The sequence below is a fragment of the Methanosarcina sp. genome, assembly GCF_049706645.1.
Classification (GTDB): domain Archaea; phylum Halobacteriota; class Methanosarcinia; order Methanosarcinales; family Methanosarcinaceae; genus Methanosarcina.
Genome location: NZ_JBNAKP010000021.1, coordinates 115,344 through 173,014 on the forward strand (window position 1 = coordinate 115,344; position 57,671 = coordinate 173,014).

Consider the following 57,671-nt stretch of genomic DNA (forward strand, 5'->3'; position numbering starts at 1 on the left):
TGGAAAGACATTTCAGACATTGCAAAGAAGACCGGCACTGTTTCCGCTGGTGACACTGACTGTGCCCAGGCAAACACTGCAATGTTCATCGCAGGCGGTCTGCTTGACAAGAACCTTGCCCACACAACTGCAATCGTTGCAAGGGCAATCTCTGCAGCAAGATCTCTCTGTGCATATGAAGCCGGTGCAGTAGGACCCGGAAAGGACTGCGGATATGAAAACACTATCATAAAGTCCATTGCAGGTGTCCCGATTACTCAGGAAGGTAAGACCTCAACCTGTGCCCACTCTGACCTCATGGGTAACCTGGTCATGCAGTGCTGTGACCTGTGGTCCAACGAATCCGTTGAATACCACGGTGAATTCGGTGGTACAACTGTTCAGTGCTGGTCCGAAACCCTGGCATATGACTGTTCCATGATGAACGTTGCCCTTAAGACCGGAAAGGCAAAGGATCTCAGAGACATTCTCGTGCTCTCTGACAAATTCAGAGACCCACAGGGCTATGTGCTCGCCTACGACAACGCCTACAGGATCGGACAGGCAATCGCAAAGGACGGAGAGAACAACTACCTCCGTGCAAAGAACGCTGCAATCGAATGTTGCAACATTGTCGAAGAAGGTGCCAACTCCGGCAAGCTCAGACTTACAAGGTTCGAAACCAGTGCTCTTGCAAAGGTTAAGGCTGACCTCGAAGTCCTCACCGACGATGCTGACAAGTTCATGAGCGACAACCTGACCAAATTCAAACAGGAAGTTGCAGTTTTCAGACCTGAAAACTACGGGCTCTAAGCCCTAAACTTCTTTTTTTATTTTTTTATATAACTGGCTTCAGGAGAAAAAAGATCATGAGCGAAAACGTAGGAACTGCTACCATAATAGTCGATAAGACTGCAAATGCTGCCCCTCTGGGCTTTACCGGGCTTGGCCTTGCTGCAGTCCTGTTGAGTCTGAGCTACATAGGGATATATCCTGTTGAATCAATGATCGTCTCCATGGCAATATTTCTGGGTGGGTTTGCCCAGGTGTTTGCAGGAATTATGTCCTGGAAAAAAGGAGATATTTTTGCAGGGACTGCATTCTCAGCTTTCGGCCTTTTCTGGTTCTCGCTGGCCGGACTGCTTATTATGCCTGCAATCGGCTGGGCTGAAACTTCATCCGGAACTGCTATGGCCGCGTATCTCTTTATCTGGGGTGTTTATACCTTTGTTATGCTGATAGTTACCATGAAAATCGGAGTCCGTGCCCTTCAGTTTGTATTTCTTACGTTATTCTTATTATTTATGTTGCTGGCTGTTGTAAACGCAACCGGAAGTGCAGGGTTGCTTGTAGTCGCTGGCTATGTAGGACTTGTTATGGGTCTTGGGGCCCTGTATATAGCTGTAGGCATGGTAATGAATGAAATCCATGGAAAACCTGTAATCCCACTCTAAAAGTGAAGTAATCAGCATTTACTGAGAAAACCCTCGAACACCTGAGGAAAAAAACCTGCGCCAACCTCGAGATCTATACGAAACCCGTAAAAATAGCAGGAAAAAAACAGAAAAAGCAGCCCAAATTAAGTATTCAGGCAAGCACAGCTTACAAATCTGTGTTTTCCAGTCCTCCCCAATATTACTGTCAAAATAGCTAAAATCAGTTATTATGACCGCGCTAGAAAGATACAGGCACTCGAGGGCCTGTTCAATTTTTAGAGATAAATCGTTTTTCGTTTTTTATTGACCTGCACAAGAAGGTCCGCTTTACGAAGGAAGATTGGAAAAACTGGTTAATGGTGAACTTCGAATGCAAGCGGATAAAAAACTGGACAAAAACCGGAAGATATCTTATACAGAGCTTGCTTTGAGTTTGGCACTCACTCTTTTCAAACTGCTCGCCGGACTTTCGGCAAACAGCACTTTGCTTCTTACTGATGCAGTTCGCTCCTTTTCCGAATTTATCAATGAATATATGAGACTTCTGGATTCTTCAATCGCAAACAAGCCTGAGGATAAAAGTTACAACTACGGACACGGAAAAATCACAACCCTTTGCATGGGAGCAGGGGCTTTTATTCTTCTTTTTGCAGGTTTTCGTGCGCTTTCTCTGAGTTTTGTGGAACTGGCCATGTTTCTGCAGGGCAAAGAACCCGAGATTCCGGAAATGATCGCGTTCCATGCAGCAATCGCAGCCTTCATGTTAACAAATATTATGACCTTTTTGACAGGAAGCCCTGAGCTGCAGGCTAAAAAGGTTTCCTTAAAGGCCTGTATCCACATAGAAAACTTATTAATATCAGGCTTTGTTATTGTTGGCACCGGATGCACACTCCTGCCTGGAAAAGCTTTTGACATAGCCGATTCTTTCGCTGCCGTTCTTTTGAGCCTTTATCTCCTTGGGACTTCAGCCAGACTTCTCTACAGGACTGCAAACGAACTGGTAGAAGCTTCCCTTGATGAGGAAAATAACCTGAGAATCAGGGAGATAATAGATAGAACCGAAAACGTCACGGGTTCCGGGGAACTTAAAACCCGCAGGATAGGGAGAGGGATAGCAATCAACGCCTGTATCCGCGTGAATGACACCCTGACTGTCTGCGAAGCCGCAGAGATTGCAAATCTCGTAGAAGAGAGGCTGAAAACAGCTTTTGCAGAAGATGCGTATATACTGATAAAAATCGAGCCCATCCCGGAAAAAAAGCAGGCTTTCAAAAATAAAGGCAGATCTTCGGAAGAAGAGAGAAAGAAAAATGTAACTTTATTTTGACAAGGCAAAAAATATAGAAAAAATAAAATAATAACATGGTAATAATGATGTGAAAAAACCAGACGTGAGAATCGAGAGTTCAGGAGATCGTCAAGGTATCGCTTTTAAGTCTGGCAACTATCCATAAAGCCTGGCAACTATCCATTTACCTACTACTATGTTTAACAGCTATCCAGAATTTATGTATATAACAGGTTCAAACCGGCTGGATTAGAAAAATCTGAATTTTACCGATGCTAAAGAAATTTTAATTATCCGAATTTAAAAATTGTCTAAAATCCTGGGAAATTATATATAATTCACAAAGAGGTTGAAAATGCACTTCAGTCTTGGAATCGATGCAGGGGGCACTTATACTGATGCAGTTATTGTTAGGGATTCGGACGGATCTGTGGTCGAATCCAGCAAAGCGCTGACTACCTATCCCGATCCCCTGCCTGGAATGAAAAACGCTATTGACGCGCTGAATCCGGAGTATCTTAAAGACATTAAACTGGTGTCCGTATCTACAACCCTGTCTACAAACACCATTCTGGAAAGTACTGGCTTTCCAGTAGGGCTGATTATGATAGGGGATTATGTAATTCCCGAAAAACTCCCTACTGACTACTGGGTCACGGTATCTGGAGGTCATAACAGTGACGGGGAAGAACTGAAGGCTCTTGACCTCGATTCCGTGAAAGAATTTGCCCTCAAGGTAAAAGATAAAGTTTCGGCATTTGCGGTTTCTTCATATTTCAGCAACCGCAATCCTGAGCATGAACTTGCTGTCAAACAAGCCGTAAAGGAACTTACAGGGCATCCCGTAGTTTGCGGACACGAACTTTCCCAGGATCTTGGAGCCTATGAAAGGGCTATAACTGCATTTCTCAACGCGCAGCTAATTCCCATTACTCACAAGTTTATCCAGGCAATAGTCAAGGAGTTCGAAATCAGAAGCATAAATGCGAACATGTTGATGCTGAAATGTGACGGGTCAGTTGTGGGAATAGAAGAAGCCCTGGAAAAACCCATTGAGACCATATTTTCAGGACCTGCCGCGAGCCTTGTGGGTGCATCTCACCTGAGCAGGTTCAATACCTGTGCTATGATCGATGTAGGCGGCACGAGCACGGATGTAGCTATGATGGTGAACGGGCTTCCTCAACTCAGCAATTCGGGTGCCGTTGTGGGAGGCTGGCAAACCCGCGTAAAAGCAATCCGTATGGAAACCTCGGCAACCGGCGGGGATAGCCATGTCTGGGTAAAAAACGACAGGATTTATATCGGCCCCCGCCGGGTGATCCCACTCTGCCGGGCTTCGGTTATATACCCCGGTTTCAAGCAAAAACTGAAACATAACAGGGTTGCAAAAGGATATCTCTGTGAGAGCATCCAGGTAACAAAATTTTTTGTCAGGACTGGCTTCAGGCCTATCGAGTTGAGGGCAGGAGAGCGGGAGATCTACAAGCATATCGGAAAAGAGCCCGTTTCCTTCGGAGACCTGCTCATTGCTCTGAAAAAACGCCCTTCTCCGTCGATGCTGGACTCGTTAATCCAGAAAAGGCTGATCCAGGCAATAGGTTTTACCCCTACTGATGCCCTTCATGTGCTTGGGGAATACACCGAGTGGGATGTGGAAGCCGCAACAATCGGAGCTTCCATGCTTGGAAGAATAGTGAAGCAGAGCCCAGAGGCGTTCAGTGCGGAAGCAAAACGAAGGGTTGCACGTAATATTGCCGAGGATCTTATTGCTTACCTTATAGAGGGAATGCCAAGAAATGAGATTGACAGGGTGCTTCTAGGAAAGAACTTTACTCGTTTCAGGGTGGAAATCCCTGTGGTGCTGCTCGGAGGGCCCGTAAAGGCATATGTTGAGGATCTGAAAAGGCTTGTTAATGCTGATTTTATAGTTCCCGAGCACGCCGAAGTAGGCAATGCTGTCGGAGCCCTTGTTGGAAAAGGAATTAAAAGGGTAGAGATTCTTATAAAAACAAAAGTTATCCCCATATCCCGCGAAGATGAAGCTGAAAATATGGATTTCGAGGCTCACGAGAAGTGTGCTGCAGAAGATATCTTACAGTATGAAACGAAAAATGAGTTCATTGTCTTCTCTCCTTCTGAAAGAAAGAAATTTGAAATTTATACCGAGGCCGTGGAATATGCAGAAAAGCTTGGAAGGCAGCTTGTTATGGATTACATGGTGAGTGCGGGACTTCAAAAGGAGAATATAAAAATAGATGTAAGCAGGAGGCACCTGGCACCAGGAGGCTGGACTGATGTGCCCCTGGAAACAAAACTTGTTTTCGTAGGGATAGGAATCCCTAAAACCACAATTACGGTCTGAAAGGATAAAGATAAATCGGGGCATGAGTAGCCGGATATTATAAACAGAGATATATATCTTGAGGAATAATTCCACAAATCCGGATAAAAAGATGTATACAGCTAAAAAGGACCTGAATTGCGTAACATAAAGTAAAAATGGGGCTGTTTTGACATGCAATATAGTCTGGGTATTGACGCAGGCGGAACCTACACCGATGCTGTAATTTTAAGAGATTCGGACAGCCGGATTCTTGATACCAGCAAGGCAATTACCACCTATCCGAACCTTATGGTCGGAATTCGAAATGCAATTGACAAACTGAATCCGGAGTATCTCAGCAAAGTAAAACTTGTGTCGGTTTCCACAACTCTGTCGACAAATACCATTCTCGAAAGAACAGGATATCCTGTTGGCCTTATCCTTGTAGGGGACTATACTGTCCCGAGGGAACTTCCCGCAAATTATTGTATTACTGTAAAAGGAGGGCATGACAGCAATGGAGACGAGCTGCAACCTCTGGACCTTACTGCCGTAGAAGAGTTCGCAGTAAGCCTCAAAAAGAAAGTCTCTGCATTTGCGGTATCTTCTTATTTCAGCACAAGAAATCCAGAGCATGAGCTCAAAATTAAGCAGACAATCCTTAAATTGACAGGGCATCCTGTGGTTTGCGGACACGAACTTTCTCAGGAACTTGGAGCTTACGAACGGGCAGCCACAGCCGTCTTAAATGCCCAGTTAATTCCTATAACCTGTCAATTTATCCATTCCATCACAGCCGAGATAAAGGAAAGAAATCTTGATGCGAAAGTCCTTATGCTGAAATGTGACGGTTCGGTTATAGATATAAAAGGCGCGAAACTGCGCCCCATTGAAACCATATTCTCAGGCCCTGCTGCAAGTATAATGGGAGCTTCTCACCTTTCAGGACTGGATACCTGCGCCGTAATCGATGTAGGAGGGACGAGCACGGATGTTTCTATAATAAAAAAGGGAGTTCCGGAGCTTTGTGAAAAAGGAGCAGTTGTAGGAGGCTGGCAAACCCGCGTAAAAGCGATAAAAATGGAGAGTTCGGCAAACGGAGGAGATAGCCATGTATGGTTTAAGAAATGCGTAAGGATAGGCCCGAGAAGAGTTATGCCTCTCTGCTTTGCTGCTGTAAAATACCCCAACTTCAAGGAAAAACTGGAAAGAAATCCCGTGCCCCTGAGAACCATGCTCAATGAGCATATTCAACCCACCAAATTCTTTGTAAGTACTGGAGCAGACCCCATTAATCCCACAGAAAGCGAGAAAAAATTACTTGAGTTTATAAAAGACGAACCTCTCTCTATCCACGAGATATTAAATAAGATGAAACGTTTCCCATCTCCGGCAGTCCTTGATTCACTGATCCAGCAGCGAGTGATCCATGCTATAGGTTTTACACCGACCGATGCCCTGCACGTACTTGGGGAATATACCGAATGGGATGTAGAAGCTTCTCAGATAGGAGCTAAAAAACTTTCGCGCTTTACTCAAATGGGAGTTCACGCCTTTTGCAAAAAAGTAAAGCACCAGGTTGCAAAAAATATGGTCTACAGCCTGATGTCCTTTATCATGGAAGGCAGGGGAAAAGAAGGGATAAAGAAAATGCTGGAGGAGGAAATTCCTGTCCAGTATAAGCTAAATATTCCTATAGTCCTGCTCGGAGGCCCCGTAAAGGCTTATTATGAGGAAATTAAGGCTCTTATTGATGCAGAGATTATAGTTCCCGAACAGGCCAGGGTAGGAAACGCAGTTGGGGCTCTCGTAGGAAAAGGAATTAAAAGAATTGAGATAATTATCAGGCCCTCCTCAATGGAAAAACCTGACCAGAATTTCCTGGTATTTACCCCCGCAGGAAGGAAAAAATTTGAGCAATATCGAACGGCAGTAGAATATTCTCATAAAACTGGCGAAGAAATCATTCTGAATTCAATGAAAGACTTTGGACTTCCGGAAGGCTCAGTAAAAATAAGCACAAGCGTGGAATATCTTTCTCCTCCTGGCTGGAAACAGACGCCAATGGAGACGAAGATAATTTTAGTAGGAGTCTGTACCCCCTGGATTTCAACTAATTAAAAATAATAGATTACAGATAAAAGATTAATTGAAAAAGCCGGAGAAATGCTCAATTTGAACATGAACAGCCAAAGAACCAGCCGCCGGAAAGAAGGACCGGCTATAACTGCAAGCTACTGAAGAACAGGAAGTAAGAGAACATGGATTCTTCACTTATTGATCTTGTTTTCCGCTCAGACAAGAGAAAAAACCTTCTTATATTGCTGGATAGCGGCTCAAAAAATATTGATGAAATCAGGAACGCACTAGATGTTACAGCCACTTCGATCCTTCCCCAGATAAAGAAACTGATAGATAACGATCTTATCATACAGGAAGACAGGATGTATAAACTCACAGTCCTGGGAGAGTTCATAATTAAGAAAATAAAACCCCTGATAAGTGCTCTTGAGGTAGTGGAGAAAAACAACTCTTACTGGACAGGCCACGACCTGAATTCAATCCCGCGTCATCTGCTGGAACGCATATCCGAACTTGGGAACTGTACCCTTATAGAGCCCGACCTGAACCATATCTATGAGCCTTCTCCCAAAATTATTGACAGTATGGGCAATGCAAAGCAAGTTTCGACTTTTGCTTCTTATTTCAACCCCACCTATCTTCCACTGTACGTTGAGCTCGGCAGAAAAGATGCCGAACTTTCCCTGAATTTTACCCAGTCTGTCTGGGACCATCTTTCAAACGAGCACTCAAATATGATAAATGAGTTAATGGAGATGGATAACGTGAGCCTGTATGTTTCCAAAGAAGGAATAAAACTTACTGAGGTTACCGTAACAGATAGGATAATGCTGCTAGGGCTTTTTGATAAAAAAGGGAAATTCGACCAGCAATTCATTATGAGTTCTGAACCCAGTGCCCTTTCATGGGGTCAGGAGCTGTTTGATTATTTCAAGAGGCTTTCCAGACAGGTAAATAAGATATGATATGAAAAGAATACAGATGTAGATAAACCCCAACACTCGAAAGATAATTACAGTCCCAATAAACGAAAAGAAATGCCCCAGGAGAACTGCAAGATAGAGTTTTAAGGGACATAAAAAAGTAATGAAAAATAATTATATATTATTATAGTAGTAATTTGCTGCATAAAAAAATGGTAATTTTCTTTATATCCCCAAGTATAAACCCCAAAGATTCTTTATCCCATCAAAAACTAAAATGGCAAGGGATAAGAGTACAGGAAGTTCAGAGTCTTCTGGTATAGAGATATATACAATGTCAGATATAATAGGATGAGACCTAAGAGAGGGAATCAGATGGAGTCATCATTACTGGATGTTCTCTTTCTTTCAGAAAAAAGGAAAAATCTACTTTTACTGCTTCTGGACGGACCCAAGAACATCGAAGAAATCAAAAATACACTTGATGTCCGCTCAAGCCCAATAATGACCCAGATAAAGATACTGATGAAGCAGGACCTTGTTGTTGAAAGTAACAGGCTCTACAAACTTTCCAGTATCGGAGAAATTCTGGTTCCGAAGATGAAGACAATTCTGGAAACGTTTAACGTTTTCGATAAAAACCACGATTACTGGATAAACCAGGATATGACATCAATTCCTCCTGAATTTCTGGACGAGATTGGAAGGCTCGGAGATTATATAGAAGTAAATCCTGACCGAAACCATGTATTCGAGTATCCTAAAGAAGTTGTAAAACACCTTTCCGAGTCCGAGAAAGTGATGATCTCATCCTCCTTTTTCCTGCCGATCTATCCATCCCTGTGCATAGAGCTTGCCGCAAAGGGTACGGATATAACCCTGGTATTTACAGAGTACGTTTATGACAGAATGCTCAATGATTACAAAAAGGAACTTGAGCATTTCCTGAACCTGAAATATACCAAACTTTATGTATGTAATAATAACAATATGAAAATTGCTTCAAGCATAGTTACGGAAAAGTTCATGGCGCTTTCCCTTTTCTGTAACAGCGGAATTTACTATAACCATAACCTGGTAAGTTTTGATGAAAGCGCACTCAAGTGGGGAAAAGAACTTTTCGATCATTATAAAGGTATAGCAAGACCTATTACTAAAATCTGAAAATTTCTCCCGGGTTTTAAACCTGAACGATGAGGCAGTTATGGAATAGAACCGGTGGAATAAACCTGGTGAAAAAGACTGGTGAAAAAAACCGGTGGAATAAACCCGGTCTAAGAAATATTGTTCTCCCGCAATTAAGGAGCAACTTTCCGGGAAGAAAGTAGAGTTGAATTCTCTTTCCGGCTTGCCAGGTTTCAGTGCTGATACCCCGATCAGCTCTTTTCTAAATCAGGATATGATATTATCTGTAGCCCGGTTTACGGGTCAGTCCCGCCCTTCTGCAGGGTGGGGGATTTGATAAACCGGAAAACCGGGCAAGACAGGAAAGTTTCAGTTCACCCTGATCGTAGCGTTCATCTCAGGGAGATCTTTGACAATAAAACGGTAGGTTCCGGTTTCGTTAAAGGTGTAAGTGAAAGGCACCCTGTATGAAAGTATTTTATCCGGAAACAGCCCATCTTCACTAACAAGCACATAGTTACCCTGTCTTTTATCGCTCCACCAGGAAACCGTATCTCCTTTTGGAATATTCAGTTCCGGAGGTCTTACCACTCCGAAATTTTCAAGACGGACAATGTGTTCTTCTCCGGATTTTGAAGAGATATTTTCATCAGGCTGTACAGCCGCGCCAGCTTTCGGTATTGGAGTATTAGGGTCGTCAGGCGCAGACGCATTGTCTTCCTCAGTACAACCTGAGGCGAGTAAGAATACAAGCGTTACCAGTAATATCAGAACTTTCCCTTTCATAGATATCCCATCTTTTGACGTTTATACTATAAGTTCAGCTCACATTCATTATCTTTTTGATGTAACCATGGCAGGTACAAAAATAGAAGTGGCAGTAGTGGGAAAAAGAAACAAAAGGCAGGAAACAAAACGTGGACAGGAGAAATCGAAAGAGCGGGAGTGCAAAATCGATGAGAAAAGAAGGCAGAGAATTAAATGAAGAATGAATTGAAAAAAATTGTAAATCGGTCGAGAAATTGAACGAGAATAAGATTAGAGAATCAAACGAGAATAAGCTGAAAGTCAAATGAATAAAAAACGAAAATAGGATTTACGTCCCGACTGAGACTTGAACTCAGGTCTAAGGCTCCGCAGGCCTCAAGGATATCCACTACCCTATCGGGACGCAAGCGAGCACCATTGATAAGCACATTCAAGGATATAAACTTTGTTCCTCAAGAGCCGACTCAACCCTCAGTTTGCCGCTCTGGCCTTCCAGAAAGGTAAGGAAAAAAATCCTGGTTCCCCGGCATCACTATCAATAAAGATTAAATGCAACAAGTTCGTTTTTATAATTTATGTCGATGACCATAGGACTTGCAGGAAAACCCAATGCGGGAAAATCCACTTTCTTCAAAGCTGCTACACTTGCAGATGTTGAAATTGCAAATTATCCTTTCACAACTATCAACGCTAATCACGGAGTTACCTATGTGCGGGTCGAATGCCCCTGCAAAGAGAAGGAAAAGAGATGCGGAAAGTGCGTGGACGGGGTCAGGCTCGTCCCTGTTGATATAATTGACGTCGCCGGGCTTGTCCCTGACGCATACAAAGGAAGGGGACTTGGGAACACTTTCCTGGATGAACTCAGGCAGGCTCAGGCAATCATCCATGTAGTAGACGCCTCAGGCGGGACCGACGCCGAAGGCAACCCTGTAGATGTCGGAGACCACGACCCCCTTGAAGATGTGACCTTTCTGAACAGGGAGATTACAATGTGGCTTTATGGTATTTTGGAAAGAAACTGGCTCAAACTTGCCAGAAAGATCCAGGCCGAAGGGCTCAAGCTGGAAGTAGTAATTGCAGAACAGCTTGCAGGAGCAGGAATAAGAGAATCCCATGTAAACGCAGCTTTGATGGAAACAGGGCTTTCAAGGCTGGATCATGTTAAATGGAGTGAGGAAGATATGATCCGGCTCTGCGATGCAATGAGGGAAATCAGCAAGCCTCTGCTTATCGCCGCAAACAAGGCCGATATCGCCCCAAGAGAGAACCTGGACAGGCTTAAAGATCTTGACAGAATAGTAGTGCCTGCAAGTGCAGCAGCCGAACTTGCACTTAAGTCTGCAGCAAAAAGCGGACTTATCAGGTATAGCCCCGGAGATCAGAAGTTCGAGGTGCTTGGCGGGGACCTTACAAAAGCTCAGAAAAAAGGACTCGAAGCTATTCAGAAAGTGATTGAGAGGCTTGGCAGTACAGGTGTCCAGGAGTGTATAAACAGGACTGTCTTCGAGCTTCTGGACCTTATTGTTGTATATCCTGTAGAAGACGAGGGAAAATGGTCCGACAAAATCGGGAATATGCTTCCTGATGCCTACATTATGAAAAGAGGTTCCACCTGCCATGATCTTGCTTACCAGATCCATACCGAAATTGGAGACCGGTTTCTGTATGCAGTAGACGCAAGGACAAGGCTGAGGCTTGGAGAAAAGCATGAACTGAAAAATGGAGATGTAATCAAGATCGTATCCACTGCAAAGTAAATATACCTTAAAAACCTGTCATCTGGAAGAAACCTGAAGCTAATAAAAATAAGAGAAAAGATCAAATAGTGAATTGTTTTAGCTTGTCAGGGAGGATATTTTCCAGATGGATTTACTTTCTTTTGCCTATCCGTTTTATGAGAGGTTCCTGGCCTGGCAAATAACCAGAGCATCTTCAAATACCCCCAGGCATGTGGCAATCATACTCAAAGAAACTGACCTCTTTGACCCTAAAGGACTGGAGAAGCTTCTATCCGCACTTAGCATCTTTAGAAGATTCAGAGTCGAACTTGTGAGCATCTATGTAGACATCCTGAAAACTGAATCGTCTTTGAAAGCTGAAATCGCATCAACGCTCAGAACCAGACTGGAAGAGGGCTTTTCTGACCTTCCTGCCGGCACGGGTTATAGGATTCATGGTGTTGACGGAGAAGTAAATAGCACTGCACCTGGAAAGGATTTTTTTGTTTACGTATCACTGGGATTCGGAGGAAGAAATGAAATTACCAGGGCTGTACTGACCATCCTTGGAGAGGTTAAGGCAGGAAATGTCAGACCTGAGGAAGTAGATGAAAAAATGCTCGAATCCCATCTTCTTGTTAATCACGAGCCTGATATCATGATCCGTTCGGGAGGACAGAAGCTTTCGGACTTTCTTGTCTGGCAGTCAGTCTACTCGGAACTGTATTTTACAGATGTCAACTGGAAGGACGTGCGAAGGGTTGACCTGCTTAGAGTAATAAGAGATTTCCAGAAAAGGCAGAGAAGATACGGAAGGTGATTTGAACTGGAATTCGGAGAAAAGCACAAAATTTTTCGGTATGCAGTAATTGTGTGCCCGAAATGCCGACAGCATGCCCAGATTGCAGAAACCGGAAAAAAAACCCTGAAATGCCAGCACTGCGGAGCTCTCCTGCAAACCCGAAAATTGAGGGTATTTCACTCCTCCGAAGAACTCGAAGATGCAGTGCTTTTTCGGGCTCGCCTGCAAGCCGAAATCTCCGGAAAAGGCAGTGAAACATTTTCGCTGCCCTCCCCCTCCAAAGCCTCAGAACGCCCGGACCCCGAAACCGAGACCCAGGTAAAAGTATTTAAGCTTCCAGAAAAAAACCCTTCAAGCCCCATCCCACCTAAGAAAGATCCGAAATCAACCCTTCTCGAAATCCTGAAAGCCGCAAGCGGAAAAATCGAAAAAGAAGAACTCCGACAGAAAGCCCTCGAAAAAGGAATAAGTCAAGAAAAATTCGAAACAACCCTCAAAAGCCTCCTCGAAACAGGAGAACTCTACTCCCCCCAACCTGGAATTATAAAAATTATATGAAATCATACAGTTCCGACATAAGAAATTACACATAACAAAGCAAATCCAGAATCCGTAACCATAGCCGACACAAAAAACCAGAAAAGGATAACTTTTAAAATTCGTCCACTTGACGGAACGAAAATAATGCTGCTTATCCGTAAATTAGCCCTTCAGCAAAAGAAAAGCTTTTCTCTTGCCAATAAACAAGCCCTCTAAACAAGGTCTAGTTTACTTATTCATAAACTAGCCCTCTTGAGCGAACGAAGTGAGCGAAAAGGGCAGCGCACTGCAGAGCCGCAACTCTGCTGAGACAAAATTATATTAACTACGAAAAGATTTACTATAATTAAATTTAAATAAGAATTGAACCCGTTTTGGGCAAGCCGAAAAGAAAAGGCCATGCTTAGAGACTATTTAAAGATTATAGAATTTTGTCACGATCACAAGCAATTCATTTTTACCATAAAGTATAACGGTGTTAAACATGATGGATCCGCAAATTGAGCGAAAACTCATCGAAATTATGAGGGTGATTCACGAAAGTGACAAACCTATAGGTGCCCGGGCAATAGCTGATGAACTTAATAACCGGGGCTATGATATAGGAGAGCGGGCTGTCCGCTACCATCTGAGGATCCTGGATGAGAGAGGGTTCACACGCAAACATGGGTATGCAGGACGTACACTTACCGAACTGGGAGAAAGGGAGATGAGTGACGCCCTGATTGCAGACCGCTTTGGTTTCGTAATATCCCGGATAGAGGAAATGGCATACAGAACCACATATAATCCCGAAACCAATGACGGGGTAGTACCCGTAAATATTTCATACTTCGATAAGGACGATTTAGAGACTATTATTGACGTGGTCTCGTATACCGCACACGAAGGGTACATGATAAGTCCCAGGGTAAGGATTATTGAAGAGGATGAGGAACTGATTTCCCTGCCTCCTGGAAAAATCGGAATAGCTACGATATGCAGCGTTGCTTTTGACGGACTCCTTCTCAAAGCAGGTATCCCTGTGGAACCTGCCTACGGCGGGATTCTCCAGATAGAAAATCGGAAGCCTGCACGGTTTTTAGATTTGATTTCTTACAGCGGAACCTCAATCGACCCCATACAGATTTTCATGAGCAGGAAGACTACTTCTGTCCTCGACGTGCTTGAAAAAGGGGAAGGCAAAGTCCTTGCCAACATGCGGCAGATCAATTCCTCGGCTTATGACAGGGCCATAGAAGTGATCAAAACCGTAGAAAAAGTCGGCCTTGGAGGTTGTTTCCCTCCGGGAGAGATTGATGAAGCCTTATTTGGGGCACCTGTTGAAACCGGAAAGTTCGGGATTGCAATCGTAGGAGGCATTAACGGAATCTGCGCCCTTGAAGAGACTGGAATTAAAGTCAAGACGAATCCTGTTTCTACTGTTATGGAATACAAAACCATGACAGAAATCTGAGGGAACCCGGATGTTCAGGCTTACTATCGTTTATGACAATAAAGCCAGTCAGGATTTTACAGGAAGCTGGGGTTTTGCAGCTCTTATTGAAACAAATCGCGAAACCCTTCTTTTCGACACCGGGTGGGATGGGCTTCTCCTTATGGAACATATGAAGAAGCTCAACATTGATCCCGCAAGCATACGAAAATTAATTATCTCCCACCAGCACTGGGACCACATAGGAGGCCTTCCCGAGATTCTTCAGGCAAATCCCGGGCTTGAGGTCTATGTCCCTGCTTCCTTTTCGAAGAACCTGAAAAAGGAAATTGAGAAAAAGGCCAGTCTTATTGAAATAAAAGAGCCTGTCGAAATCTCTCATAATATCTGGAGTACAGGAGAACTCGGAGGCAAAGTAAAGGAGCAAGCACTTGTTCTGGAGACAGGAGACGGCTGTTACATACTTACAGGCTGCGCTCACCCCGGACTTACTGCAATTCTTGATAGTGCCAGCCATTACGGGAAAGTAAAGGGAATTCTCGGAGGGCTTCACGATAACGAGGAGTTTGAAAGGCTGAGAGGTATGGAACTCATAGCAGCAGGGCATTGTACTGCCCATCGAGAAAAAATAAAAGAAATTTTCCCAGCGGCTTTCGTAGAAATCGAAGTTGGTATGCGCCTGGATCTTAGATAGATTGATTTTTTCTGCCAGAATTAATTTGTTATTAATTTATTATTGATTTGTTATTAATAGAATCACCTATTCTAATAAATATGAAATTGAAGAACTTTATCTTCACAATTTTATTTCAGTCCTGAATTCAAAGCTGAATTTTAAAAAAATTCTTGATTTTAGCTTTATAGTTTTAATAAATACATAAAATTTAAAAAGAATGTATAGTTAGAAATATAATGTCCTCTAAAAAGAATAAAAGATTATTGAGAGGAAATAGCGAAAATCAAACAAAGATACCATAATATCCGATTTAGCTGTTTTCCTGCCATATAGAATATACTTTGAAGAAGACGCTTTATCATTATTTTTTAATAACTGGCAAAAAGTAGAGGGGAACCGTATCAAAAATGAAATAAAGGGAGAAATGTCGATGCTGGAAATAGAGGATCTGACTGTAGAGGTCAATGGAAAAACCTTGCTTCATGACGTAAACCTCGAGGTCAAAAAGGGATATACTAATGTGCTTTTTGGGCCAAACGGAGCAGGGAAGTCAGCTCTGATGAGAACAATCATGGGCTTTAGCGAGTATAAAGTTGTAAAAGGCAGAATTCTCTTTAATGGAGAAGATATTACCAGCTTGCCAGTGGACGAAAGAGCCCGTCGCGGGCTGGGAATTATGATGCAGCGCCCGCCAGATATGTCCGGGATTAAACTCAGAGATCTTATAAAAGTGGTATCGAAAGGAAAGAAAGATCCGGAGGCTCTTGCTGAAAACCTTAACATGAATCGTTTTATGGATAGGGACGTAAACGTGGGCTTTTCTGGAGGAGAAATCAAGCGTTCCGAACTTTTGCAACTTGCGGCCCAGAACCCGAGTCTTTATCTTCTGGATGAACCTGAGTCGGGAGTAGACCTTGTAAGCATAGAACAGGTTGGACTGACAATAAAAGGATTACTTGAGGAAGGCATCGGATGTCCTGGTGAGAGCTGCATAAGAGGGAAATCAGCCCTTATAATCACTCACACAGGTCAGGTTCTTGATTATGTAACTGCAGATAGGGGATATATTCTTTGCAACGGAACAATTATGTGTTCAGGAAATCCCCTGAAAATGCTGGAAGAGATTAAGAGCAAAGGGTATGAGGAGTGTTTAGAATGCAAACTGATGAAGTGAACCTGAAAAAGAGAGCTGAAAGCGCAGCCGAGAAAAAGGCGGCTTTCGGAGAGGATATCGAGCTGGAGAAGTTTGAGGAAGGTTCCAGGGTTAGCAAGCCTATCGAAGATCTCCGAACCCTTGACGAGGAAAGCAAAAGAACCCTGCTCCAGGTAGGAGTGGTACCCAGCGAAGAGGGCCGATCAGGCAGTCTGCTGGTACTTGACAATACAGTTTCGCATTCTTCCCTGAAAGACAAAAATGTAGAACTCATGTCCACCAGGAAAGCCCTGGAAAAATACGAATGGCTCAAAGAATACTCCTGGAAACTTGTAGCTGTCGATACCGACAAATACACGGCAAAAACTTACCTTGAAGATGCGGATGGGTACTTTATCCGGGTGCCTGCTGGCAAGAAATCGTCTCTGCCAGTCCAGACCTGCCTTCTGCTTGGCAGTGATAAGGTCTTCCAGACTGTGCATAACATTGTAATAGTCGAAGAAGGAGCCAGCCTTGATATAATAACAGGCTGCACGGCTAAAAAGGGAGTGGAAGAAGGTCTGCACCTGGGGATTTCCGAGATGTACGTAAAAAAAGGCGCCACCCTGAATTTCACAATGATCCACAACTGGGCCGAGCAGATAGGAGTCAGGCCAAGGACAGTAATCCATGTGGAAGAAGGAGGGACCTACGTAAGCAACTATATTTGCCTGAAACCTGTCCGTTCCGTCCAGACCTACCCGACTGTCAAGCTCGAAGGAGAAGGAGCAGTGACCAGGCTCAATACTATAGCTATTGCCCATTCAGGTTCCGAACTGGACCTCGGAAGCAGGGCGATTTTCAATGCCCCTGGTACGAAGGCTGAACTCATCTCGAGAACAATCACAATCGGGGGAAGAATAATTGCAAGGGGGGAAATGATAGGCAATGCAAAAGGAGCAAAAGGGCACCTTGAATGCAAAGGGCTTGTTCTTACTGACAAAGGGAGCCAGCTTGCAATTCCCATTCTCGAAGCAAACGTAGACGATATCGAACTTACTCACGAGGCCGCAGTGGGAAAAATTGCAAAAGACCAGGTGGAATACCTGATGGCCAGAGGTCTTACCGAAGACGAAGCTGTAGGCATGATCGTGCGCGGTTTCCTGGATGTAGGAATAAGGGGAATTCCGGAAGAGCTGAGAAACGAGATTGAAAATACAATCACACAGACAGCCTTTGGAATGTAATTCAAAACTATAAAGTACGTGGGAAATTGAAACCGAATCCGGCTTCTGCAAATCAAAATAACCTGTAAAGCAGTGTGTGAATCCGGCAGGGAAAAAAGAGAAACCTGCCGGCTTTTTGTTGAGTATTCATGGATTTTAATGAGCTGTAGACATGAATAAAGGATCTCAGAAATTTCCTACCCCTGGAAGTGTTAATTATCACGTAATTATCACGTGATTATCACATACGATTTTAGATATAAGTTTTAAATTATAAGCTTTTTAAGTCATTTTTCTTCTTGGGTGGAGGGAATTGCAGCAAATAAAAAACTTCTCCGGGAGTAAAGACTTGCTTCTGAGAACGCAGAGCGGGTTATCCGGATTCATAGAAACAGCCTGTTTCTTCTAAGGTCACCGAATATTCGGAGGCTTAATGAAAAATTAGAGGCCATAAAAAGGTAAACTGAATACCTGGGGAGAGAGATATTTTCTTTATACTATAGCCCCATTAATTATAGTCTGCGGCGTACAGGCTTCGTGAAAGAAGTCTATCCAGACAGGTAGCCTTCTCAGTTCAAGTGGTGAAAAATCGATGACAGAGGTAGCACAAAATGATAGTGGGCCTATCTCTGTTTAATCTGATATTATGCCTGACCAGGAAGTTTATAATCTGGGAGACGTACAGAATCGAGATTCTGGATCTTCTGGAGAACCCGCACCTGGCCAAAGGCGATCAGATACTGGCTGTACCTACGCTGGTAAGAAAGCTTCCTCCGCCGATAAAGAAAATCAGAGGAAACCTCTCAAATACCGAGCACGTTCTGGTGGGCCTGGATCTGCGCCCCGTAAATTTATCGCACGACCCGGACTGAAGAACCAGACTGTAGAATGTCAAAAACTCTGTAATTGACTTTCAGGAAGCCCAGGCCAGAGCCGAGGGCGGAAAATACGTTCTGCACCTCTACATTGAGGGCGTGGCCTAAATCGTTGCAGGCAATCGAGAATATAAAGCGCATATGTAAAGAATACCTTCCAGGCAGGTAACAGCTGGAGATTATCGAGATTTACCATTATCCAATCTTCGCCAAAGATGGCCGGATAGTGGCAGTTCCCACGCTGACAAAAGAGCTTCCACCGCCCTTAAGAAAGCTCATAGGGAGTATGGCGAATGCTCAGAGGGTGCTGGTTGGAATGAAACTGAAAATTCAAGCCTAATAAAAATAATCGACCTTGAAAGGACGTGTCAATATGAGTTCTAAACTGGCAAAAGGCCAGGAGCCCATATCGAATAAGGCGCTATTAGATGAGAATCGTGCCTTGAAGGATGAAGTACAGAGCCTGAGAGCGCGTCTTGAGGAAGCTGAAGAACTCAAGCGCGCAATCAGCGAGGGAGATCTGGATGCCTTGGTAATACACGGGCCAGAAGGGGAGTTAGTTTTCACTCTGGATAGTGCGGATCGTGCATACCGCGTCCTGGTGGAGACAATGAATGAAGGTACTGTCACCCTGGCCTGTGACGGCACTATCCTTTACTCTAACCGCCAGTTTGCAAACCTCCTCAAAATGTCACCACAGGCGATTGTAGGCAAATCTATCTATCGATTTATTGCGCCTGAGAGCGCGACAACTTTTAAGGCAATTCTGGAGCACGAGGTGGGTATGGGGGAAATCAATCTCCTGGGTAAGGAAGGCGCAACTTTGCCTGTTTACCTGTCCATCAGCTCATTGGAGGCTGAGGGATCCCCAAATGCCTGGTGTCTCGTAGTCACAGACCTGACCGAGCAGAAGAAAAATGAAGAAACCCTTGCTGCTGAGCTTCTGGCCAGGTCCATTATAGAACAGGCTGCCGAGGCCATAATAGTTTGCGACATATCAGGAAGGATCATCAGGTTCAGTAATGCTGCATCCAGAATCTGTAGGTGTGATCCGACATTCCAGCGATTTGAAGATATTATTGATCTGCGATTCTCAGAAGGGACAGACAATGGCAAAAGCATTTTTCCTGTCTCTTCTGCTCTGAAGGGGTTTGCCATTCTTGGGCTGGAAGCAACCCTTGAACTTAATTGCCAGAGACTCAACTTACTTTTAAACTCAGGGCCTCTTAGGAATACTGAGGGTAAAATTGTAGGCTGTGTTGCAACTCTGACAGATATCACTGAACGCAAGCTGGCTGAAGAGGCACTCCGCGAGAGCGAGGAAAAATACCGCAACATTATAGAGACGGCTAATGAAGGAATATGGATAGTTGACCCTGAAGCCAGGACTACCTATGCTAATCAGAAAATGGCGGAGATGCTGGGATGCACTCAGGAAGAAATGATTGGTAAATCGACAAGGGACTTCACCGATGAAGAAGGTAGGGCTATCTCCAAACGGAATATGAAAAAGGGGGAACAGGGTATCAATGAAAGCCACGAATTCAAACTGATACGTAAGGATGGCTCACCTTTATGGACACTTATAAGTGCTAAATCCCTTTTTGATAAGGATGGAAGGTTTATTGGCTCTATGAATATGCTTACTGACATTACCGGGAGAAAAAAAGCCGAAGCCGAGTTGCAAAAGACACTTGACAATCTGGAAAACTTAGTTGAAGAACGAACAATGCAGCTTAAGAATACTTATAAATCATTGAAAGAGAGCGAAAAAGGTCTTGCTGAAGCTCAGGAAATGGCTCACCTTGGAAGTTGGGATCATAATGTCCTAACTGGTGAAGTACACTGGTCCGATGAGGTTTATCGAATTTTTGGATGTAGTCCTCAAGAGTTCGGGATAACTTATGACCTGTTCTTAAACTATATACACCCGGATGATAGGGATTATGTGGATCAGGCCATTAAAAAGGCTTTAAACGGAGAGCCCTATAACATCGATTATAAAATCGTCTCAGCCGACGGAACCGAGCACATAGTCATTTCGCATGGTGAAGTTATCTTTGATGAAGGAGGTAGCCCTGCTCGAATAAGAGGAATAATTCAGGACATTACCGAGCGCAAACAAGAAGAGCATAGAATCCACAGATACAACCATATTCTTGAGGGAATTAACCAGATATTCAGCAACGTAATCCAGGAAAAAACAGAAGAAGATCTTGGAAATACCTGCCTGTCCATAGCCCTTGAAATAACCGGCAGTCAAATTGGTTTCGTTGGTGAAGTAGGCGCTGACGGGCTATTACATGATATCGCAATAAGCGATATGGGATGGGAACAGTGCACGATGTATGACAAGACCGGGCATCGTCGTCCCCCTGGAGATTTTATCCTGCATGGACTGTATGGTTGTGTAATTGATACAGGAAAAAGCTTCTTCACCAACGATCCGATGTCATATCCAGGCAGTATTGGGCTGCCTCAAGGTCATCCTCCACTCACGTCATTCCTTGGCGTGCCCCTTATCACTGAAGGAAAAACGAAGGGCATACTATCGGTTGCAAACCGTGAAGGCGGCTACAGCCGCGAGCAACAGGAGGATCTCGCAGGTATCGCTCCAGCTGTGGCGCAGGCTTTGCAGAGAAAAAAGTCAGAAGAAGCCCTGGAAGAAATCGAAAGAATTCGGATAAAAGAAATCCATCATCGTATTAAGAACAACCTGCAGGTTATCTCTTCTCTGCTCAGTCTTGAGGCTGAAAGGTTCAGTGATGCAAAAATACTTGAAACTTTCAGGGAAAGCCAGAACCGTATAGCTTCAATGGCTCTGATTCATGAAGAGCTCTACAAAGGACGCGAAGCCGATGCCCTTGATTTCGGAGCATATCTCCAGAAACTCACTGCAGAACTTTTTACTTCGTACAATCTTGGAAACGATAATATCGACTTGAAGATGGATCTTGAACAGGTATATCTGGACATGGATACTGCAATACCACTTGGAATCATTGTAAACGAACTGATTTCAAATTCCCTGAAGCATGCTTTCCCTGCCGGAAGTGAAGGCGAAATATACGTGAGCCTTTGCAGAACCGAAACATTCGCTGCCGGATATGAGCTCTCCGATCAGTATCCGGATTGTACACAGAAAGATTGCTTCCAGTACGTACTGACAGTAACGGATAATGGGAAAGGCATTCCGGAGGAAATAGATTTCCAGAGTTCGGATTCTCTTGGACTCCAGCTTGTAAATATTCTCGTTGAACAAATTGATGGTTGCATAGAACTTAGAAGGAATTCTGGAACACAATTTGTCATCTGGTTCTGGTTACGGGAAAATGAACCGGTCGCAGTCCATATTTAATAGAATTGCCACACGGCATATTTGATAGAATTGCTACAGTCCGTATTTAATAGGCTAATCCGGCTAGGTGTTCCAGTTGAAAATGTGTCAATGTGGAGGTACATTCTACTGGCAATACACATTCTATTTCCAATAAACAGTACACATTCTACTGCAATATACATTCTACTACCAATAACCAGTACAAATTCTACGACCAGTACGCCTTATGCTGTTAATGTAAACCAGACTCGGCTCTAAGTTTTTTGTTACCTATTAATAATAAGTCATATTTACTCAGAACTTTTACTTATTTGCGCTCGGCTCTCATTTTTCTTTAGGGATATTTTCAGCTTTCTGCACGCAGGTAAGGTTAGAAGATGTTACTAAAAATTGCAGTACTTCCTATTTTTGGCTGGAGAGCACAGTACTTGGCATCGTATATATACTGCGGCAATAATATTACAGTACTGTAGTACTCCAGAGGGATTGGAATGATAGACTTTGCCTGTAAAGAGTTCAAAATCGAAGATGTGATCAAGTGTGCCCTTAATCTTACAAAGGCAGACCTGAATGTTATGAAGTACTTTTTAAATGAAAAAGAGCAGTGGGTTGACACTGATTATCTTTCAAAAGTCCTGAAGCTGGATATCTCGACAATCCAGCGCTCCGTCAAAAAACTGCACGAAAGGGAAATTCTGCAGAGGTCGCAACAAAACCTGGATGGGGGAGGTTATGTCTTCAAGTACAGGGTCAATTCAAGGACTAAAATAAAAAACATTATAATGACTGTAGTAAGTTCCTGGGCCGACCGGCTCGGACAGGAACTTGAAAAATGGGAAAACGGAGGCTGATTTAATTTGCTTAAAATAACACCTTACCTGGGAATTCTGGTTCTTATAGTTTCCATAGGAGGGCTCTGGTATCCGGCACTCGGGTACTTCATGCTGCTGATTTTTGCAGCAATCTTCCTGATCAGTCCTTTCAGAGGCCGCTGGTTCTGCGGAAATCTCTGCCCCAGGGGAAGCTTTGTTGATTTCTGGGTCAGCAAGATCTCAAGGAAAAGAAGAATACCCGATGTATTCCGGAACCTGTGGGTTCGCCTGCCAATTTTTTTCATGCTGATGGGTTTTATGGGCTACAGGGTAGCAAGCACTATTGGAAGCTATAATACTTTTGAAAAAATAGGCATGATCTTTGTAATGATGTGCCTTGTAACCACCTCAATTGCAATCATTCTAGGAAGTTTCCTGAGCCCGAGAGCCTGGTGTTCGTTCTGCCCTATGGGAACAGCCCAGCGCCTGATTGGTGGAAAGAAATATCCCCTGAAACTCACAAAGGAAAAGTGCATTAACTGCAACAAATGCGATAAAGTCTGCCCCATGCAGCTAAAAGTCCGTGAGGACGATGCAAAACCTGACTGTATCAAATGCGGACGCTGTGTGAGTGCATGTCCGAAAGATGCCCTGCAATTTTGAACTTTTTAATGTTTATTATCTAGATAGAAATCGGAATGACCCAATATAACAAATATTTTTATTTTTCAGGTATATAGTAAGATATAGAAAATTTTAGAGCGTTATATAGCAGGGGACAGGGGACCCGGAAAATATTTCCGGAATTTGACTTTAGCATGACAATAGTACATACTGGCATGACAATAAGTACATACTGTAAAGTGTCTGCAAATCAGCCAGATCAGGAGAAAAAGTAATGATAAGCCGCGTGTCGGAACTTTCAGAAGTTCAGAAAAGGGAACTTTCCAAACTCTTTGGGGAATATGTCAATCTTGACAAACGCGAACGTCACTATTATAATCATGATATAGGAGCTTTACCCCCGCTTGTCAAGAGAGTAATTGGGAACACCGACCCTGCAGCGGTTGTAAAAATCCGCACCGAAGAAGACGCAGTAAAGCTTCTCGAATTTGCAAACAGGCACAGGATTCCGGTTATACCCCGTGCAGGAGCTTCTTCAGGATATGGAGGGGTAATTCCGACAAAGGGAGGAATAGTTGCCGATGTTACATCATTAAATAAAGTAATAAGTATCGATCCCGAAGGGCAGGAAGCGGTTGTGCAGAGCGGGATAATCTGGGAAAAACTGGAGAGAAAACTGAAAGAAAGCGGGCTTTCGGTAAGAGCAATTCCTTCAAGCGCTCCTTCTTCGACAGTTGGAGGCTGGTTGGGCCAGAGCGGAGCCGGTTACGGAAGTTATGAGTTCGGCTGGGGCCATGAGAGCATGGAAAAAGCCAGGGTTGTTCTCCCCACAGGAGAAATCCGGGAGTTTTCAGGCCATGAACTGAAAAAGTTAATAGGGACAATGGGAACCACAGGCATTGTCACCGAAATAACCCTGAAAGTCCAGAAGTTCGAAACTAGAAAAGCCGTTTCTGCCAGTTTCCCAAGCGCTTCAGCCCTGAAACAAGCGGTCGAAAACATCAGAAGGAAGAATATTCCTCTCTGGTCAATTTCTTTCCTGAACCCCGAATGGGCCGATATGAAGAATAAAGCGCCCAGGAAACTCCACTATGGAGATGTCGTGGATAAAGACAGGCCTGTACTGCCAGTCACTTACGTTTCGACTTTTATGTATCCTGCCTCTAGGGATGTTTCCGGCCTGAAGGAAGCAATCGAAAGCGCGGGCGGCACAATCCTTCCGGAAGAAATTGCAAAACACGAGACCGATGAATGGTTCAAATCCATGAAAGTAAAGCGGCTTGGTCCTTCGTTTATCCCGGCAGAAATCCTGGTGCCGCTTGAGAAAATGGACAGGGTTTTTGAGGAAATCGGGAAAAGAATCAAACTGCCTGTGCTTACCGAAGGCATGATCATAAGCGACGGAAATGTCGTGCTGCTGTGTTTCATGCGCCATTCGGAACGCTCTGTTCTGTTTAACACGGCTTTTGCTCTCTCCCTGAGCATTTTGAAAATTGCCGAAGAAAACGACGGAAGAGCTTATTCTTCAGGGCTTTTCTTCGCCTCAAAGAGGAAAAGTATTTTTGGGGACAGGCTTGCTGAAATCGAAGCCCTGAGAAAAGGATTCGATCCCAACGGGATTATGAATCCTGAGACTCTGGAAGGAAAAAGGTTCCTGAACACAGCCGTATCAATGGGCTCTGCCTTCGAACCTTTTGGCAGGATAGCCGGAAACCTGTCAGGAATCGGGAAGGTTTCCTTCAAGGACGAGAAGGAGATCCCGGGAGAAGTGGCAGAACTTGCCTATTCCTGCTCTCAGTGCGGGTACTGTGTGAGCGAGTGCGACCAGTATTACGGCAGGGGCTGGGAGTCCCAGTCACCACGTGGAAAATGGTTTTTTATCAAGGAATACCTGGCAGGCCGGGAAAAGCTTGACCAGAGACAGACAAATACTTTCCTTGGCTGCACCACCTGCCAGATGTGTGACTCCCGCTGTGAGCTGGATATGCCGATAGAACATGCCTGGATGACCATGCGCGGAAAGCTGGTTGGAGAAGAAAAAAAGATGACCTTCCCGCCCTTTGAAATTATGGCTGCAAGCCTCCTTAAAGAGCGAAATATCTGGGCAAATTACAGGAAAGATCGGGACAAATGGATTCCGGAAGATATTCGGGCGAAGATGAAGGATAAAGCTGAATACGCTTATTTTGCAGGCTGTACGGCATCTTTTGTTGAGAACGACGTGGCTGTAGGGGCTGTCCGCATGCTTGACGATGCAGGAATAGAGTTTACAGGCCTTTTTGATAAGGAAGCCTGCTGCGGAATTCCCATGCTTGTTGCCGGAAGGTGGGACGTTTTTGAAAAGATAATGAGGTTGAATGTCTCGAACATGAAAAAGAGAGGCGTAAAAACCGTAATCACTTCCTGCCCTGCCTGCTGGCTCATGTGGCATACGGTCTATCCCCAGTGGGCGAAAAAGCTGGGTATGGAATACGGCCTTGAGACAAAACATTACTCTGAAGTTCTCATGGACCGCCTTGATATCCTCAAGCCGAAGTTCAAGCAGCCTCTGGATAAAGTGGTAGCCTGGCACGATTCCTGCCACCTTGGCAGGGCAGGAGGCGAAATATACGAGCCGCCCAGGGAACTATTGAAAGCAATTCCCGGAATCCAGTTCAGGGAACTTGAACACAACCGTGAAAGAGCTCACTGCTGCGGTTCTGTTGTAAGCCTTATTGCCGAGCCGCCGGTTGCATACAAACTGGGAGACATGAGACTCCAGGAAGCCCTTGACGTTAAAGCCGATATTATTGCAGCGCTTTGCCCGTGCTGTATTTTCCAGTTCCGCGTGGCAGCCCAGGAAAACAACCTTAATATAGAGGCTCAGGATCTGGGCGCCCTGGTAGCCAGGAGCCTTGGATACAGCATCCCTGACTCTACAAACTATACTCTGGAATCATGGGTTCCCTTTGAAAAGATGATCGCCCTTATGCAGCCTGAGAATATGACCGACCTGATGGTTGAACTCATGCCCCAGATGATGGCAGCGATGCCTGCACCTCTTCCTGCCATGATGAAGCTGGTCAAATATGTGCCAGGCATGGACGCTCTGATGAAACCGATGATGCCGGTTATGATGCCCAGGCTCATGCCGCTGGTTATGCCAAAAGTCATGCCTGACATGCTCAAAGCCGTAGAGAGGAGAGTTCCTATGCCCGATTACATGAGGGAGCAGCTTCCTGACCTGATGCCGAAGGCTATGGATAACTTGATGCCTAATATGCTACCAGAGTTGATGCCGTTGCTTACTCCGCGCATGATTGAGTATATAAAAACACATTGAGGGTTCTTTGCACAGAGCTTGCGCGGAATAAGTAGAAGGAGAAGGGAAGATTTCAGCGCCTCTTTGCTCATTTTTTTAGAACCTGACATTTCTAAAAGTTACTGGAAGGTTACTTTTTTATGTAAAGCCAGAATCTTCCAACAGACGCTTTTCATTACCTGCCCGCCGCAGGATTTTTTATAACAGGTGATCCCCAAATCCAGAGCCTGAAGTTTTCGACTTAATATACCTGGAAAAACACCCCGAAAGAGGTATAAAGAGATCCAGAAGACTTTGTTTTGCAAATCCAGAACCTGCGCCCCAGAGGAATTCTTATATAGAAGTGCTTGCATTAAGAATAGGAAAAATTACGCACAAAGATAACGTGCTCAGAAATACCACTGATAAAAATTCATAGAAATTCATATCATTATAAAGGAGATTGAAGTTTGGCAGCACAACCGATTTTTATTTTAAGAGAGGGCAGCAAGAGAACCCATGGTTCCGACGCCCAGCACAACAATATTATGGCCGCAAAAGCGGTTGCTGAAGCGGTGAGGACCACTCTTGGGCCCAAGGGTATGGACAAGATGCTTGTAGACTCCATGGGTGATGTTGTTATCACCAACGACGGAGCAACAATCCTCAAAGAAATGGACATCGAGCACCCAGGTGCAAAGATGATCGTGGAAGTAGCCAAGACCCAGGACGCCGAAGTCGGAGACGGAACCACCACCGCAGCCGTACTTGCAGGGGAATTCCTGACAAAGGCAGAAGACCTGCTGGAAAGCGGAGTCCACCCCACGGTAATTGCAAGCGGGTACAGGCTTGCGGCAGATCAGGCTACAAAGATCTTGGAAACGATCACTATCAGTGCATCTCCTGAAGACACTGAGACTCTCGAAAAACTTGCAGCCACAGCCATCACAGGAAAGGGTGCAGAGGCCCATAAGGATCATCTTTCCATGCTAGCTGTTAAGGCTGTTAAGTCCGTTGTTGAGGTAAGTGAAGATGGGAAGATCACTGTTGATATCGAGGATATCAAGACCGAAAAGAGGCCAGGCGGAAGCATCGGAGACTCCGAAATTATCGAAGGTGTAATCGTTGATAAAGAACGCGTTCACACAGCTATGCCGGAAATCGTGGAGAATGCAAAAGTTCTGCTTTTAAGTGTGCCCATCGAACTCAAGAAGACCGAGACCAAAGCCGAAATAAAGATTACCACCCCTGACCAGATGCAGCTCTTCTTAGATCAGGAAGAAGCCATGCTCAGGGAAATTGTGGAAAAAGTGATAAGGACAGGCGCAAACGTGGTCTTCTGCCAGAAGGGTATTGATGATCTCGCACAGTATTACCTGACAAAAGCGGGCATCTTTGCCATGCGCAGGGTTAAGAAAAGCGATATGGACAAGCTTTCGAGGGCAACAGGCGCAAAGATCATTACAAGCATGGATGAGATCGAAGAATCCGACCTTGGCTATGCCGGTCTCGTGGAAGAAAAGGACGTCACCGGTTCCAGAATGACCTTTGTTACAGGCTGCAAAGACAGCAAGACCACCTCAATTCTCCTTCGCGGCGGAACCGAGCATGTAGTTGAAGGAATTGAGAGAGCCCTCGAAGATGCACTCAGAGTCGTGGGTGTTGCTCTCGAAGACCAGAAGATCGTTGTGGGCGGCGGCTCACCTGAAATCGAACTGTCCCTCAGGCTCAAGGAATACGCAGCAACCCTTAAAGGCAGGGAACAGCTTGCTGTAACGAAATTCGCCGAGTCCCTCGAGATCATTCCTCACACCCTTGCAGAAAATGCAGGGCTTGACCCGATCGATATGCTTGTGGAAATGCGCTCCCAGCACGAGAAGGGCAACAAGCGTGCAGGACTCAATGTATACACCGGCAAGATCGAGGACATGTTCGAAAATAACGTTGTCGAACCTCTCAGGATCAAGACCCAGGCAATCAATGCAGCTACCGAAGCCGCAATCATGATTCTCAGGATCGATGATGTAATTGCCTCATCCGGTGCAGGAAGAGCAGGCCCTGGCGCAGGCGGTCCTGGCGGCGAAATGCCTGAAGATATGTAAAGATTTAGAATATGAATCCAGGATTGCCGGAATTTCCAGCATCCTGAACCTTTTTTTTAGAACCTTTCATTATAATTTCAGGATACTTCATTTAGAGAAGTTTTTAGAGAAATTTTTTCAGGTATCTTTATTCAGAAAGAGTGCTTAAGATATACTTTTCAGAAGAATTTTCAAAAATCTTTTCTCAAAGAACTTTCATAAACCTTTTTTAGAAGAATTTTCAGAAACCCTTTCTCAAAAATCTTTTTTCAAACCAGGTTATTTCAAAAATTAAAAAAGACGTTTTTAAAGTTTTTTAAATAGAGTATTACTAAACTGCTAAATGTATGATAACCAGTAAAAATTATTATCTGGCTTCATAGCAGGAAATTTCCCTGGCGTCTACCCGGACTGGTTTACCAAGCTCGTTTGAAATAACATTTCTTACCCTTGCCATGCACCTGCACTCAAGCTGGATGCGGGCTGACATAGCTTCTCGCTCTTCGATGTACAGATTGTTCGAACTGACAACGGAATGGACCGAAACCTGCTTCTGTACAACCTTTGCTATGAGACCCGGGGTCCCATCCGTGAGATCCTGAAGGCTGGTAGATGTCAGGAGAACGCTATCTCCTGCATTGAGCCCGAGTACTCCTACGAAATTTTGAGGATTCCGAATCTCAAGAGTCCTGAGATTGTGTTTCTTCAGAACCTCGATAAGAGAATCAGCAATTCCTGTTAACGCGATGTACTCCATGGGATCACCCGTACATTGGGAACTCCTTCTTTACTTCTCCTTTCTGCTCTGTAGTCTGAACATCTTCAGCAAGCCTCTGGAGTTCGATCTCTATGCGTTCGGCCTGCTCTATAAGCCGAACCGTACTTATTGAAAGCCCATATAACTCGTTTAAGACTTCAACAACAGCAGAAGCAGCCCTTGGATCAGGATTCTGGGTTCTGGTAGCACCAAGCAGGCTAAATGCAGGAATTCCGCGCAGCAGACATTCAGCCATTACACTGCCCGAAATCCCGGAAATAGTTCCCATCTGGAAAACTTCTACCTTTTCCCTGATTTTATCCAGCATCTCCGGAGTGGTGGCTGCCCCGAAGACTTTATGCCCACCGTCCATTATGGCAATCCCTGCAATGGAAGCAATTTCTCTTACATTAATAGACTCAGCCCAGTCCACCAGAGCATTACTAACATCGTAGGAGACAGTGTGACTGATAGGAATATCGGAGATCACAACAATCAGATTGTGATCCACATTCTCGTAAATCCTCACAGGCATATTTATAAGCCCCTCATAAAGCACTGCAATCGAGGGGAAATACCTTGATTCAATAGAGCCGATATATTCCATTTTCAATTCTTCTATCATATGCTGACTTGCAATATTCCCCACAAGCCCGATTCCGGGAAAACCTTCAATCAAAACAGGATTTTTTGACTGTACAGGTTTGGTAATAATCTTCACATCATTGTTGTCATAATCTGTATTTGACAAATAACCACCTCGGCGAAATACAACCCCTATGACTATATCTAACCTAATCCTAGATAAACAAGTTTCTCAGCAGCCCGGGTCTACGCAATGTCCTGCACGTACGTTAACATAAAAGTATTCAATGTCCCGAGCTTCCGGCCACCATAACCCTCTTTTTGATAAAAAGAGAATCTTTTTGATATATATCCTTTCTCCTGACAAGGAAAAATAATTCAGATGAAAGAATTATAGTAAATCAGGCTTCCTTTCTCCGATGAAAAGCCTGACAGAAACAGGGTTCTATAGAGATCGCAGATGGGAAAAATATAATAGATAAGGGAAACCGTAGAAAAGAGCTCATAGAAAAAAGTAAAATCCTGATACAGGAGGAGAAAAATTCATGGAAAAGTCTATTCTCTATTTCGACAATGTAGGAGAGTCGAATACGGAAGCCGTTATTGAAGCGGCAGCGAAAAGGGCGGCAGAACTCCGGATATCCCATATCGTAGTGGCAAGCACCAGCGGAAAAACCGCGCTAAAAATGGCAGAAGCGGTAAAGGGCAGTGATATAAAGGTTATTGGGATAAGCCACCAGTACGGGCAGAAGGAAAAAGGCGAATGGGAAGTACAAGAAGAATACAAAAAGAAGCTTGAAGAACTTGGAGCCGTAATAACCACTCAATCCCATATATTCTCAGGAGTAGAACGCTCAATTACGAAAAAATTTGGAGGTTATTCCAGAGTGGAAATGATTTCGGACGCTCTCAGGTCTCTCTTCGGGAAAGGTTTCAAGGTAGCTATCGAAGTTGCAATTATGGCAGCCGATTCAGGCCATATCCCTGTTTCCGACAACACGGAGATTATAGCGATAGGGGGCACAAGATGGGGTGCAGATGTAGCCCTCGTACTCAGGCCAGCCCATAGCGGTGATTTCTTTTCCCTTCAGGTCAGGGAAATTATTGCCATGCCGCGAGCCAAAGAAGATTAAAGCAGGAAAAATCAGGGGAAAACTCAATTTCCATAATAAGGCGATTCAGCTTTCGTTTGAGATTGGTGAGGAAGCTCGGGTGATTCGCCAGAGTTTGCCCTGGGTTCTCGCCAGTTCCCAAAGATAAATATATCTGAGAGGCATGTATAACCCCGGCATGTCAGCAATATTCGAAATTCTCGATAAGGATGCAGGCGGCAGGATAGGAAGGCTCAGGACTCCCCACGGGATCGTTGAGACACCCACCGTTATGCCTGTAGTTAATCCAAATATTCAGCTTATCCCTCCGAAAGAAATGCGAAACTTCGGGGCAGAGATCCTGATCACCAATTCCTATATCATCTACCGCAAGGAAGAACTGAGAAATGTCGCTCTTGAGAAAGGGCTGCACAGGCTCCTGGATTTTGACGGGCCCATTATGACGGACTCAGGTTCCTTCCAGCTTTCCGTATACGGATCCGTGGAAGTTACGAATGAGGAAATTCTCGGGTTCCAGCAAAAGATCGGAAGCGACATTATTGTCCCGCTGGACATTCCGACGCCTCCTGATGTTCACTACAGGAGAGCTGTAGATGAGCTTGCAATCACAGCCGAAAGGCTGGAAGCAGCCCGCAAATTTGTCCAGGGCGAGCAGCTTCTTGCAGGCCCGGTTCAGGGTTCGACTTATCCCGAACTGAGGGAAAAAGCTGCTTCTCACCTCAAAGGTCTCAATTTTGAAGTTTATCCCCTGGGAGCCGTTGTTCCGCTCATGGAAGCCTACCGTTACGCGGAACTTGTTGACGTGATTGTGGCATCCAAAAAGGGGCTTTCTCCGGCTTCTCCGGTTCACCTTTTCGGGGCGGGGCATCCCACGATGTTCGCCCTTGCAGTAGCCCTGGGCTGTGACCTTTTTGATTCGGCAGCTTATGCCCTTTACGCCAAGGACGGGCGCTATATTACTGTAAACGGGACTTACCATATTGAAAAACTGAATTACCTGCCCTGCTCCTGTCCGGTCTGTTCAAGATACAGCGCAGACGAATTGAAAAAAGCCGACAACCGGGAAGAGCTTCTGGGAAGGCATAACCTTTACGCGACCTTCGCTGAGATCCGGCTGATTAAACAGTGCATCAAGGATGGAAAACTACTCGAACTTGTTGAGCAGCGCTGCCGTGCCCATCCTAAACTTCTTGACGGGTTGAAGAAATTCTATACCCATTCCCCCTGGCTCGAGCAGTTTGATCCGGCTACAAAAGGCACCTTTTTCTACTGCGGGCCCGAATCCGCTTCTCGCCCTGAAGTCCTGCGTTTTGGAAAACGGCTGGAAAGGTTCAGCCTGCAAGGCTCGGTAATTATCAGGACAGGCCCGGTAAAAGGAGAGAAAGATTACGACCAGCTTCTTATCTTCAAAGCGCCTTTCGGGGCATTTCCTGCCGAAATGGAAGAAGTGTATCCTTTCAATGCCGAAGTTCCGAAATTTCCGGATTACGAAGCTCTTGACACAGCTCTTTCGAATACGCTTAAACTGATGGAGCTGAACCCGGAAGCCGAGTTTACTTTTATTTGCGAGAAGGAATTCAGGCATCCGCTGATTGAAGAGATAAGCAAAAGAGCAAAACTTGTATACAGGGAAGACTGGAGAAAAGAGTAAATATTGAAGAGCTCATTAACGGGGCCGGATATCCTGTGAGTCTCTCAGACTTGCTCAGAATCAAATCTGCCTCAAAAAGATAAAAAGAAAACTTTTTTGAGGTGCAAACCTTTATAGAATTATCTGCAAAGAACCCTCTAAACAGGGAAAAAGCCAAATTACAAAATTCTGATTAAAATCCCCGTATAAACCGGAAAAGTCTAGGTGAAACTATTGTCCCTTACAGCAAGAATCGGCGAACTCAGCCCTTATCTGCGCTTGCTGAGACCCGAACTCTACTACATGGACCTTACCCTACCTGCCTCGAGTGCAATCCTTGCTTCCTATCTGGCAACCGGAGGGCTTCCTGAATTTCTCCCCTTCCTGATCGCGGTAATCGGCGGCTTTGCAGCCATTACAAGCTCATACGTTTTCAATGACTGCTGCGACATCGATATCGATACTATCAACCTGCCTGGCCGCCCTCTGCCCTCTTCCAGAGTTTCAAAGAGCTCTGCGCTTTCCTACGCTGTATTTTTACTAGTAATCGCGGGTGCAGCAGCCGCTTATCTGAACCCTGAGTCCCTGTTTATCCTTTTTATTGCAGCTGGTACCATTACTGTTTATTCAATCTTTGCAAAAAGGAATACCTTTCTGAGCTTCTTACCGGTTGGTATTTCCTACGGGTTAGTGCCTGTTGGCATCTGGCTTGCTTTTGACCCGGCAGGAATCCTGAAAGGCAGCGACGGAGTGTTTCTCCCCTTGCCGGCTATCTGCTTAGGGCTAATGATATGCGTCACGGATTGGGCCTTTACCCTTGGAGGAGTTTCCAGAGATGTAGAGGGAGACAGATTGAAAGGTGCCCCTACCATGCCTGTTACCTTTGGAATTCCATTTACTGCCAGGTTCGTTACTTTCTGGTGGATTGTGGGAGTTATCGCCTCCATAATCATAGGCTGGTCAGCTCAGCTTGGCCCTGTATATTTTGCAGGAGCCCTTGCTTCAGGATTCTGGATGCTTTCCCAGTGTTTCGATTTCATCAAAAACCCTACCCCGGAAAGAGGCGGCAAGCTCTTCCTTAACGGCTCAAATTATAGAGCAATCATGTTCGGGTCAATGATTCTTGATGTGGCACTGTGCATTTATGCAGGGGCTTACACTTCCATTTTCTGGTAAAAAGGTAGAGAAAAAATGGACGCGGATATTATTGTAATAGGGGCATCTCCTGCAGGGCTGATGGCTGCGAGGAACGCCTGCGAAAAAGGGTCTTCAGTTCTTTTACTGGAAAAAAAAGAGGAAATCGGGCACCTGCCCCATCCTGCAAATTCTTTTTTTAAGGGGATGCTCGATAAATGCGGAGAGAAGGCAGACCCTTCTTATGTGGTGCATTATCTGAAAGGCATGAAGATGATTTCCCCTTCAGGAAGGACGGTTGAGGTTGAAGCTCCCGGGTACGCTATTGATAAAACAGCATTCGACAGGTTTTATGCGAAGAAAATAATGAAAACCGGCGTAGACCTTCGAAAAGGAGTAAAAGTTCAGGAGATTCATAGGGAAGGAGAGAACTTTACTGTCAACACCTCTGCGGGGGTATTCACCTCAAAACTGGTTATTATCTCCGACGGTGTAAATTCAAAAATTGCTTCCTTTCTGGACCTGAAGACGATGAAACACCCTGAGGATATTGCCTGGGGAATTGAACTGGATATCAGAAGTCCCGGACTTGGGAAACCGAAGATGTTTGAATATTACGTAGGGAATCACGCCCCTGGTTGGAAGACTACATACGCCCCAAGAGGAGGCGATAATGCCGCAATCGGAGCTTATGTGCGTAGATGTGGAACGGACGCAACGCCTTACCTCAATGCCTGGGTTGAAAATTTCAAAAGACTTAAAGGGCTCGAAGAGCTTGAAGTTGTAAGAAAACTTTCAGGCGGAGACCCAATAGTAACAATTCCAAAGGAGTACATAACCGACGGGATAATGGTTGCTGGCGGAGCAGCAGGTCAGTCCGGAATAGGCTATGCAATGAGGGCAGGCCAGATATGCGGAGATGTGGCTGCAGACGCCATAAGAAAAGGAGATGTCTCAAAATCTGCCCTGTTAGAGTACAGGAAGATCTGGGAAAAAGAATTTAAGGCTGAGCACTACCTGGGACGGATAGGGCTTGAAACCCTCAGGAAAATGACGGATCGGGAAATCGATGAGATGGTAAAGGTCTTTGAAAAGGAGGATCTTTCATTTATCCATGGAAGCTCAGTTGAGCAGGCGATGCAGGTTTTTGCATTCATGCTAAAGAAAAAACCCTCTGCAATCTTAAAGTGTGCGGCACTCCTCAGGAACAGATGAACTGAAATTTAAAATAGCAAAAGAGAACAGCATTTATACGGACATAAGCATCAAATACCAGGTGCAGGAAGAAATATGCAATACGATTTCTATAAAAGCCCCTTTCTCAGAGTTTATACCGAAATCGAAGACGGACACATGAGGATGAAAACCAGCGGGGCTGCGTCCATCCTTATGAGAAAAAGTCTTGAGAAAAACCTCTCACTTTTTGAAGGCGAAAAGCCTGCAAAAGTCGAGGCAGACAGACTCATCTGCTCAACATGGATGCCTCCGATGCCAAGCACGGGTTTTAACCGCCTGGTAAAAAGCCAGCTTTCTTCCATTCTGGGAAAAGCGATTCCGGACCAGGTAACTATATCCATAACTGAAGAATGCCCGAACAATTGTATCCACTGCGCTTTGCCTGACACCAAAAACCGGAAAAAACTTACCCCTGAAACCGTAAAATCCACAATCGACCAGGTGCTTGAAATGGGCACAACTTTCGTGATCTTTGACGGAGGGGAGCCCCTGACCTATCAGGGTCTGGAAGACCTGATAAAGTATGTGGACCCTGAAAAAGCCATTACAGGCATGTTCACCTCAGGGGTAGGGCTGACCGAAGAGCGTGCCAGCCGCCTCAAAGAAGCAGGCCTTTATTCCCTTACTGTTAGTTTTGACAGCGCGTACGAAGATAAACACGATTACGTAAGGGGTAGGAAAGGAGTTTTTAAAAGTGCGGTCGATGCCGTTAAAAATGGTATTAAGGCAGGGCTGCTCGTAAATATATATGTGGTGCTTTCCAGGGATAATGTAAACGAACTTGAAGAGCTGTATGCTCTTGCATCCGAGCTCGAAGTCCACGAACTTTCCTTCTACGAAATAGTCCCTACTGGCAGGTGGATGGATCACGCCTCCGAAATCATGACTCCAAAAGACCTGAGAAAATTTGATAATTTCGTTTCCAGAGCCAGGGAGAAAGAAGGCCCCAGAGTATTCCCTATCCCACAGGTCATGAGGACTACAGGCTGCATGGCAGGCCGCAAGTGGCTCCATATTACCCCGGAAGGGAATATTCTTCCCTGTGCCTGTATCCCGATACCCTATGGAAATGTCCATAGAGATAGGGTAAAGGATATCTGGAAAAAGATCAGGGAGGACCCTGCATATAATGCAAAGTGCTGCCTTATGAGAAACCCCGAGTTCAGGGAGAAATATCTGAAGCTTTCAGAGTAAACTGGAGATCATTGCTGAAAGTTTTAAAGTAATTCGGGATATTTATAAGGTAATTATCAAAATTTTAGAGTGAAATCCGTGTAATTATTGAAAATTTAAGAGTAAATTGTAATAATTACTAAAATTCCAGAGTAAAATATAAATAGAGTTATAATTCTGCTTCTCCAATTTCATAGTTCTGCATTTTTATCTTCGGTTCTGCCTTTTTATATTTAGTTTTGCCTCTTTACTTTTTGAAATTTACTTTTTTTGAAATCAATAGCTGTAGCTAGCGAAGTCTGGGTAGTCTGGGTTTAAGACACTGAAATATAGAATACCGGAGTATAGAAAAGTCAGTCTGATAAAAACAGGATCAGTAACAGGTACAGAATGGGCCGGAATGAACCGGAAAAATGGAGATGCAGGTTGAAATATACCTGCAACGGAAATTGAAGCTTTTCAGCTGAATATTTTTTTTGTGAGATGAATTAGACTAAACCCGATCTCTGAAGAGTCATCAGGTCTTCGGTGGTGAGTTTTGCTCCGCCCTTGAACTTTTCGAAGATGGACTTGGCATCCTTCTGAAGTTCGGACTTGACAACGCGGGATTTTCCTTCTTTGTCTTTCTTCTTGAGCTTGAAGATTTCTTTGTCAAGGTCCCTAATTTCCTTCTGGGCATTAATGAAAACCTTGTGCTGTTCGTCAGCTGCTTCCTGGGCTTTTACAAATTCCCTGTGGGCAATGTCAGACTCTGCCCGGGTTCTGTCAGCCTCTTTGAAAGCGGTAATCATCTTCTCATGATATTCCTGAGCCTGCCTGGCATACTCAGCCAGCTCGTTGTGGAATTCTGAGGCTTCATCTCGGATCTTCTGGGCTTCGTCCAGAATATTCTTCAGTTCGAGGTTGCTCTCGAGCTGGACTTTTTTGACCTGATACTGCTTTTGAAGCTGAGTGATCTTGCCAACGAGTTCCCTTTCCTTGGTCGCGCTCAGGACTTCAGTCTGCTGGGCAAACTCAAGACGGTCGATATCTTTTCTCAGGGCTTTGATCGAGGGGCCGCCTAGGTTATTCTGCTTCCTGATGGAATCGGCCTTTGCGAAGAGCTCGTTTGCCGTGGCGTTGGTATCATCGCGTTTGTTCTTGTATTCGCTGACCTTTTCATTAATTTCGTCCCTGAGAACCTTTAATTCCTGGGCTTCGTTGATAAGGTCTTTCGTCTTCTTGTTCAGGTCGTTACGCTTTGCAGCAAGGGCACTGGCCTCTGCGTTTAAAGTATTTCTCTTTTCCTTGGATTCTTCAGAAATGTCCTTCAAATCTGATCTTTTTTTCTGCAGTTCTTTTAGCATCTCTTATTGTGCCTCCCGGTCCAGCAAAAAAGCTGGCATTTTAGTAGTTCTACTGTTCGATGTCGACATGCTGTGCCTGATTACAACATTGATAAGAAAGAGATTCAAGAACAGGGATAACGGCTCTAAGATCTTTTTTTGTTATGACCACGTCCGCATACTCCCTCAGGATGGGCTTGGGATTGAAAGCTATGGCAAAACCTGCCCTCTCAAAGATACAGGCGTCGTTTGCACCGTCCCCGACAACCACACATTGCTCCGGCCGGACTCCGTTGAGCCGGGTAAGTTCCTCGAAAACCTTTGCTTTTGAATCGCTCTGTGTGATGGGGCCGACAACTTTGCCTGTAAGGCAGCCGTCTTCCACAAGCAGTTCGTTGGAAACAACGTAATCGATGCCAAGCACCCTGCCTATCGTATCGGCAGAGATGGTAAATCCGCCGGAGATCATTGCAGTTTTATAGCCCCTACTTTTGACATAGAGGATAAGTTCTGCCGCTCCCGGCATCAGATCGATCTGGTCTACCGCATCAAGGGCAGTTTCAAAGGAAAGTCCCTTAAGAAGCCTGACCCTTTCAATAAGCGCTTGCTCGAAATCAAGGTCTCCATACATCGCTTTCTTCGTAATCTCCTCTACTTTGCTTACAACACCTGCAGCCCTGGCGAGCTCATCGATAGTCTCAGCGTCTATAAGGGTGCTATCCATATCAAAAACAATCATTTTGTTTTCAGTAGAATTATGCGTAGGACAGTTCACTCAATCAAAACCTGGACCTGAATAACTATTAGATATAGCGGGATAATTTCCCGAAAAAGGGCATGCTGCCTGGTGTACCTTCTTCAGAGGTACCCCCGCAACTTAGTATAATACATTTGCCCTGACATTAAAAGCCCACCAACGGATAAAGTTTTCAAATTATAATACGGGTCCTGTGAAACAAAACCACAAAACAACAGCATTGATGTCAACGTTTTTGAGTGAAATAAATCACATCCCTTTTAAGCTTTTCGGAGGGGAACGGAAACGTACTGAATAATAATTATAAATAGCATATATATTTATAAAATAAGTTTGATAAGGAGCGAAGCTTGCCAAAAGGATTATAAACCCTTTAGGAATTCCATTATTGAAGAAATTGGTTAACACAGGATTTTGAGAAAAATGGTCAACATAGGTTTTATAAAAATGGGCAACCTGGGAATGAGCCAGGTTATCAATCTGATCCAGGATGAAATTGCAGCTAGAGAGGGAATTACGGTACGTGCATTTGGTACAGGTGCCAAGATGGGCCCTGCCGACGCTGCAGATACTGAAAGATTCAAGCAGTGGAATGCGGACTTCGTGGTAATTATCAGCCCTAACGCAGCAGCTCCGGGCCCCACAGCAGCTCGTGAAATATGGAAGGATGTTCCCTGCATTGTGGTCTCAGATGGTCCAACAAAGAAAGAAGCCAGAGAGGCTCTTGAGCAGGAAGGTTTCGGATATATTATCCTCCCGGTAGACCCTCTTATCGGAGCAAAGAGAGAGTTCCTTGATTCCGTGGAGATGGCATCCTTCAATTCCGATGCAATGAAAGTGCTATCCGTTTGTGGTGTTGTTAGACTCATTCAGGAAGAACTGGATAAGGTAACCGACCAGGTTGCTTCCGGAAGATCCGGAAAGGAACTGGAGCTTCCACACATTTTTGCAAAACCTGAAAAATGTGTTGAGCATGCAGGCTTCGCAAACCCTTATGCAAAAGCAAAGGCTCTTGCTGCCCTTCACATGGCTGAAAAAGTCGCACAGGTTAACTTCCCTGCATGTTTCATGTTAAAAGAAATCGACCAGGTTTGCCTGACAGCCGCAGCCGGACACGAGATAATGGGAGCTGCCGCGCAGCTTGCAGCACAGGCCAGGGAAATTGAGAAATCCAATGATACCGTTCTCAGGCAACCCCATGCAAAGAATGGTACCCTGCTGAAAAAAGTAAAATTATACGAGAAGCCAGAGTAAATCCCCGAGAAACTTAAGGTTTGAAACCCGAAGCTTAATTGGAGGAGCAAAGAATTTCCCTGGGAAATTAACGGGGACAGACCCTCCAACAACTACTTTTTTTCAATTCATCTTCCAATATCCGGCCGTTATTTTAACAGCTTTTATTTCTTTGCATCTTCAACTTCTTGCAGTACCGATGTGTACTCCTGAAAGACCGAAGGGAGGTCTATAGTAGCCAGTATGTCCACAATCCCGAGAGCTGCAATAACTTTCCCGTCTTTAGAGCGAATGGGAGCAACAACCACATGTTTTCCCCTGTATACGCCTTCTGTAGGAACTTCGTGGGCAACTTTGTTTGTTTTCAATACTTTTTCAAGCACAGGCCCTGTGTAGTCCCTGTCAAGGATTTCCCCTTTTTCAAGGCGAAGCCCTTTTCGTTTGAGACTGCGAATGGTCGTAGGAAGTCCAATGACCGAATGCACCGCAACTGCTAGTGACTCAAGTTCTTCGGGCCCTGAATCTTCTGAGATAGATAGGGAAGTAATCTCTTTCACCCCCGTAAATAACTGGATACCAGGCAGGACAAGAAGTAAGGGCTTTTCAAAAACGAAAAGCTGGGTCCCACTTTCCGGTCATATTTAGAATATATTTTTTCAAAGAATATATAATCATTCCTCATTCTCAAGAGCTTTTATGAATGCCTGTTTATGCAGTTCCCCTGACTCATGGATTCCTCCAAGGTCTCCGCGTGCCGCCCTACAAGGGTGATGCTGGATATACAGCCCGGCTCTGGGGGGTGCGTCTTTTACCGGCATTCCAACGATCTCTTTTGCCATATGCCAGGTACTCCCGCATGGAGCTCCTCTTATTACCTCCACCTTGGCAATTTTTCCGTCTTTTGTCTTTATTTTCAATATAGGAGACCCAAAAATATCCGTAAATGGCCTGTTGAAAGCGTTGGGCTCAAGGCTGCAGCAGATCTCATCTACCTCGATATCCATGCCTGAAAGTTCGGAGAGCTTCTTGAGTTCGGGGACTGAAGCCCTGGATGGCCCACCTGGAACTATAAGGGAGCGCACCCCAGCCTCTGCCGCAAGCCTTGCAATTGCAGATGTCAGATCCGGATGCAGAGAATAAGTAATTATAATTTCGGCAGAGAAAATACGTTTGTCGAAATTAATATTTTCCAGAAATTCATCAGGCTCTTCAATAAACACAGGCACGAATTCAGGCAGATCAGCAGTCACGATTGAAAAATCGCTGTGCTCTTTCACAGTGTCAATCAAGCGGTGCCCGTATTTGCCCCGCGTAATAACTCCTATTACAGTCATTACTCTAAGTTATTTTTAATATTGCATAAATAGATGCTTATTTTATCTGGGGTTCCTGCCCTGACTCGCCAGTTATACATGGAATTGGGATCTTATTATGAGTCCGGAAAGCCTGTAGAGTATAAATACAGATAATGCGTTTCACTAAAAATCTCTAAAGAAAAAAGACGGTACTTATGAGAGGGAAACTGATTACACTTGAGGGCATTGACGGCTCGGGCAAAAGCACGGTTGCGGAAAAGCTTCGGAAAAATCCTGAAATTAAGGCCTTTGGGCCTGTTTTCACCAGAGAACCGACAAGAGGCACTCTGACTGGAGATGCCGTGGAAAAAGCCATCCAGTCGGATACCGACCAGCTTGCCGAGCTCTTCCTTTTTACAGCTGACCATGCCGAACATCTGGCAAAACTTGTAAAGCCTGCGCTTGAAAATGGAAAAATTGTAATTTCTGACCGCTATTCCGACAGCCGATATGCTTACCAGGGCGTAACCCTGAAAACCCGCCTGGAAAATCCTATTGAATGGGTAAAGAATCTGCACCGAGGCTGGACCATTGTTCCGGATCTGACCATTCTTTTTGATATCGTGCCCGAAGTTTCAATTGAGCGCTGTGGGAAACGAGGAGAGCAAAGCAAGTTTGAAAAATTAGAGCTCTTACGGGGAGTCAGGGAGATTTTTCTAAGGGTTGCGGCAGAAGATCCTGAACGTTTTATTATAATAGATGCTTCCCGCTCTCCTGAATACATAGAAAAGGAAGTCGCCAAAAAAGTACTGGAGTTCCTGAACAGGAACTGACCAGATACAGAGATATAAAATTAAATCCGAGAGTATATTCTTTTAGAGCCCATTATCGTCAGCAAATTTGATCAGGGCTTCTCCTAACATCCTGACATGGGTCGGGTTAAGGTTGAACCTTGATTTTTTTACGCCACCCCGTTCCTTTGCGAGTTCGACATATTCCTTCTCAAAGCGGTCGCTGTGTGCAAGGGAGATCGTCATATACCAGCCGCCTCCCATCTTAATTTCCACATATCCGTCTCCGCTTTTCTCCTCAGTGTTTTCTTCAATGTTCTCTTCAGACGTATCTTTCTTTACCATACTGTAACCTCACAATCTCCTGGTTTTAAGTGGAATCTGCTGTTCGAATACAAAGATACTCGATTATATACAAGACATATAAGGGCTGAAATAAAAAGCATTCCCAATAGTCTGGTTATTTTTTATTATCCGATTTAAGCCCTGCACTCAGCACGGCTGGAGGAACCAGTCCCGAATGAACGGCAGTAGCAACCAGGGCTCCTTTTATCCCGAGCTTATCAAGAGTAAAAAGATCCTCCATATCCTTGACACCTCCTGCAAGGAGCACACTGTGCCTGGAACATTCAACCAGTTTTCGAAGAAACTCAGGATCAAAACCTGAGGCTGTCCCAACGCGGTCAAGGTCAAGGAAAATAAGGTCTTTTAAGGGAAAATTATTTAACAATTTTACGATTTCAAAAGGGGATTCAGGAAGTTCCGGGTCCTTTTTAAGGACTTTACCATGCTTTAGATCAATGCTGACACTGATCCTTCCAGGGTTTCCAGAAGCTGCATCCTTTATTGCCGAAAGCATACCTGTCTCTGTACCTATTACAGCGGCCCCTGCAATGGAAAGGGCCTTATCCACATCCTGTGGAGATGAGATGCCGAAATCAAGCATTGTGTCCGCCCTTAAACTTACCTCCCTGATTACTCCGGCATTAGTTTCGAGAGGGCCTCTGCCCTGAAGCATATTAAGGTCGGCAATATAGACTTCCCTGGGATGCAGGAGTTCAACTATCTCCACGGGGTCCGAGTTGCTACATATAGTACTTGAATCTGAAACCGGACGGTATTTTTCCCTGACACCGCCCTTTGCAAGAACTACGCTACGGTTAAATAGATCCATCACAAAAATTACTCGGAACATACTTATTCAATAGCTGCATCATCCTATAAAAAAATATAAAATAAAGAGTATTGTATAAAAAGAATAATATTCATGGTAAGATCCAATTCGATGTTTAGTTAGAGGATTTTTATGAAACTGCTTGTAAGTCCAATCAATAGAGAGGAAGCAATTATTGCTTCCAGAGGCGGCGCAGACATTGTGGATGTCAAAAACCCCAAAGAAGGTTCACTTGGTGCGAATTTCCCGTGGATAATAAGGGATGTAAAAGAAGCTGTAGACGGCAGACAGCCTATAAGCGCGACCATAGGAGATTTTAATTACAAACCGGGAACTGCTTCCCTTGCAGCATTCGGGGCAGCAGTTGCAGGAGCAGATTACATTAAAGTTGGCCTTTACGATATCCAGACTGAAGACCAGGCCTTTGAACTCCTCACAAAAATAACACGAGCTGTAAAGGATTATGACCCGACAAAGAAAGTCGTTGCCTCGGGATATTCGGACTACAAGCGCATCAATTCAATTTCTCCACTGTTGCTTCCTTCAATCGCCGCAGAAGCTGGGGTAGATGTAGTAATGGTTGATACGGCAATCAAGGATGGAAAATCTACCTTTGAATTCATGGATGAGAAAGAACTTAAAAGATTTACTGACCTTGCCCATGAGTACGGACTTGAAAACGCAATTGCCGGTTCCCTGAGATTTGAGGATCTTCCGATGCTTGAAAGGATAGGGCCGGATATTATCGGTGTCCGGGGTATGGTCTGCGGAGGAGACAGAAGAACTACAATCCGGCAGGAACTGGTAGAAAAACTTGTAGCTGAATGTCAGGCGTGAGGAGTCCGGTTTGATATAAAACTGGAAGTTTGTGCCGGCAGGTTATCGGGCAGGCCGGCCGCAAAATAATTATAAACAAATAACTATTTTTAGTCTGATGTTTATTTTCGGACATATTGGGATTACCCTGGGAATTTTTTATTTACTCAGCCGCTTATCCTCAAAAAATAACTTCTGGATAAACGTTCCGTGGATTGTAATCGGGGCGCTCCTTCCGGATATTATCGATAAACCTCTCGGCAGGATTATCCTTGCCGAAACTATAGGAAGCGGACGTATTTTTGCGCATACCTTACTTTTTGGCTTTCTACTGGGCCTGGCAGGGTATTATCTATACAGCCAGCAGAAACCCGAACTCCTGGTTATTGCAGGAGCATCCTTTTGCCACATTCTTGAAGACCAGATATGGAATACCCCTGAAGTGTTTTTCTGGCCTCTCTTTGGCTGGGGATTTCCAGAAGACACAATTTCAGGAAGCTTTATTGAGTATCTGATGATAATTTTCAGTAGATCGTATGACCCAGAATTTACGGAAGTTTTTATCTCAGAAATTATAGGGTTGATTATAATTGTGCTTCTTACTGGCAAATACATTCAAAAAAAGATGAAAGAGAAATCTATAGTTTAATGATAAAAAAGAGAATTCTATGATAGTAATAAAAGAAAAAAGAGAAAAATTTAACTTCAGGGTGGGAAGTCGCCTCCTTAAAAAAGAGAAAAAAAATTTAATTCTAAGGAGGGAAGTCTCCTTCTTCAAAAGCCTGACTTCCAGATGAAACCGGGGAGGAGAGCTCACGGAATATGTTCATAAATTTCTATATTAAGGGAATCATAGATCTTGTACACAGGATAATCGGTCTGAGCCTTCAGGGTATTTTCGCCGGTAGAAACTGACGCTTCATCAGATCCCTGCGCCCTGGCATTCAAAGCCTCTGAGAAGGTAGTTTCGACAACATAGAAAGGTTGGTTTTCTGCTATTTTTTCCACAGGTCTACCGCTATCAGGATCATTTTTGGGGGCGTAAAGAGGTTTTTGAGAGCCTTCGGCAAATTCATTCGGCAGACTCGTATTACTGCTAAGGATGCCTGGAAGGGTACTGCTTCCATCCTTATCTACGGAAGACATGATATATGGATAATTTTCTCTTACCGTGGATAGCCACTGAATTCCTTCTGCCTCATTTTGTGAAATCGCTTCCGAAGCTCCACCTGTATAAGGCGAACTGAAGCAGGTGAAGAACCCCAGTGTCCAGAGCAGACAAAGAACCAGAACTGCAGAGCCAAGGCCAAGAGTATACCCTTTTCTAAGAAAAATAATGTAAAGGGAATACCCTAACAAAGGAATCTGAGCAAAAATAATGAAGCTCAAGTTTGCAAACCTATCTGGAGGGTATGGAATGAAGGGGTTTAAAAGGAAAGCAAGCTCCAGGAAAAAGGTTGCGATATAGAGTGCCAGGAAGCGGGGATACCTGCGAATAAAATGGTGGCAAAACCTTTTACGATTCTGCCATACGATTACGGAATTGATAAGAATTAAAATTAAAGGAATAAAGTACTTGCCGTAATAGAGATTTAAGAGATGGGCGAACTCGAGAAACCCGTTTTCCGTTCCTGGTACCGTGGAAAGTCCTGCAGCAACTAGCATTTTAGCGCGCAAGATAAGGTCCGAAGTAAAGGTATCGAAAAACTGAGGAGCATATTTCGCACAGAGCAGAAAGCCTCCCGAGGTAAATGACAGGAAGATGAATACAGGCACCTTTTTTCCTGCAGAGTGGGAGATACCAGGGAAGAGAAAGTTGAGACTCAGGATTTTACGGAGAAATCCGGGCTTCAGTACTTTGCTTGAGAAGGTAAGGAGCAGGGAGAAACAAACAAGATATGCAAAAATAAAAGGATGTGCTAAAGGAATCAAAGGCATCATAAAAAGAAGGCAAACAGCCATTGCCTTCTTTTTATCCGAAAGCGCGCTTCTCAGCACAAAAAGGTAGAGAGGTACCAGGCAAAAGGTCAGGTAACAAGAAACGGCTGAAGTCTGGAAATGCCCAAAGTAAGGAATCATCGAGGAGAGAAAGGCTACTGAGACTAATTTTTCCCTGCTCATAAAAATCCGATAGAATAGGAACATTCCAGCAATGAACATGATTGAAAAAAATACTGGCAAAAAGTAGGAAAGTGCCGGCGTGTCAAGGCCTGAGACCTGAGCCAGGGCTGAAACGAACAGAGGGCCCGTCGGAGAAAGATTGGAAAAGCCTGAAATATTACAAAGTGGACTCTGCCCTGCAAGTCCTATGTACGAAAATTTATCTCCCCTGCCTATTGAGACATAGCCAAGCATATGAGGAGTGATCAGCACCACTGTGTGGACGAGAAACAATATTAGAACTGCAATTATTTTCCTGTATGCCAGGAGCAGAACGCAGGCTGAAAGGTAACAAAGGAGCAGAGTAAGGTAAAAGTGGAAAGGAAGCTGCTCATAAATATTGGCTGTATACCCTTCGGGCTGAATTCCCCTGAGAATAAAGAGACTGTAAACCAGTAGTAACAGAGAAATTGAGGTTATAAGATTTAATATGTTATTAGTGATTTTAGACAATGTGTCCCCCATCCTTTTTGAAAGTTACAGAGTCCAGTTTCGCACCTGAATATGAACTATCCCTGAGACCGTGGTTTCACTATTAAAGAGTTTTCTTTTAAAGGCAGCACCCAGGCCCAAAAATTTTAGTTCGTAAGATTTTTTATTTGTCCTCTTTCTTATTTTCTTATATCCAATCGGCCCAACAAATAATTAATGGTTGTGCCCTCAGTGCAGTTTGATATACCTGCCTCAACCTAATTAATGTTTTCATGGGTTAAAAATTTTCAACAATTAAAGGCTTTCGGGTACTATACCGTTGTCCAGAAATTTTAGCGTTTCTGTCGCAATGACTCACGGCATATCAAGTTATATCCCTCTTGAATACAAATCCTGCTGAGATTAATACAATACGATTTTAGCCTTACGGAGTGATCATTGAGCTATCCAGATTCGTTTATGATTCCTGACAGCAGCTGGATGATCCCTCACTGTTCCTTCAGGAGAAAACAAGTATTAAATCAGAATAATAAGTTGTTCCTCAGAGAATAGGTGGAATGAGAGAAATTACTGATGACTGCACCATAAAGCAGCGCAACCAGGCTTATAATTAGAATGCATTGAAGTAGTTCTCAAGCATCAAAATTCAGGAAATAAGCATCTTATAAACTGTTATATCGTTTGTTATAATATTCTTCATTATAGTATCAATCATTATAGTATCAATCATTATTATCCACTATACTATCTATCAGATCATATTTCTCATACTTCTGAGAATGAGTATGAAACTTTCTATAAAGATTCGATAGCTAAACGGTTAGCTTGCCTGGGGGAGAAGTAAATGAAAATAAAAAACAAGCTGTACCTGCTATTTGAGATTTTGTTTTTCAATTTATTTTCCACGTTTCAGATGAAATTGGCAAATCTGCAAGGAGATGCGGAAAAAAGTCTCAAAGTTATTAGGAGTCAGTTCAGCAAATACTTCGATTACGGGGGAAATATCCGGTGCATTCAAAGCGATAAATGAGATTAAGGGAGGAAATTAAAGATGACAGGTTCAGGGTTTAAAGAGTTAAATTTATCAAAAGAAATAGAAATGGCAATCGAGGATATGGGTTTTGAAGAAACTACTACGATTCAGGCTCAGTCCATTCCTTATATGTTGCAGGGAAGAGATGTAATTGGGCAGGCTCCAACAGGGACAGGTAAAACTGCAGCATTTGGAATTTCGGTTCTAGAGGGTATAGACCCGAAGAATAAGGCATTACAGGCTGTAATTCTATGTCCTACAAGAGAGCTCGCGATTCAGGTAGCAGGAGAGCTCAAAAAGATTTCAAAATATAAGAAGGATATAGAGATCTTACCCATTTACGGCGGGCAGCCTATAGACCGGCAGATTAAAGCTTTAAAGAAAGGTGCACAGATCATTACCGGAACCCCCGGACGCGTTATGGACCATCTGGACCGGCGCACTTTGAAAATGGAGAGTGTAAAATTCATCATACTGGATGAAGCCGATGAAATGCTGGACATGGGGTTTAGAGAAGATATCGAGACTATTATCAAGAAAATTCCTGAGAAAAGGCAAACCATTCTTTTCTCTGCAACCATGCCTAAATCTATTCTGGATTTGACAAAAAGATATCAGAAAAACCCGCAGTTGATAAAACTGGTACATAAGGAAGTGACCGTTCCCAATGTAGAGCAGTTTTATTTTGAAGTCAAACAGCAGGCAAAAACCGAGGCTCTTGCCCGCTTAATTGATTATTACAATTTGAAATTATCAGTGGTATTTTGTAATACGAAAAAACGTGTGGACGAATTGGTTGAGGACCTGCTGACAAGAGGATATCTGGCTGATGGCCTTCACGGAGATATGCAACAGAAGCAAAGGGATATTGTCATGTCCAGGTTCAGAAAGAACGAGATTGAAATTCTGGTAGCAACCGACGTGGCAGCTCGAGGAATCGATGTAGGAGATGTCGAGGCTGTTTTTAATTATGATATACCTACGGATGATGAATATTACGTACATCGAATCGGAAGAACAGCCAGGGCAGGAAAAGCCGGGCTTGCGTTCACTTTTGTTATCGGCAAGGAAGCATATCGAATAAAGCAGATACAGCAATTTACAAAAACTAAAATTAAAGCTCAAAGAATTCCTTCAATCAGTGACGTTGAAGAAATCAGAACAAACATGGTTTTAGAAAATGTTAAAGAAGTTGTCGATGCAGGGCACCTGGGGGAGTATAGTAGCCTGGTCGAAAAACTAATTGAGGAAGAATACACTTATGTAGATGTGGCTGCCGCTTTGTTAAAAATCGCGCTTGAAAAAGAGAGCAAAGAGATGTCAGCAAAGGGTTAATTTTACAGCTAACGGGAGTGAAATCCTCCTTCCTTTTTTTCTTTCGAATTATAGGGCAATGAGTCCGGGAAGAACTTCTTTCATGATCTGCTAGTTTCGACTATAAACTAGAAGGCCTTTCTAAACTATTATATTCCTGGATAATCCCTCAAGCACAATTTTTTGACACTATTCAGATTTTGTAAAATATGACGAATTCTACGTTCTACAAACCTTCCTTTCATGCACCAGTAAAATGGCCTGTTGTTCCCTATTGAAGGAAATCTGGCACATGAAATATCAAGCGGGTGGAAATAGAAGATAGTATGTCCTCTTTTAAGACTCTGGATAAGCCCATTCAATACTAGAGGAGCTCCCAGAAAGCGGAGTATTGGGCCACCAGATGCCGGAATTTTCAGTACGTTTTGATAATAGGCCCAGGGAAACTCAATAAAGTTTCTATCGTCGCCTGCTTCAAGCCCGTTTTCTATGGGATAATAAGGAGAAGAAGAAACGGTCTTAAGGGACGAATCCGTTTTATTATAAAGAGAATTTACGGATACTGAGGAGTCATATCTGAACCCGATTCGTTCCAGTGAATCCAGCATCCAGCCGCCTACCAGGGCATTTGGTGCCCTGTAACCTATTATTCTTTCCCCGCTAATTTTTTCCAGAGTTTTTTTTGCAAAAAAAGTTTTCTGCTCGAATTCCTCGCTACTCATTAATCGTTCCTTCGTCTCCGGATTGATTTTGCAGGCGTGATGCAGGCCATGGCATGCAAGTTCATGTCCTCTTTCCGCAACTGACTCGACAAGCCCAGGATAATGTTCTACAATATCCGCAACTATAAAGAAAGTAGCAGTCACGTTGAACTCATCGAGAATATCCAGTACCCTGTTTGTAGGTTCAGTCAGGAAATCGTACTTGCCTTCCCATTTTTCAAAGAATTCGCTCACACTCCTGTAAACGGCATAAGGAGAACCGCAGACTGAAGGAATATGATACCAATCCTCAAGATCAACTGTAACCGAAAAACTACCCATCTCAAGACCCCCCCGTGCTACCAACGAGCTTATGTCCACATAATAAGTTCCTGACCCGTACTGAAATTACATGGGAATGGAATAATGCAAATTTCCACTTAGTGAAAAACTTACTATTTAGTGGAGGTCATAAGAGTATAAAAAATTTTTTAGTGCCTCAACTAAAATAAAATATATGAAATAAGCCTGAAAAAATATTTTTTGTGTAAACACTGAAAACTTAATTACGAACTAAAAGACAATGGATAGATATAAATACAGGATTGTTAAGGCAAGTTGCCCTGTCAGACAATCTGGAGAGATTTTTCTGAGACTTGAGGAGGGAATCCGGAATCTCTCAATGGATTGCTTGATAAATGCAGGAAGCTTGCAGAAACAGTCAGAAATGCCTTGCGCAAATCTGGCTCCTTATAGCTATGTAGAACAACCGATTACGTAAGTTGATTAGTTGGCATCGCTGGCTGGAGAAAAGCTCTTTAAATATATCTTAACTTTTCATACGAAAAACGGTAAGTGTAGGTTGAAACATTTTTGACTCCGTTACCAGAATAGTTTGAATTCTAGAATACTCTTTCGAAATCCTGCTGTCGAATCCCCTGAAAAACCTGCATTGGTATTAAATAATCAGGGGCTGTTTAAATTTATTTACTAAAATACCAAAAATATTTTATAATAAGATGAATAAATCCTGGATGTCGACCCAGAGCCAACAGTGCGAATGAGAAGTTTTAAAAAGGAAAGTTGACCTGCCTAAAGCCGCAGTTAATTAAGCCGGAGGGCTTGACCAGAGGAGATACTGTCCTGTGGTCAGTAGCAAATCTTGATTTGTTGAAGCCAAAACTTCTAATTTCTGGCCACTCCCAGTGACTGATCTTATAAAGTGATTGGAGAGTGGGGACTCTGTGTAGAGCGTGTCCGCCCCACTAAATCGCAGAGAACCGAATTGGATAGGTTCGAAAAATATTACGCAGACGTAATCGGAATCATACCCGCATAGAGCCGACCTGATCAGGGAATTATTTTGAAGAATTCGAAAATCCCTACCTGATTAGATTAGTTCGGAAAAGAAAGTATTACGAGTACGTAATATGGAATTTTGAGAAATATTTGGGAAAAAAGTAGACCTTACAGTATAAGATTTTGAGCAGGCTTAGATCCCTATAAAATCCAACCCAAAGGTGATACGATGCTAAAAAGACAGCCAGGAACCTTATTCCTGGTGGCATGCCTTATTTTAACAACCTTACCGACTGCGTTAGGCGCCCCGAGTGCACCAGTCGTATATGTTTCAGAAGAACATACAGCCGTAACTGACGAGGGAATAATTAACGATACTATTTTAATGGATTCTACTGAGCAGGAAATCGAAGCCGAAAATGCAGCAGTGGGCAACGACCAGATAAATTCTGACGAGATTTATCTTTATGACGCAGCTGTAACAGAAACTGTGCCTGAAGAAGGCTTCGAAAACGAAAATGACCAGATAAATTCTGATGAGATTTATCTTGATGACACAGCTGTAACAGAGACCATGCCTGAAGAAGGCTTCGAAAGCGAAAATGCAGCAAGTTCCGTTGTGGACAACCGCCTTAGAGAAGCTTCCCCCAATACTGTATACAAAGAAAAGTCCTATCTTGACATTGGAGATAGGCCTGGAATAGGAAAGTATAGAGAACTGCTTCTATTTGACCTTAGTGAGTATAGCGATGCTGAAAATATTAGCAGCGCTACCCTTTCCCTTTACTGGTTCTATCCTGATGGAAAGGAAAGGCCCAGAGACACAATCATTGAGGTGTACAGACCTGCTGCTGCCTGGAATCCTGAGAATGTGACCTGGAACAACAGGGATATCGACGTTTTATGGATCCAGCCCGGAGGAGATTGGTTCGACAGGAATAGGGTATCTCAGGGAGACGACCCCTATGCTACGATAACCCTGAAAGCCGGTGACCTGCCAGATAATCGATACTATGAGCTGGACGTAACCGATCTCGTAAAAGAGTATGTAAGTAGCAGGTACGAAAACACGGGCTTCCTGATCAAGACACGTACCGAAAGCGCAGATTACGTGGCATTCTACAGCAGCGATACTGAGAAAGAAGAGCAGCGCCCGAAACTGAACATTGAAGAAACCTGAAGGTTTTTAGCGTCAGGGAGAGAATTCTAACAGGTTGAAGGTATTAAAAGCTCTAAAAAAGGCTTATACCCAAAACCTCCAAATTTTATAGGAAGTTTTAAATATAAGGAAACCGGACTTAAAATTTCCTGACATCTTTAACCAGAAGTTGTATACCTGGATAGCTTTTAACTTCTTTATTCTTCGGAGGCCTTTTATAAAATGCAGCTACTTTTTCTGTCATTGTCTTCTTTGAATTGAGCAGTTTAGTATTATATTCCGGGTTTAGCCCGAGGACCCAATTGTCTTGAAAGCTGAAATTTTTTTATATATTAAATCAATTAAAGAAATTTTAAGCACATAAACTTTTTGTATACTGCCGCAATCAATGAATATTGTCTTTATACGTTCCGGTGGCTTTAAAAAAGGAACTGGTAAAAGTTTACTTCAGTTAACCGCATAAATCATAAAATAAAAAGAAATGCTAATCTGTCCCAAAGTTTAACGGATAATACTCCCTGCAGATAGCTTTTTTCATGCCTGGAGATTTACAACTAAAAAGTACAGGGATAAAAAATGAACGGAAAAGATCTGAGATACAGATGGCAAAACAGGAAAAAAACGGGAGTGTACCTTGCAATTTTAATTTTTCTGATTGCAATGGGAACAACCGCCCTTTCCACCACATCGCCCAATACAACTGTTTATATTACTGCCGATGGGAGAGGGAATTTTAACTGCGATGGAAGTGACGACCAGGTAGAAATAAACAAAGCTCTTGCATATGTTGCTGAAAACCCTCAGTTCACGACCGTTCATCTAAAGGGTCCCAATACATACGTCATTTCAGATAGTATTTTAATTGGAAGCAATACCGTTCTGGAAGGAGATCCTACAGCCGTAATTAAACTTAAAAATGAAGCGGACTGGCCAAGGGATAAACCTCTGATTACGCAGATGGACAGTGCCGGAAACCATAATATCATTATAAAAGAATTTGAAATCAACGGAAACCATAACAACAACCAAGAAAAAAAGAGAGGAGAAGGATATTACAATCAGATCCATTTCTTAAATTCCAGCAACATTCAGGTTCACTCTATGTACATGCATAACGGGCATGGAGACGGACTGAAGATAGAAAGAAGCTCCGATATCCAGTTTTACAATAACCGGGTATATAAATTGGGGCATGATGGTCTTTATGCCATTGACTGCCAGAACGTAGAGGCCTGGAATAACACAATAACTTGCAGGACTAACAGCGCCCTTAGAATCTGGAACTCAAACCATATAAAGTTCCATGATAATGTAATCGATTCTTTCTACCACTGGAGTGCAGGCGGGCCTGGCATCCAGATTCAGAAAACAACAGGCGTGATGAACGATATAGAGGTGTATAATAATACAATCCATAATACCTATGGACCAGGGATCTGGCTGTTGGGCTATGGTGATTCTTACCCCAGGGAAGAGGCACAGGACGTATATATTCATCACAATACCTTCTACAGCACCGGTACGAACCCAAGCATAGATTGGGTAGGAGGTATAGTAACGAGTGGATTTTACAATACCCTCATTGAAAATAACGTATTTGATGGTACGTATCATGCTGCAGTTATCCATATGTATCCTACGGGCTATTCTACTGATCTTTCACCCAAAGACACAGGATATGCCACGATTGTCCGCAATAATATTATTGTAAATACTCTGCAACGCACAAAAGACCCGAGCGGAACAGGACACGGAGTTATTAACTATCTGTCTGGAACACATACTTTTGTGCTGGAAAATAACTGCCTCTACAATAATATAGCAGGAGACTACAGGAGTGCCAGGTCAACAAGCGATATCCATGCGAACCCTCACTTTGCAAACCGGAAAAATCATGATTATCACCTTAAATCAACAGGTGGAAGATGGAATGGAAAAACCTGGGTAAAGGATCTTGTAAGCTCTCCCTGCATTGATGCTGGTTATCCGGACTCTGATTATTTAAAGGAGCCCGAAGACAATGGAGGAAGGATCAACATAGGCAGATATGGAAACACCGAATATGCCTCGATCTCAGGTAACATGCCCGGCTATGTTGTATGGTGGAACCAGATATTTTCACCAGAATGGAAAATTTTCAGGTTTTTGCTGAGGATATTTTTTTTATTCTGCTTTAATATAACATATTAAAGCTTCTTCAACTCACTTTTTAACAAAATCCCCGCTAACTAGAAAAGTATTAGAATAAATGATTTAGTGTTCATCCACCGAAAGGCTGTTTATCAGAATCAAAGGCTATCTTTAACAATTTGCGTAGCAGTGACTATAATGTTATCTGTTCCTTTTGCATTTATTTTTTTAGCAGGAATGCCGGCAATTGAAATGCCTTTTTCATAAAACGATTTGTTTACAACTGAGTTTGCCCCAATTGCAATGTTATCGGCAATTACTATATCTCCGAAAATTTTGGCACCTGGCCCGATATATACGTTATTTCCAATTTGTGGCGCCGAAACATCATCTCTGTTAGATCCTATATTGGTACAGGCATGTATTCTGCAATTTTCACCGACTCTGGCGTTTTTATTTATAACGATAGTTCCTCTATGGGCAATACACAACCCCGGGCCAAAGACATTTATAGGAATGCTGAACCCTAGATGGACACTCATCGTGTAAAACCTGAATAATATATATTTGAGATAGAATTTGGAAATTAGAGATTTCTTGCAGTTATTATAGTATTCAACCTTTCTTAGTAATCTCTGAAATTTCCATATGTCGTCACCGATTAACCTAGGATTTTCGTAATTTTTTCCTAACGCAAATTTGTCTGCTTTGATGTAAAATTCGTAATCTGCTTTTGATCTGATAATAGATATACCCCTTCACTCACTTTTTCAGATTTCAGAGACTTTTGAGATCCTAAAATCCGGTAAGTTTACACTCCCATACTCCTGAAATGCAGTCAAGTGCTAATTGATAGCCAGGTTTCATACTTGAAAAACAATATGTTTCAGGAATCTAAAACAAATGGACTTCATATACTTCATTACAATTATAATAAGGATTTATATAAGGTCTAGAGAAAGAATATTCCTTACAAATAGTACATATTACTGAGCAATTTTACTTCGAGCCTTGAGGTTAAAAGTCTACAGGCGAAATTATTAAGTTATAATTAATTAGAAATGGGACGAGGTCAAACACGTCTATATCCAGGTATTGATTTGCGGCAGCCAGGAACCCGCAATTGATAAGATTGCTTATATATACTGTGGGTGATCTCTAGTAGCTTTTATAATTTTTGGACAAAACTGCAACCTGGAGAAAATTGTTTTCAATGGTTTCATCGATAAAGTCCCCACCTGTTATAAACTGTTATGGTAAAAAACGAAGAAAATATCATATCCTTAAATATGGCATAAGAAGTTAAAAAGATTGAATCAAATCTGAAATTTACTTGTTTACTAATAAAAAGATCCGGAATTCCCAAGAATGCACTTAACAAAATTTTAAATTTAAAGTATTCTTTTCAAATTTAGTCTTGAAATTCGAGCAGCGGAAAGAATGAAAATATTTTCGAGTGGGATTTATGTGCAGTCTTAAACAGATAACTTTTTTTAATCTTAAAGAATTATAGTTTAATGTATTGGGGATTTAAAATGAGTGGAAAAAGGCAAATATATAAATGGGGAGATAGAAAAAAATTATTACTTCTTAGCATAGTTTTTATTTCTCTAATCGCAAGCGTGACCCTCACCCTATCAACGCCGTCTGGTACAATAGTTTATGTTGCTACCAATGGAAGTGGAGACTTTAACTGTGATGGGAGTGACGACCAGGTAGAGATAAACGAAGCTCTTGCATATGTTGCGGAAAATCCAAAATTCACAACCGTTCATCTGGATGGGCCCAATACATACGTCATTTCGAACAGTATTTTTATAGGGAGTGATACCGTCCTCGAGGGAGATTCCACTGCTGTGATCAAACTTGAGGATAAAGCAGGCTGGCCGGAAGGAAAGCCTATAATTACACAAATGGACAGTGCAGGAAATCATGACATTATCATAAAAGGATTTGAAATTGACGGAAATCATGACAATAACGATGAAAAAAGCAGGGGAAAGGGATATCACAACCTGATCCATTTCCTGAATTGCGAGAATATAAAGGTTCACGACATATACATGCACGACAGCCACGGGGATGGGCTTAAAGTCGTAAAATGTTCAGGTATTCAATTTTACGATAACCAGGTTTATAAGTTAGGACATGATGCCCTCTATGCTATCTATTCTTCAAATGTAGAAGCCTGGAATAATAAAATAACATGCAGAACAAATAGCGGTTTGAGGATTTACAATACAAATAACGTAAAATTCTATAACAATATCATTAACTCCGAAGGGGAAGGAGGGGCAGGGATCGAAATCCAGAAAATTGGCCCATCAACTGTAATGAATGATATTGAAATCTGCAATAATCTGCTGTATGAGACGAATGCGGCAGGTATCTGGATAACAGGTTATGGATCAGGGTATTCCAAAGACTCTGCAAAAGATATTTACATCCATCATAATAAATTTTATAAAACCGGTATTAACCCAGGCGCGGACTGGGCGGGGGGTATAGTACTCAATGGTTTCCAAAATACCTTGATAGAAAATAATAAATTCGACGGATGCTATGGTGCTGCCATTGCTCACAAACAGGTTACTGACGAATTTTCGGCTCCAGGCTCAGGATATATAACTATCGTGAAAAATAACATAATAGTTAATACAGAGTCCAGTCCTACGGCTGGAGAAGGATATGCTGTATACAATAAGCTGAAAAACACTCATTCCTTCATCCTGGAAAACAATTGCCTTTCCAGCAATGCCGGCGGAAATTATCTGGGTGCAAATTCTACCTCAGATGTCGAAGCTGATTCGGAACTTATGGCGAAGTTGAGCAAAAATGAGTCTTTAGGAGAGGATTTCCCCTGGAGTGAAGCTGCGTCTGCGGGGCCGCTGATACCTTATGAGATAGATGAAAGTGGAGTCCAAACTCAGAAGGAAGAAGGTTTGGTTCAAAGCCTTAAAAGGGCTTTTTCAGAATTTTTAAGATGGCTGGAAAGGTTTTTGTTAAGCCTTTCGATGCAGTCTGGTGGAGTAGAAAATTTTAAAATTGCTTTACCTTTCATTATTTCAGACAACAGATTGAGACAAGAAGCTCCCAATATAACTCTCAGTGAAAACGGATATATCGACGTTGGAAAAAGGTCCGATGGAGGCATTTACAGGGATGTTATAATCTTTGAGTTGAGTTCATTCAATCAGACTGACCGGATCGAAGAAGCAACTCTTTCTTTATTCTGGTATTACCCGGAGAATCAAATGAGATCGAAGGATACTGTACTGGAAGTGTATAGACCTGTGAAATGGTGCGAAGAACATGTTACGTGGCAACAAAGCGAATCCAATATTCCCTGGAAAAACTCCGGAGGAGACTGGTATGACAGAAACGGTGACTTCCAGGGCAACACCCCATATGCCACAATGACTGTCAATGGAAATGAGACTCCTGACAATCGCTACTATGAACTGGATGTAACAGAACTTATTCAGGAATATATAAGCGGAAAGTACGAAAACACAGGCTTCCTTATAAAGGCCCGTGAAGAAAACGAAAACTATATCGCTTTTTACAGTTCCAACTGGCAAAATAAAAATCAGAGACCAAAACTCACCATAGAGTATACCTGAATATCTAAAAAAATAATTTAAATATAATTTGATTTTATAAAGAGGAGGGAATATTAGATATAAACGGAAAGCCCTTTAATTTTCGATGCTATTCTTTGGACATCTAGGGATTACGCTGGGATTATTCTTAGGGTTTGGAATTCTTATACCCCGATTGAGGGTTCTAATAGACCCAAGATATCTTGCCATTGGAGCCCTCCTGCCTGATTTAATAGACAAACCTGTTGGAAGAATTATCTTTGCTTCCATGCTTGCAAACGGACGTATTATAGGTCATACATTATTATTTACTCTTTTTTTTGCCCTGATAGGGGTATACCTCTACGAA

49 protein-coding genes and 1 tRNA gene (2 of these 50 cut by a window edge) are annotated in these 57,671 nt (G+C 43.4%); 37 read left to right on the plus strand and 13 right to left on the minus strand.

Going from position 1 to position 57,671, the window contains the following annotated elements; all coding sequences use genetic code 11:
• The 7 genes from mtaB to ACPK8D_RS09040 form a co-directional block, all read left to right on the plus strand.
• Positions 1 to 792, plus strand: partial view of a methanol--corrinoid protein co-methyltransferase MtaB gene (gene mtaB / locus ACPK8D_RS09010; protein ID WP_424717518.1) — the 3' portion only. 594 nt of this gene lie to the left of the window's left edge; only the last 792 of its 1,386 coding nucleotides appear in the window; its start codon lies off the left edge, out of view; the stop codon is at positions 790 to 792.
• A gap of 56 nt (positions 793 to 848) precedes the next feature.
• The gene (locus ACPK8D_RS09015; protein ID WP_424717519.1) at positions 849 to 1,433 is read left to right on the plus strand and encodes an acetate uptake transporter; all 585 of its coding nucleotides are present in this window, start codon (positions 849 to 851) and stop codon (positions 1,431 to 1,433) included.
• Positions 1,434 to 1,785: 352 nt separating this feature from the next.
• Positions 1,786 to 2,745, plus strand: a complete 960-nt coding sequence (locus tag ACPK8D_RS09020) for a cation diffusion facilitator family transporter (RefSeq protein WP_424717520.1) — start codon at positions 1,786 to 1,788, stop codon at positions 2,743 to 2,745.
• A 316-nt stretch (positions 2,746 to 3,061) separates the two neighbouring features.
• Complete coding sequence (locus ACPK8D_RS09025; RefSeq protein WP_424717521.1) at positions 3,062 to 5,071, plus strand: hydantoinase/oxoprolinase N-terminal domain-containing protein; 2,010 nt, start codon at positions 3,062 to 3,064, stop codon at positions 5,069 to 5,071.
• Between the two features lie 153 nt (positions 5,072 to 5,224).
• Complete coding sequence (locus tag ACPK8D_RS09030; protein ID WP_424717522.1) at positions 5,225 to 7,153, plus strand: hydantoinase/oxoprolinase N-terminal domain-containing protein; 1,929 nt, start codon at positions 5,225 to 5,227, stop codon at positions 7,151 to 7,153.
• Between the two features lie 140 nt (positions 7,154 to 7,293).
• Complete coding sequence (locus ACPK8D_RS09035; RefSeq protein ID WP_424717523.1) at positions 7,294 to 8,079, plus strand: helix-turn-helix transcriptional regulator; 786 nt, start codon at positions 7,294 to 7,296, stop codon at positions 8,077 to 8,079.
• 333 nt (positions 8,080 to 8,412) lie between these two features.
• Entirely contained in the window at positions 8,413 to 9,201 is a 789-nt protein-coding gene (locus ACPK8D_RS09040; RefSeq protein WP_424717524.1) for a helix-turn-helix transcriptional regulator, read from the plus strand.
• A 330-nt stretch (positions 9,202 to 9,531) separates the two neighbouring features.
• On the opposite strand, the gene ACPK8D_RS09045 is transcribed toward ACPK8D_RS09040, so the two are convergent.
• Positions 9,532 to 9,948 carry a cell surface lipoprotein gene (locus tag ACPK8D_RS09045; protein WP_424717525.1) on the minus strand — a complete coding sequence of 139 codons (417 nt, stop codon included), beginning with the start codon at positions 9,946 to 9,948 and terminating at the stop codon, positions 9,532 to 9,534.
• A 67-nt stretch (positions 9,949 to 10,015) separates the two neighbouring features.
• Here ACPK8D_RS09045 and ACPK8D_RS09050 point away from each other — a divergent pair, with 67 nt between their 5' ends.
• Positions 10,016 to 10,147 (plus strand): hypothetical protein, encoded by a 132-nt coding sequence (locus ACPK8D_RS09050; RefSeq protein WP_424717526.1) that lies wholly within the window; start codon positions 10,016 to 10,018, stop codon positions 10,145 to 10,147.
• A gap of 114 nt (positions 10,148 to 10,261) precedes the next feature.
• Here ACPK8D_RS09050 and ACPK8D_RS09055 read toward each other — a convergent pair.
• Positions 10,262 to 10,333: transfer RNA gene (locus ACPK8D_RS09055), tRNA-Arg, on the minus strand.
• A gap of 172 nt (positions 10,334 to 10,505) precedes the next feature.
• Here ACPK8D_RS09055 and ACPK8D_RS09060 point away from each other — a divergent pair.
• The 14 genes from ACPK8D_RS09060 to thsB all read left to right on the plus strand — a co-directional run bounded on the left by ACPK8D_RS09060 (position 10,506) and on the right by thsB (position 28,495).
• The gene (locus ACPK8D_RS09060; protein ID WP_424717527.1) at positions 10,506 to 11,690 is read left to right on the plus strand and encodes a redox-regulated ATPase YchF; all 1,185 of its coding nucleotides are present in this window, start codon (positions 10,506 to 10,508) and stop codon (positions 11,688 to 11,690) included.
• Between the two features lie 106 nt (positions 11,691 to 11,796).
• Positions 11,797 to 12,471 (plus strand): undecaprenyl diphosphate synthase family protein, encoded by a 675-nt coding sequence (locus ACPK8D_RS09065; RefSeq protein ID WP_424717528.1) that lies wholly within the window; start codon positions 11,797 to 11,799, stop codon positions 12,469 to 12,471.
• Between the two features lie 51 nt (positions 12,472 to 12,522).
• Positions 12,523 to 13,011, plus strand: a complete 489-nt coding sequence (locus ACPK8D_RS09070) for a DUF5817 domain-containing protein (protein WP_424717529.1) — start codon at positions 12,523 to 12,525, stop codon at positions 13,009 to 13,011.
• 469 nt (positions 13,012 to 13,480) lie between these two features.
• Positions 13,481 to 14,449 carry a DUF128 domain-containing protein gene (locus ACPK8D_RS09075; RefSeq protein ID WP_424717530.1) on the plus strand — a complete coding sequence of 323 codons (969 nt, stop codon included), beginning with the start codon at positions 13,481 to 13,483 and terminating at the stop codon, positions 14,447 to 14,449.
• Between the two features lie 10 nt (positions 14,450 to 14,459).
• Positions 14,460 to 15,122: an MBL fold metallo-hydrolase gene (locus tag ACPK8D_RS09080; protein ID WP_424717531.1), complete on the plus strand. Its 663-nt coding sequence runs from the start codon at positions 14,460 to 14,462 to the stop codon at positions 15,120 to 15,122.
• A gap of 412 nt (positions 15,123 to 15,534) precedes the next feature.
• Positions 15,535 to 16,278 carry an ABC transporter ATP-binding protein gene (locus ACPK8D_RS09085; protein WP_424717532.1) on the plus strand — a complete coding sequence of 248 codons (744 nt, stop codon included), beginning with the start codon at positions 15,535 to 15,537 and terminating at the stop codon, positions 16,276 to 16,278.
• On the plus strand, positions 16,260 to 17,483 hold the full coding sequence (locus tag ACPK8D_RS09090) for a SufB/SufD family protein (RefSeq protein ID WP_424717533.1): 1,224 nt from the start codon (positions 16,260 to 16,262) through the stop codon (positions 17,481 to 17,483). Before ACPK8D_RS09085 ends, ACPK8D_RS09090 begins: the two co-directional genes overlap by 19 nt.
• 590 nt (positions 17,484 to 18,073) lie before the next feature.
• Entirely contained in the window at positions 18,074 to 18,334 is a 261-nt protein-coding gene (locus ACPK8D_RS09095) for a circadian clock KaiB family protein (RefSeq protein ID WP_424717534.1), read from the plus strand.
• Between the two features lie 229 nt (positions 18,335 to 18,563).
• Complete coding sequence (locus ACPK8D_RS09100) at positions 18,564 to 18,677, plus strand: circadian clock KaiB family protein (RefSeq protein WP_424717535.1); 114 nt, start codon at positions 18,564 to 18,566, stop codon at positions 18,675 to 18,677.
• Positions 18,678 to 18,710: 33 nt separating this feature from the next.
• The gene (locus tag ACPK8D_RS09105) at positions 18,711 to 21,695 is read left to right on the plus strand and encodes a PAS domain S-box protein (protein WP_424717536.1); all 2,985 of its coding nucleotides are present in this window, start codon (positions 18,711 to 18,713) and stop codon (positions 21,693 to 21,695) included.
• 473 nt (positions 21,696 to 22,168) lie between these two features.
• The gene (locus ACPK8D_RS09110; RefSeq protein ID WP_424717537.1) at positions 22,169 to 22,528 is read left to right on the plus strand and encodes a MarR family transcriptional regulator; all 360 of its coding nucleotides are present in this window, start codon (positions 22,169 to 22,171) and stop codon (positions 22,526 to 22,528) included.
• A gap of 6 nt (positions 22,529 to 22,534) precedes the next feature.
• Entirely contained in the window at positions 22,535 to 23,152 is a 618-nt protein-coding gene (locus tag ACPK8D_RS09115; protein WP_424717538.1) for a 4Fe-4S binding protein, read from the plus strand.
• A 235-nt stretch (positions 23,153 to 23,387) separates the two neighbouring features.
• Complete coding sequence (locus tag ACPK8D_RS09120) at positions 23,388 to 26,435, plus strand: FAD-binding and (Fe-S)-binding domain-containing protein (RefSeq protein ID WP_424717539.1); 3,048 nt, start codon at positions 23,388 to 23,390, stop codon at positions 26,433 to 26,435.
• Positions 26,436 to 26,863: 428 nt separating this feature from the next.
• Positions 26,864 to 28,495 carry a thermosome subunit beta gene (gene thsB / locus ACPK8D_RS09125; RefSeq protein ID WP_424717540.1) on the plus strand — a complete coding sequence of 544 codons (1,632 nt, stop codon included), beginning with the start codon at positions 26,864 to 26,866 and terminating at the stop codon, positions 28,493 to 28,495.
• 346 nt (positions 28,496 to 28,841) lie between these two features.
• Here the strand turns inward: thsB and ACPK8D_RS09130 are convergent, their stop codons facing one another.
• A complete protein-coding gene (locus ACPK8D_RS09130) occupies positions 28,842 to 29,231 on the minus strand; it encodes a DUF473 domain-containing protein (RefSeq protein ID WP_424717541.1) in 390 nt (129 codons plus the stop codon).
• Positions 29,232 to 29,235: 4 nt separating this feature from the next.
• Complete coding sequence (locus tag ACPK8D_RS09135) at positions 29,236 to 29,982, minus strand: proteasome assembly chaperone family protein (RefSeq protein ID WP_424717542.1); 747 nt, start codon at positions 29,980 to 29,982, stop codon at positions 29,236 to 29,238.
• A gap of 379 nt (positions 29,983 to 30,361) precedes the next feature.
• Here ACPK8D_RS09135 and ACPK8D_RS09140 point away from each other — a divergent pair, with 379 nt between their 5' ends.
• The 5 genes from ACPK8D_RS09140 to ACPK8D_RS09160 all read left to right on the plus strand — a co-directional run bounded on the left by ACPK8D_RS09140 (position 30,362) and on the right by ACPK8D_RS09160 (position 36,122).
• Positions 30,362 to 30,949: a pyruvate kinase alpha/beta domain-containing protein gene (locus tag ACPK8D_RS09140; RefSeq protein ID WP_424717543.1), complete on the plus strand. Its 588-nt coding sequence runs from the start codon at positions 30,362 to 30,364 to the stop codon at positions 30,947 to 30,949.
• A gap of 157 nt (positions 30,950 to 31,106) precedes the next feature.
• On the plus strand, positions 31,107 to 32,579 hold the full coding sequence (tgtA, locus tag ACPK8D_RS09145) for a tRNA guanosine(15) transglycosylase TgtA (protein WP_424717544.1): 1,473 nt from the start codon (positions 31,107 to 31,109) through the stop codon (positions 32,577 to 32,579).
• A 213-nt stretch (positions 32,580 to 32,792) separates the two neighbouring features.
• A complete protein-coding gene (locus ACPK8D_RS09150; RefSeq protein WP_424717545.1) occupies positions 32,793 to 33,734 on the plus strand; it encodes a UbiA prenyltransferase family protein in 942 nt (313 codons plus the stop codon).
• A gap of 15 nt (positions 33,735 to 33,749) precedes the next feature.
• Positions 33,750 to 34,907 (plus strand): NAD(P)/FAD-dependent oxidoreductase, encoded by a 1,158-nt coding sequence (locus ACPK8D_RS09155; RefSeq protein ID WP_424717546.1) that lies wholly within the window; start codon positions 33,750 to 33,752, stop codon positions 34,905 to 34,907.
• A gap of 75 nt (positions 34,908 to 34,982) precedes the next feature.
• Positions 34,983 to 36,122 (plus strand): radical SAM protein, encoded by a 1,140-nt coding sequence (locus tag ACPK8D_RS09160; RefSeq protein WP_424717547.1) that lies wholly within the window; start codon positions 34,983 to 34,985, stop codon positions 36,120 to 36,122.
• A 467-nt stretch (positions 36,123 to 36,589) separates the two neighbouring features.
• Here the strand turns inward: ACPK8D_RS09160 and ACPK8D_RS09165 are convergent, their stop codons facing one another.
• Entirely contained in the window at positions 36,590 to 37,447 is an 858-nt protein-coding gene (locus ACPK8D_RS09165; protein WP_424717548.1) for a coiled-coil protein, read from the minus strand.
• A gap of 49 nt (positions 37,448 to 37,496) precedes the next feature.
• A complete protein-coding gene (serB, locus tag ACPK8D_RS09170) occupies positions 37,497 to 38,201 on the minus strand; it encodes a phosphoserine phosphatase SerB (RefSeq protein ID WP_424717549.1) in 705 nt (234 codons plus the stop codon).
• Positions 38,202 to 38,606: 405 nt separating this feature from the next.
• Here serB and ACPK8D_RS09175 point away from each other — a divergent pair, with 405 nt between their 5' ends.
• Entirely contained in the window at positions 38,607 to 39,437 is an 831-nt protein-coding gene (locus ACPK8D_RS09175) for a F420-dependent methylenetetrahydromethanopterin dehydrogenase (RefSeq protein WP_424717550.1), read from the plus strand.
• Between the two features lie 143 nt (positions 39,438 to 39,580).
• Here the strand turns inward: ACPK8D_RS09175 and ACPK8D_RS09180 are convergent, their stop codons facing one another.
• The gene (locus tag ACPK8D_RS09180; protein WP_424717551.1) at positions 39,581 to 39,973 is read right to left on the minus strand and encodes a DUF2111 domain-containing protein; all 393 of its coding nucleotides are present in this window, start codon (positions 39,971 to 39,973) and stop codon (positions 39,581 to 39,583) included.
• 114 nt (positions 39,974 to 40,087) lie between these two features.
• Positions 40,088 to 40,750, minus strand: coding sequence for a DUF166 domain-containing protein (locus tag ACPK8D_RS09185; protein ID WP_424717552.1), 663 nt, complete (start codon positions 40,748 to 40,750; stop codon positions 40,088 to 40,090).
• Positions 40,751 to 40,926: 176 nt separating this feature from the next.
• Here ACPK8D_RS09185 and tmk point away from each other — a divergent pair, with 176 nt between their 5' ends.
• On the plus strand, positions 40,927 to 41,544 hold the full coding sequence (tmk, locus tag ACPK8D_RS09190) for a dTMP kinase (RefSeq protein ID WP_424717553.1): 618 nt from the start codon (positions 40,927 to 40,929) through the stop codon (positions 41,542 to 41,544).
• A gap of 42 nt (positions 41,545 to 41,586) precedes the next feature.
• On the opposite strand, the gene ACPK8D_RS09195 is transcribed toward tmk, so the two are convergent.
• Positions 41,587 to 41,847: a hypothetical protein gene (locus tag ACPK8D_RS09195; protein WP_424717554.1), complete on the minus strand. Its 261-nt coding sequence runs from the start codon at positions 41,845 to 41,847 to the stop codon at positions 41,587 to 41,589.
• 115 nt (positions 41,848 to 41,962) lie between these two features.
• Positions 41,963 to 42,697, minus strand: coding sequence for a HisA/HisF-related TIM barrel protein (locus ACPK8D_RS09200; RefSeq protein ID WP_424717555.1), 735 nt, complete (start codon positions 42,695 to 42,697; stop codon positions 41,963 to 41,965).
• 111 nt (positions 42,698 to 42,808) lie between these two features.
• Between ACPK8D_RS09200 and ACPK8D_RS09205 the strand changes: the two genes are divergently transcribed.
• From ACPK8D_RS09205 to ACPK8D_RS09215, 3 genes are all read left to right on the plus strand, one after another.
• Positions 42,809 to 43,513, plus strand: a complete 705-nt coding sequence (locus tag ACPK8D_RS09205; protein ID WP_424717556.1) for a (5-formylfuran-3-yl)methyl phosphate synthase — start codon at positions 42,809 to 42,811, stop codon at positions 43,511 to 43,513.
• 97 nt (positions 43,514 to 43,610) lie between these two features.
• The gene (locus tag ACPK8D_RS09210; protein WP_424717557.1) at positions 43,611 to 44,141 is read left to right on the plus strand and encodes a metal-dependent hydrolase; all 531 of its coding nucleotides are present in this window, start codon (positions 43,611 to 43,613) and stop codon (positions 44,139 to 44,141) included.
• Positions 44,142 to 44,160: 19 nt separating this feature from the next.
• Positions 44,161 to 44,289 carry a hypothetical protein gene (locus tag ACPK8D_RS09215; RefSeq protein WP_424717558.1) on the plus strand — a complete coding sequence of 43 codons (129 nt, stop codon included), beginning with the start codon at positions 44,161 to 44,163 and terminating at the stop codon, positions 44,287 to 44,289.
• Positions 44,290 to 44,305: 16 nt separating this feature from the next.
• Here the strand turns inward: ACPK8D_RS09215 and ACPK8D_RS09220 are convergent, their stop codons facing one another.
• Positions 44,306 to 46,105 carry a hypothetical protein gene (locus tag ACPK8D_RS09220; protein ID WP_424717559.1) on the minus strand — a complete coding sequence of 600 codons (1,800 nt, stop codon included), beginning with the start codon at positions 46,103 to 46,105 and terminating at the stop codon, positions 44,306 to 44,308.
• A 1,030-nt stretch (positions 46,106 to 47,135) separates the two neighbouring features.
• Between ACPK8D_RS09220 and ACPK8D_RS09225 the strand changes: the two genes are divergently transcribed.
• A complete protein-coding gene (locus ACPK8D_RS09225; RefSeq protein ID WP_424717560.1) occupies positions 47,136 to 48,452 on the plus strand; it encodes a DEAD/DEAH box helicase in 1,317 nt (438 codons plus the stop codon).
• Between the two features lie 128 nt (positions 48,453 to 48,580).
• On the opposite strand, the gene ACPK8D_RS09230 is transcribed toward ACPK8D_RS09225, so the two are convergent.
• Positions 48,581 to 49,474 (minus strand): polysaccharide deacetylase family protein, encoded by an 894-nt coding sequence (locus ACPK8D_RS09230; RefSeq protein WP_424717561.1) that lies wholly within the window; start codon positions 49,472 to 49,474, stop codon positions 48,581 to 48,583.
• Positions 49,475 to 50,660: 1,186 nt separating this feature from the next.
• Between ACPK8D_RS09230 and ACPK8D_RS09235 the strand changes: the two genes are divergently transcribed.
• Positions 50,661 to 51,611, plus strand: coding sequence for a disaggregatase related repeat-containing protein (locus ACPK8D_RS09235; RefSeq protein WP_424717562.1), 951 nt, complete (start codon positions 50,661 to 50,663; stop codon positions 51,609 to 51,611).
• Positions 51,612 to 52,166: 555 nt separating this feature from the next.
• Positions 52,167 to 53,780, plus strand: a complete 1,614-nt coding sequence (locus tag ACPK8D_RS09240) for a right-handed parallel beta-helix repeat-containing protein (protein WP_424717563.1) — start codon at positions 52,167 to 52,169, stop codon at positions 53,778 to 53,780.
• A 98-nt stretch (positions 53,781 to 53,878) separates the two neighbouring features.
• Here the strand turns inward: ACPK8D_RS09240 and ACPK8D_RS09245 are convergent, their stop codons facing one another.
• Complete coding sequence (locus ACPK8D_RS09245) at positions 53,879 to 54,262, minus strand: serine O-acetyltransferase (protein WP_424717564.1); 384 nt, start codon at positions 54,260 to 54,262, stop codon at positions 53,879 to 53,881.
• A gap of 993 nt (positions 54,263 to 55,255) precedes the next feature.
• On the opposite strand from ACPK8D_RS09245, the gene ACPK8D_RS09250 reads away from it, so the two are divergent.
• Positions 55,256 to 57,343, plus strand: coding sequence for a disaggregatase related repeat-containing protein (locus ACPK8D_RS09250; RefSeq protein WP_424717565.1), 2,088 nt, complete (start codon positions 55,256 to 55,258; stop codon positions 57,341 to 57,343).
• A gap of 85 nt (positions 57,344 to 57,428) precedes the next feature.
• On the plus strand, positions 57,429 to 57,671 hold the 5' portion of the coding sequence (locus tag ACPK8D_RS09255) for a metal-dependent hydrolase (protein ID WP_424717566.1). 306 nt of this gene lie beyond the right edge of the window; only the first 243 of its 549 coding nucleotides appear in the window; its start codon is at positions 57,429 to 57,431; the stop codon falls past the right edge of the window.

Bases quoted from the DNA above. Each gene is read 5' to 3' on its own strand.
- ACPK8D_RS09015 (WP_424717519.1), top strand. From the start codon at position 849: ATGAGCGAAAACGTAGGAACTGCTACCATAATAGTCGATAAGACTGCA.
- ACPK8D_RS09020 (WP_424717520.1), top strand. From the start codon at position 1,786: ATGCAAGCGGATAAAAAACTGGACAAAAACCGGAAGATATCTTATACA.
- ACPK8D_RS09025 (WP_424717521.1), top strand. From the start codon at position 3,062: ATGCACTTCAGTCTTGGAATCGATGCAGGGGGCACTTATACTGATGCA.
- ACPK8D_RS09030 (WP_424717522.1), top strand. From the start codon at position 5,225: ATGCAATATAGTCTGGGTATTGACGCAGGCGGAACCTACACCGATGCT.
- ACPK8D_RS09035 (WP_424717523.1), top strand. From the start codon at position 7,294: ATGGATTCTTCACTTATTGATCTTGTTTTCCGCTCAGACAAGAGAAAA.
- ACPK8D_RS09040 (WP_424717524.1), top strand. From the start codon at position 8,413: ATGGAGTCATCATTACTGGATGTTCTCTTTCTTTCAGAAAAAAGGAAA.
- ACPK8D_RS09045 (WP_424717525.1), bottom strand. From the start codon at position 9,948: ATGAAAGGGAAAGTTCTGATATTACTGGTAACGCTTGTATTCTTACTC.
- ACPK8D_RS09050 (WP_424717526.1), top strand. From the start codon at position 10,016: ATGGCAGGTACAAAAATAGAAGTGGCAGTAGTGGGAAAAAGAAACAAA.
- ACPK8D_RS09060 (WP_424717527.1), top strand. From the start codon at position 10,506: ATGTCGATGACCATAGGACTTGCAGGAAAACCCAATGCGGGAAAATCC.
- ACPK8D_RS09065 (WP_424717528.1), top strand. From the start codon at position 11,797: ATGGATTTACTTTCTTTTGCCTATCCGTTTTATGAGAGGTTCCTGGCC.
- ACPK8D_RS09075 (WP_424717530.1), top strand. From the start codon at position 13,481: ATGGATCCGCAAATTGAGCGAAAACTCATCGAAATTATGAGGGTGATT.
- ACPK8D_RS09080 (WP_424717531.1), top strand. From the start codon at position 14,460: ATGTTCAGGCTTACTATCGTTTATGACAATAAAGCCAGTCAGGATTTT.
- ACPK8D_RS09085 (WP_424717532.1), top strand. From the start codon at position 15,535: ATGCTGGAAATAGAGGATCTGACTGTAGAGGTCAATGGAAAAACCTTG.
- ACPK8D_RS09090 (WP_424717533.1), top strand. From the start codon at position 16,260: ATGCAAACTGATGAAGTGAACCTGAAAAAGAGAGCTGAAAGCGCAGCC.
- ACPK8D_RS09095 (WP_424717534.1), top strand. From the start codon at position 18,074: ATGATAGTGGGCCTATCTCTGTTTAATCTGATATTATGCCTGACCAGG.
- ACPK8D_RS09105 (WP_424717536.1), top strand. From the start codon at position 18,711: ATGAGTTCTAAACTGGCAAAAGGCCAGGAGCCCATATCGAATAAGGCG.
- ACPK8D_RS09110 (WP_424717537.1), top strand. From the start codon at position 22,169: ATGATAGACTTTGCCTGTAAAGAGTTCAAAATCGAAGATGTGATCAAG.
- ACPK8D_RS09120 (WP_424717539.1), top strand. From the start codon at position 23,388: ATGATAAGCCGCGTGTCGGAACTTTCAGAAGTTCAGAAAAGGGAACTT.
- ACPK8D_RS09130 (WP_424717541.1), bottom strand. From the start codon at position 29,231: ATGGAGTACATCGCGTTAACAGGAATTGCTGATTCTCTTATCGAGGTT.
- ACPK8D_RS09140 (WP_424717543.1), top strand. From the start codon at position 30,362: ATGGAAAAGTCTATTCTCTATTTCGACAATGTAGGAGAGTCGAATACG.
- tgtA (WP_424717544.1), top strand. From the start codon at position 31,107: ATGTCAGCAATATTCGAAATTCTCGATAAGGATGCAGGCGGCAGGATA.
- ACPK8D_RS09155 (WP_424717546.1), top strand. From the start codon at position 33,750: ATGGACGCGGATATTATTGTAATAGGGGCATCTCCTGCAGGGCTGATG.
- ACPK8D_RS09160 (WP_424717547.1), top strand. From the start codon at position 34,983: ATGCAATACGATTTCTATAAAAGCCCCTTTCTCAGAGTTTATACCGAA.
- ACPK8D_RS09165 (WP_424717548.1), bottom strand. From the start codon at position 37,447: ATGCTAAAAGAACTGCAGAAAAAAAGATCAGATTTGAAGGACATTTCT.
- ACPK8D_RS09175 (WP_424717550.1), top strand. From the start codon at position 38,607: ATGGTCAACATAGGTTTTATAAAAATGGGCAACCTGGGAATGAGCCAG.
- ACPK8D_RS09185 (WP_424717552.1), bottom strand. From the start codon at position 40,750: ATGACTGTAATAGGAGTTATTACGCGGGGCAAATACGGGCACCGCTTG.
- tmk (WP_424717553.1), top strand. From the start codon at position 40,927: ATGAGAGGGAAACTGATTACACTTGAGGGCATTGACGGCTCGGGCAAA.
- ACPK8D_RS09195 (WP_424717554.1), bottom strand. From the start codon at position 41,847: ATGGTAAAGAAAGATACGTCTGAAGAGAACATTGAAGAAAACACTGAG.
- ACPK8D_RS09200 (WP_424717555.1), bottom strand. From the start codon at position 42,697: ATGTTCCGAGTAATTTTTGTGATGGATCTATTTAACCGTAGCGTAGTT.
- ACPK8D_RS09205 (WP_424717556.1), top strand. From the start codon at position 42,809: ATGAAACTGCTTGTAAGTCCAATCAATAGAGAGGAAGCAATTATTGCT.
- ACPK8D_RS09210 (WP_424717557.1), top strand. From the start codon at position 43,611: ATGTTTATTTTCGGACATATTGGGATTACCCTGGGAATTTTTTATTTA.
- ACPK8D_RS09215 (WP_424717558.1), top strand. From the start codon at position 44,161: ATGATAGTAATAAAAGAAAAAAGAGAAAAATTTAACTTCAGGGTGGGA.
- ACPK8D_RS09225 (WP_424717560.1), top strand. From the start codon at position 47,136: ATGACAGGTTCAGGGTTTAAAGAGTTAAATTTATCAAAAGAAATAGAA.
- ACPK8D_RS09230 (WP_424717561.1), bottom strand. From the start codon at position 49,474: ATGGGTAGTTTTTCGGTTACAGTTGATCTTGAGGATTGGTATCATATT.
- ACPK8D_RS09235 (WP_424717562.1), top strand. From the start codon at position 50,661: ATGCTAAAAAGACAGCCAGGAACCTTATTCCTGGTGGCATGCCTTATT.
- ACPK8D_RS09240 (WP_424717563.1), top strand. From the start codon at position 52,167: ATGAACGGAAAAGATCTGAGATACAGATGGCAAAACAGGAAAAAAACG.
- ACPK8D_RS09245 (WP_424717564.1), bottom strand. From the start codon at position 54,262: ATGAGTGTCCATCTAGGGTTCAGCATTCCTATAAATGTCTTTGGCCCG.
- ACPK8D_RS09250 (WP_424717565.1), top strand. From the start codon at position 55,256: ATGAGTGGAAAAAGGCAAATATATAAATGGGGAGATAGAAAAAAATTA.